This window comes from Aeromonas sp. SCS5 (genome assembly GCF_001887375.1).
Taxonomy (GTDB): Bacteria; Pseudomonadota; Gammaproteobacteria; order Enterobacterales; family Aeromonadaceae; genus Aeromonas; species Aeromonas jandaei.
Genome location: NZ_LFCS01000007.1, coordinates 57,129 through 111,987 on the forward strand (window position 1 = coordinate 57,129; position 54,859 = coordinate 111,987).

The 54,859-nt window shown below is 60.0% G+C and carries 60 protein-coding genes (1 of these 60 running past the window's edge); 27 read left to right on the forward strand and 33 right to left on the reverse strand.

What is annotated here, in order from left to right; translation table 11 throughout:
* The first annotated feature begins 92 nt into the window (after positions 1-92).
* Entirely contained in the window at positions 93-1,298 is a 1,206-nt protein-coding gene (locus BS300_RS10130; RefSeq protein WP_041209274.1) for a nucleoside transporter C-terminal domain-containing protein, read from the forward strand.
* Between the two features lie 66 nt (positions 1,299-1,364).
* Here the strand turns inward: BS300_RS10130 and BS300_RS10135 are convergent, their stop codons facing one another.
* The 4 genes from BS300_RS10135 to BS300_RS10150 all read right to left on the reverse strand — a co-directional run bounded on the left by BS300_RS10135 (position 1,365) and on the right by BS300_RS10150 (position 3,390).
* A complete protein-coding gene (locus tag BS300_RS10135) occupies positions 1,365-1,865 on the reverse strand; it encodes a metal-dependent hydrolase (protein ID WP_042032684.1) in 501 nt (166 codons plus the stop codon).
* 88 nt (positions 1,866-1,953) lie between these two features.
* Positions 1,954-2,514: a cytochrome b/b6 domain-containing protein gene (locus tag BS300_RS10140; protein ID WP_071912523.1), complete on the reverse strand. Its 561-nt coding sequence runs from the start codon at positions 2,512-2,514 to the stop codon at positions 1,954-1,956.
* A gap of 44 nt (positions 2,515-2,558) precedes the next feature.
* The gene (locus BS300_RS10145) at positions 2,559-2,828 is read right to left on the reverse strand and encodes a PepSY domain-containing protein (RefSeq protein ID WP_071912525.1); all 270 of its coding nucleotides are present in this window, start codon (positions 2,826-2,828) and stop codon (positions 2,559-2,561) included.
* A 109-nt stretch (positions 2,829-2,937) separates the two neighbouring features.
* A complete protein-coding gene (locus tag BS300_RS10150; protein WP_041209271.1) occupies positions 2,938-3,390 on the reverse strand; it encodes a YaiI/YqxD family protein in 453 nt (150 codons plus the stop codon).
* A 141-nt stretch (positions 3,391-3,531) separates the two neighbouring features.
* Between BS300_RS10150 and zntB the strand changes: the two genes are divergently transcribed.
* Positions 3,532-4,497, forward strand: a complete 966-nt coding sequence (gene zntB, locus BS300_RS10155) for a zinc transporter ZntB (RefSeq protein WP_162516787.1) — start codon at positions 3,532-3,534, stop codon at positions 4,495-4,497.
* 13 nt (positions 4,498-4,510) lie between these two features.
* On the forward strand, positions 4,511-5,023 hold the full coding sequence (locus BS300_RS10160; protein ID WP_042032677.1) for a mechanosensitive ion channel domain-containing protein: 513 nt from the start codon (positions 4,511-4,513) through the stop codon (positions 5,021-5,023).
* Positions 5,024-5,087: 64 nt separating this feature from the next.
* Here BS300_RS10160 and BS300_RS10165 read toward each other — a convergent pair whose 3' ends face one another.
* From BS300_RS10165 to lpxL, 6 genes are all read right to left on the reverse strand, one after another.
* A complete protein-coding gene (locus BS300_RS10165) occupies positions 5,088-5,336 on the reverse strand; it encodes a hypothetical protein (protein WP_033113006.1) in 249 nt (82 codons plus the stop codon).
* Between the two features lie 66 nt (positions 5,337-5,402).
* The gene (locus BS300_RS10170; protein WP_071912528.1) at positions 5,403-5,975 is read right to left on the reverse strand and encodes a DNA-J related domain-containing protein; all 573 of its coding nucleotides are present in this window, start codon (positions 5,973-5,975) and stop codon (positions 5,403-5,405) included.
* Between the two features lie 169 nt (positions 5,976-6,144).
* Positions 6,145-6,666, reverse strand: coding sequence for an MltR family transcriptional regulator (locus BS300_RS10175; protein ID WP_005354914.1), 522 nt, complete (start codon positions 6,664-6,666; stop codon positions 6,145-6,147).
* Between the two features lie 122 nt (positions 6,667-6,788).
* Complete coding sequence (locus tag BS300_RS10180) at positions 6,789-7,934, reverse strand: mannitol-1-phosphate 5-dehydrogenase (protein ID WP_071912530.1); 1,146 nt, start codon at positions 7,932-7,934, stop codon at positions 6,789-6,791.
* 37 nt (positions 7,935-7,971) lie between these two features.
* Positions 7,972-9,894, reverse strand: coding sequence for a PTS mannitol transporter subunit IICBA (locus BS300_RS10185; RefSeq protein ID WP_071912532.1), 1,923 nt, complete (start codon positions 9,892-9,894; stop codon positions 7,972-7,974).
* 640 nt (positions 9,895-10,534) lie between these two features.
* Positions 10,535-11,458 (reverse strand): LpxL/LpxP family Kdo(2)-lipid IV(A) lauroyl/palmitoleoyl acyltransferase, encoded by a 924-nt coding sequence (gene lpxL, locus BS300_RS10190; RefSeq protein ID WP_071912534.1) that lies wholly within the window; start codon positions 11,456-11,458, stop codon positions 10,535-10,537.
* 238 nt (positions 11,459-11,696) lie between these two features.
* On the opposite strand from lpxL, the gene hldE reads away from it, so the two are divergent.
* Positions 11,697-13,124 (forward strand): bifunctional D-glycero-beta-D-manno-heptose-7-phosphate kinase/D-glycero-beta-D-manno-heptose 1-phosphate adenylyltransferase HldE, encoded by a 1,428-nt coding sequence (hldE, locus tag BS300_RS10195; RefSeq protein ID WP_071912537.1) that lies wholly within the window; start codon positions 11,697-11,699, stop codon positions 13,122-13,124.
* Between the two features lie 115 nt (positions 13,125-13,239).
* Here hldE and tolC read toward each other — a convergent pair whose 3' ends face one another.
* Positions 13,240-14,565: an outer membrane channel protein TolC gene (gene tolC, locus BS300_RS10200; protein ID WP_040067069.1), complete on the reverse strand. Its 1,326-nt coding sequence runs from the start codon at positions 14,563-14,565 to the stop codon at positions 13,240-13,242.
* 305 nt (positions 14,566-14,870) lie between these two features.
* On the opposite strand from tolC, the gene nudF reads away from it, so the two are divergent.
* From nudF to parC, 11 genes are all read left to right on the forward strand, one after another.
* A complete protein-coding gene (gene nudF / locus BS300_RS10205; protein WP_071912539.1) occupies positions 14,871-15,512 on the forward strand; it encodes an ADP-ribose diphosphatase in 642 nt (213 codons plus the stop codon).
* Between the two features lies 1 nt (position 15,513).
* Positions 15,514-15,963: a DUF1249 domain-containing protein gene (locus tag BS300_RS10210; RefSeq protein ID WP_071912921.1), complete on the forward strand. Its 450-nt coding sequence runs from the start codon at positions 15,514-15,516 to the stop codon at positions 15,961-15,963.
* 22 nt (positions 15,964-15,985) lie between these two features.
* Positions 15,986-16,804 carry a 3',5'-cyclic-AMP phosphodiesterase gene (gene cpdA / locus BS300_RS10215; protein WP_071912541.1) on the forward strand — a complete coding sequence of 273 codons (819 nt, stop codon included), beginning with the start codon at positions 15,986-15,988 and terminating at the stop codon, positions 16,802-16,804.
* Positions 16,805-16,813: 9 nt separating this feature from the next.
* On the forward strand, positions 16,814-17,401 hold the full coding sequence (locus BS300_RS10220) for a YqiA/YcfP family alpha/beta fold hydrolase (protein WP_071912542.1): 588 nt from the start codon (positions 16,814-16,816) through the stop codon (positions 17,399-17,401).
* A 2-nt stretch (positions 17,402-17,403) separates the two neighbouring features.
* Entirely contained in the window at positions 17,404-18,027 is a 624-nt protein-coding gene (locus tag BS300_RS10225; RefSeq protein ID WP_071912544.1) for an NUDIX hydrolase, read from the forward strand.
* A 36-nt stretch (positions 18,028-18,063) separates the two neighbouring features.
* Positions 18,064-18,465: a GFA family protein gene (locus BS300_RS10230; RefSeq protein ID WP_071912546.1), complete on the forward strand. Its 402-nt coding sequence runs from the start codon at positions 18,064-18,066 to the stop codon at positions 18,463-18,465.
* A 114-nt stretch (positions 18,466-18,579) separates the two neighbouring features.
* Complete coding sequence (locus tag BS300_RS10235; protein WP_033113020.1) at positions 18,580-18,822, forward strand: DUF1656 domain-containing protein; 243 nt, start codon at positions 18,580-18,582, stop codon at positions 18,820-18,822.
* Positions 18,815-19,681 (forward strand): HlyD family secretion protein, encoded by an 867-nt coding sequence (locus BS300_RS10240; protein WP_043849649.1) that lies wholly within the window; start codon positions 18,815-18,817, stop codon positions 19,679-19,681. The genes BS300_RS10235 and BS300_RS10240 overlap by 8 nt, the downstream gene beginning before the upstream one ends.
* A 1-nt stretch (position 19,682) precedes the next feature.
* A complete protein-coding gene (locus BS300_RS10245) occupies positions 19,683-21,692 on the forward strand; it encodes an FUSC family protein (RefSeq protein WP_071912548.1) in 2,010 nt (669 codons plus the stop codon).
* 115 nt (positions 21,693-21,807) lie between these two features.
* Positions 21,808-23,718 carry a DNA topoisomerase IV subunit B gene (gene parE, locus BS300_RS10250; RefSeq protein WP_005343111.1) on the forward strand — a complete coding sequence of 637 codons (1,911 nt, stop codon included), beginning with the start codon at positions 21,808-21,810 and terminating at the stop codon, positions 23,716-23,718.
* A 71-nt stretch (positions 23,719-23,789) separates the two neighbouring features.
* Positions 23,790-26,084: a DNA topoisomerase IV subunit A gene (gene parC / locus BS300_RS10255; RefSeq protein ID WP_043826057.1), complete on the forward strand. Its 2,295-nt coding sequence runs from the start codon at positions 23,790-23,792 to the stop codon at positions 26,082-26,084.
* 672 nt (positions 26,085-26,756) lie between these two features.
* On the opposite strand, the gene BS300_RS10260 is transcribed toward parC, so the two are convergent.
* From BS300_RS10260 to BS300_RS10270, 4 genes are all read right to left on the reverse strand, one after another.
* A complete protein-coding gene (locus BS300_RS10260) occupies positions 26,757-27,161 on the reverse strand; it encodes a hypothetical protein (RefSeq protein WP_083593468.1) in 405 nt (134 codons plus the stop codon).
* A gap of 674 nt (positions 27,162-27,835) precedes the next feature.
* Entirely contained in the window at positions 27,836-28,411 is a 576-nt protein-coding gene (locus BS300_RS10265) for a disulfide bond formation protein B (protein ID WP_039214033.1), read from the reverse strand.
* Between the two features lie 9 nt (positions 28,412-28,420).
* Positions 28,421-28,579 carry a DUF5993 family protein gene (locus BS300_RS21375; protein ID WP_005343116.1) on the reverse strand — a complete coding sequence of 53 codons (159 nt, stop codon included), beginning with the start codon at positions 28,577-28,579 and terminating at the stop codon, positions 28,421-28,423.
* Between the two features lie 337 nt (positions 28,580-28,916).
* Positions 28,917-29,840: a LysR family transcriptional regulator gene (locus BS300_RS10270; protein ID WP_071912549.1), complete on the reverse strand. Its 924-nt coding sequence runs from the start codon at positions 29,838-29,840 to the stop codon at positions 28,917-28,919.
* A 154-nt stretch (positions 29,841-29,994) separates the two neighbouring features.
* On the opposite strand from BS300_RS10270, the gene BS300_RS10275 reads away from it, so the two are divergent.
* Entirely contained in the window at positions 29,995-30,417 is a 423-nt protein-coding gene (locus BS300_RS10275) for an ester cyclase (protein ID WP_071912551.1), read from the forward strand.
* Between the two features lie 173 nt (positions 30,418-30,590).
* Here the strand turns inward: BS300_RS10275 and BS300_RS10280 are convergent, their stop codons facing one another.
* From BS300_RS10280 to BS300_RS10310, 7 genes are all read right to left on the reverse strand, one after another.
* Positions 30,591-32,078, reverse strand: a complete 1,488-nt coding sequence (locus tag BS300_RS10280) for an oligopeptide:H+ symporter (protein WP_041209251.1) — start codon at positions 32,076-32,078, stop codon at positions 30,591-30,593.
* 669 nt (positions 32,079-32,747) lie between these two features.
* On the reverse strand, positions 32,748-33,650 hold the full coding sequence (locus BS300_RS10285; RefSeq protein WP_071912554.1) for a hypothetical protein: 903 nt from the start codon (positions 33,648-33,650) through the stop codon (positions 32,748-32,750).
* A gap of 11 nt (positions 33,651-33,661) precedes the next feature.
* Positions 33,662-34,429 carry a hypothetical protein gene (locus tag BS300_RS10290; RefSeq protein ID WP_005335887.1) on the reverse strand — a complete coding sequence of 256 codons (768 nt, stop codon included), beginning with the start codon at positions 34,427-34,429 and terminating at the stop codon, positions 33,662-33,664.
* A gap of 12 nt (positions 34,430-34,441) precedes the next feature.
* Positions 34,442-34,984: a hypothetical protein gene (locus BS300_RS10295; RefSeq protein ID WP_071912556.1), complete on the reverse strand. Its 543-nt coding sequence runs from the start codon at positions 34,982-34,984 to the stop codon at positions 34,442-34,444.
* A 23-nt stretch (positions 34,985-35,007) separates the two neighbouring features.
* The gene (locus BS300_RS10300) at positions 35,008-35,292 is read right to left on the reverse strand and encodes a DnaJ domain-containing protein (protein ID WP_005343121.1); all 285 of its coding nucleotides are present in this window, start codon (positions 35,290-35,292) and stop codon (positions 35,008-35,010) included.
* 280 nt (positions 35,293-35,572) lie between these two features.
* Complete coding sequence (locus tag BS300_RS10305; protein ID WP_071912558.1) at positions 35,573-36,325, reverse strand: SDR family oxidoreductase; 753 nt, start codon at positions 36,323-36,325, stop codon at positions 35,573-35,575.
* On the reverse strand, positions 36,322-37,200 hold the full coding sequence (locus tag BS300_RS10310; RefSeq protein ID WP_071912560.1) for an NAD(P)-binding domain-containing protein: 879 nt from the start codon (positions 37,198-37,200) through the stop codon (positions 36,322-36,324). Before BS300_RS10310 ends, BS300_RS10305 begins: the two co-directional genes overlap by 4 nt.
* Before the next feature lie 130 nt (positions 37,201-37,330).
* Here BS300_RS10310 and BS300_RS10315 point away from each other — a divergent pair, with 130 nt between their 5' ends.
* Entirely contained in the window at positions 37,331-38,155 is an 825-nt protein-coding gene (locus tag BS300_RS10315; protein WP_071912561.1) for a LysR family transcriptional regulator, read from the forward strand.
* 77 nt (positions 38,156-38,232) lie between these two features.
* On the opposite strand, the gene BS300_RS10320 is transcribed toward BS300_RS10315, so the two are convergent.
* Genes BS300_RS10320 through BS300_RS10335 form a run of 4 tightly spaced genes read right to left on the reverse strand, consistent with a single transcriptional unit; the run spans position 38,233 to position 41,976 of the window.
* Entirely contained in the window at positions 38,233-38,751 is a 519-nt protein-coding gene (locus tag BS300_RS10320) for a protein disulfide oxidoreductase (RefSeq protein WP_071912563.1), read from the reverse strand.
* A gap of 3 nt (positions 38,752-38,754) precedes the next feature.
* On the reverse strand, positions 38,755-39,495 hold the full coding sequence (locus BS300_RS10325) for a DsbA family protein (protein WP_071912564.1): 741 nt from the start codon (positions 39,493-39,495) through the stop codon (positions 38,755-38,757).
* A gap of 10 nt (positions 39,496-39,505) precedes the next feature.
* Positions 39,506-41,548: a protein-disulfide reductase DsbD domain-containing protein gene (locus BS300_RS10330; RefSeq protein WP_071912566.1), complete on the reverse strand. Its 2,043-nt coding sequence runs from the start codon at positions 41,546-41,548 to the stop codon at positions 39,506-39,508.
* A 50-nt stretch (positions 41,549-41,598) separates the two neighbouring features.
* The gene (locus BS300_RS10335; protein ID WP_071912925.1) at positions 41,599-41,976 is read right to left on the reverse strand and encodes a hypothetical protein; all 378 of its coding nucleotides are present in this window, start codon (positions 41,974-41,976) and stop codon (positions 41,599-41,601) included.
* Between the two features lie 175 nt (positions 41,977-42,151).
* Between BS300_RS10335 and BS300_RS10340 the strand changes: the two genes are divergently transcribed.
* From BS300_RS10340 to pspG, 4 genes are all read left to right on the forward strand, one after another.
* Positions 42,152-42,880: a 1-acylglycerol-3-phosphate O-acyltransferase gene (locus BS300_RS10340; RefSeq protein WP_071912568.1), complete on the forward strand. Its 729-nt coding sequence runs from the start codon at positions 42,152-42,154 to the stop codon at positions 42,878-42,880.
* Positions 42,881-43,090: 210 nt separating this feature from the next.
* A complete protein-coding gene (gene pspA / locus BS300_RS10345; protein WP_071912570.1) occupies positions 43,091-43,753 on the forward strand; it encodes a phage shock protein PspA in 663 nt (220 codons plus the stop codon).
* A 2-nt stretch (positions 43,754-43,755) separates the two neighbouring features.
* The gene (locus BS300_RS10350; protein WP_033115086.1) at positions 43,756-43,962 is read left to right on the forward strand and encodes a PspC domain-containing protein; all 207 of its coding nucleotides are present in this window, start codon (positions 43,756-43,758) and stop codon (positions 43,960-43,962) included.
* A gap of 45 nt (positions 43,963-44,007) precedes the next feature.
* A complete protein-coding gene (gene pspG / locus BS300_RS10355; RefSeq protein WP_071912572.1) occupies positions 44,008-44,226 on the forward strand; it encodes an envelope stress response protein PspG in 219 nt (72 codons plus the stop codon).
* 83 nt (positions 44,227-44,309) lie between these two features.
* Here the strand turns inward: pspG and BS300_RS10360 are convergent, their stop codons facing one another.
* Positions 44,310-44,657 (reverse strand): GIY-YIG nuclease family protein, encoded by a 348-nt coding sequence (locus tag BS300_RS10360; RefSeq protein WP_071912574.1) that lies wholly within the window; start codon positions 44,655-44,657, stop codon positions 44,310-44,312.
* A gap of 44 nt (positions 44,658-44,701) precedes the next feature.
* Between BS300_RS10360 and BS300_RS10365 the strand changes: the two genes are divergently transcribed.
* The gene (locus BS300_RS10365) at positions 44,702-45,436 is read left to right on the forward strand and encodes a transporter substrate-binding domain-containing protein (protein WP_041209237.1); all 735 of its coding nucleotides are present in this window, start codon (positions 44,702-44,704) and stop codon (positions 45,434-45,436) included.
* Here the strand turns inward: BS300_RS10365 and rarD are convergent.
* Positions 45,418-46,308 (reverse strand): EamA family transporter RarD, encoded by an 891-nt coding sequence (gene rarD / locus BS300_RS10370; protein ID WP_071912576.1) that lies wholly within the window; start codon positions 46,306-46,308, stop codon positions 45,418-45,420. The two genes, BS300_RS10365 and rarD, sit on opposite strands and share 19 nt — an antisense overlap.
* Positions 46,309-46,410: 102 nt before the next feature.
* On the opposite strand from rarD, the gene BS300_RS10375 reads away from it, so the two are divergent.
* Positions 46,411-46,992, forward strand: coding sequence for a uracil-DNA glycosylase family protein (locus tag BS300_RS10375; RefSeq protein WP_071912579.1), 582 nt, complete (start codon positions 46,411-46,413; stop codon positions 46,990-46,992).
* Positions 46,993-47,001: 9 nt separating this feature from the next.
* Here the strand turns inward: BS300_RS10375 and BS300_RS10380 are convergent, their stop codons facing one another.
* A complete protein-coding gene (locus tag BS300_RS10380) occupies positions 47,002-47,859 on the reverse strand; it encodes a DMT family transporter (protein ID WP_041209234.1) in 858 nt (285 codons plus the stop codon).
* Positions 47,860-47,951: 92 nt separating this feature from the next.
* On the opposite strand from BS300_RS10380, the gene BS300_RS10385 reads away from it, so the two are divergent.
* Positions 47,952-48,842 carry a LysR substrate-binding domain-containing protein gene (locus BS300_RS10385; protein ID WP_071912581.1) on the forward strand — a complete coding sequence of 297 codons (891 nt, stop codon included), beginning with the start codon at positions 47,952-47,954 and terminating at the stop codon, positions 48,840-48,842.
* A gap of 7 nt (positions 48,843-48,849) precedes the next feature.
* Here the strand turns inward: BS300_RS10385 and znuB are convergent, their stop codons facing one another.
* The gene (znuB, locus tag BS300_RS10390) at positions 48,850-49,629 is read right to left on the reverse strand and encodes a zinc ABC transporter permease subunit ZnuB (RefSeq protein ID WP_071912583.1); all 780 of its coding nucleotides are present in this window, start codon (positions 49,627-49,629) and stop codon (positions 48,850-48,852) included.
* A gap of 21 nt (positions 49,630-49,650) precedes the next feature.
* Complete coding sequence (gene znuC / locus BS300_RS10395) at positions 49,651-50,427, reverse strand: zinc ABC transporter ATP-binding protein ZnuC (protein ID WP_071912585.1); 777 nt, start codon at positions 50,425-50,427, stop codon at positions 49,651-49,653.
* Between the two features lie 96 nt (positions 50,428-50,523).
* On the opposite strand from znuC, the gene znuA reads away from it, so the two are divergent.
* Positions 50,524-51,444, forward strand: a complete 921-nt coding sequence (gene znuA / locus BS300_RS10400) for a zinc ABC transporter substrate-binding protein ZnuA (RefSeq protein WP_071912586.1) — start codon at positions 50,524-50,526, stop codon at positions 51,442-51,444.
* A gap of 75 nt (positions 51,445-51,519) precedes the next feature.
* A complete protein-coding gene (locus tag BS300_RS10405; RefSeq protein WP_071912588.1) occupies positions 51,520-52,194 on the forward strand; it encodes a transglutaminase-like cysteine peptidase in 675 nt (224 codons plus the stop codon).
* Here BS300_RS10405 and BS300_RS10410 read toward each other — a convergent pair.
* On the reverse strand, positions 52,189-53,130 hold the full coding sequence (locus BS300_RS10410) for a TAXI family TRAP transporter solute-binding subunit (RefSeq protein ID WP_071912590.1): 942 nt from the start codon (positions 53,128-53,130) through the stop codon (positions 52,189-52,191). The two genes, BS300_RS10405 and BS300_RS10410, sit on opposite strands and share 6 nt — an antisense overlap.
* A complete protein-coding gene (locus tag BS300_RS10415; protein WP_071912592.1) occupies positions 53,127-54,422 on the reverse strand; it encodes a LapD/MoxY N-terminal periplasmic domain-containing protein in 1,296 nt (431 codons plus the stop codon). The genes BS300_RS10410 and BS300_RS10415 overlap by 4 nt, the downstream gene beginning before the upstream one ends.
* Positions 54,423-54,681: 259 nt before the next feature.
* Between BS300_RS10415 and mepM the strand changes: the two genes are divergently transcribed.
* Positions 54,682-54,859, forward strand: the beginning of a protein-coding gene (mepM, locus tag BS300_RS10420) for a murein DD-endopeptidase MepM (RefSeq protein WP_071912594.1). The gene runs 1,160 nt beyond the window's last position; 178 of the gene's 1,338 nt are visible here — the first part of the coding sequence; its start codon is at positions 54,682-54,684; its stop codon lies beyond the right edge, outside the window.

Sequence of the window (54,859 nt, forward strand, 5' to 3'; positions counted from 1 at the left end):
TGAGCAGGATTGTGATGGCTATCTGATTTTTAAATATGCAAATGTCTATGATGGCGCCGTCAAAAAATACAATTTACTCAGGTGCTACTGGTATGGAATACGTTCACTTTGTGCTCGGACTGGTAATGGTCCTTGCCCTCTCTCTGCTGGCTAACCGCCACAACTGGAAACAGATCAAGCTGCGTTATATCGGCCAACTGTTGGTGGTCGAACTGGCGCTGGCCTGGTTCATGCTGAACTCCGAAGTGGGTCTGGCAGTCGTGGGTGGCTTTGCCGCCGGCTTCACCAAGTTGATGGAGTTTGCCAAACAGGGTACCGACTTTGTGTTCGGTGGTCTGGTCAACGAAGGGGCCTTCTCCTTCTTCCTGATGGTGCTGATGCCTATCGTCTTTATCTCCGTGCTGATCGGTATTCTGCAGTACATCCGTCTGCTGCCGCTGGTGATCCGTGGCATCGGTACTGTGCTGGCCAAGATCAACGGCATGGGTAAGCTGGAGTCCTTCAACGCCATCAGCTCCATGATCGTCGGTCAGTCCGAGAACTTCATCGCGCTCAAGAACATTCTGCCGCACCTGAACGAGAAGCAGATGTACACCCTGGCCGCCACAGCCATGTCCACCGTTTCCATGTCCATCGTCGGTGCCTACATGCAGCTGATCGAGCCGCGCTACGTGGTCGCCGCGCTGGTGCTCAACATGTTCAGTACCTTCGTCGTGCTGTCGCTGATCAACCCCTACGAGCCGGACAATACCGTGACTGACGCCAAGGCGCTGTCCGAGGGTGACGAGCACCATACTCCGAAGAAAGAGAACTTCTTCGAGATGCTGGGCGAGTACATCATGGCCGGTTTCTCCGTCGCCGTTATCGTGGCTGCCATGCTGGTCGGTTTCATCGCCCTGATCGCGCTGGTCAACTACCTGTTCGAGATGGCATTTGGCGTCAACTTCCAGTATGTCATGGGTTACATCTTCTATCCGATCGCCTGGATCCTGGGTATCCCGAGTGGTGAAGCGCTGCAAGCGGGCTCCATCATGGCGACCAAGCTGGTGACCAACGAGTTCGTGGCCATGATGGATCTGGGCAAGGTTGCTGCTCAGCTCTCTCCGCGCACCGTCGGCATCCTCTCCATCTTCATGGTCTCCTTCGCCAACTTCAGCTCCATCGGCATCATCGCCGGTGCGGTAAAAGCGCTGAACGAAGAGAAGGGCAACATGGTCTCCCGCTTCGGTCTGAAGCTGGTATACGGTTCTACGCTGGTCAGCCTGCTCTCCGCAGTTATCGCAGGCATCATGCTCTGATCCTCTAGTGGCACTTGCCACTGTTTAGGCCCCTGACTTCGGTCAGGGGCCTTTTTTGTTTCTGGCTTACAGGTGCCAGCCACACCACCAGCCCGCGACCAGCAGGGTGAGGGTGCAAAAGCCGGTTTCGATGGTGCCACCGCTTTTGAGCGGCCAGCCCGGCAGGCGGTAGCGGCGCTTGATGGGCCAGAAGAGCGGAATGCCTGCCGGGGTGAGCCAGTCCCCCAGCAGATGACTCAAGTAGCCGACGATAAGGGCATCCTTGACCCCGACCGGCAAGGTATCGGGCGGCAGCTGCTGGTTGAGCCCCCAGATGGCAGCAGCGACCGCCAGCAGGCTGTGGGTGAAGCCGCGATGGCCAAAGAGGCGCGACAGGGGCTTGGAGATCCACGGCAGTTGCTGCCCCAGCAGCGATTTGGGGTGGTCGAGATCCGGCAGCAGGGCGCTGGCCAGCGCGATCGGGATGCTCTGCCACAGGCTGGCATCGGCCAGGGCCGGTGTCAGCTGCAGTTTGTGGGCGATCAGGGTACAGGTAACGGAGAAGAGCAGGTGCCCTTGGGCGGTCATGGTGGCTACAACATGGGAAAATGGCGGCGCATCTTACCAGTGTTGTAGCCCGTTGCAGCAAAAAAGCGGGGCTGGCGGGTCGACCCGCTCAATCGTTGCGCGGGTCTTCCACTCTGGCGTCGGCAGGCACCCGTTTTTTGCCCACTATCATGGCGCGCAGCAGGTCGCTGCGAGTGAGGCGGTCGGTCAGGATCACTACGGCGGCGTGGACGCCGACGGCTGCCAGCAGGGCGTTGGCGATGGTGCCGTGCAGCTCTTCCAGCCAATCTTCACCCCAGAAGGCATCCCAGGTGGTGAGCCAGCCGGTGGTGATGGTGCTCACCAGCAGCAGGATCAGCAGCCAGATCATCAGGGCTCCCATCGGGTTGTGGCCCAGATAGTAGGGGTGACGGCCTTTTAGCAGCTGCTGGAGGTAGCTTCGCACCTTGCCCGGGGTTGGCCACCACTGGCCGAAGCGGGCGTAGTAGGAGCCGGCAAAGCCCCATACCACTCTCACCAGTAGCAGGAGGGCCAGGATATAACCGACGTAGCGGTGGGGCTTGCTCCCCTCTTCCAGCACGAAGAAGTTGAGCAGGCAAAGGGTGACGGTGGCCCAGTGAAACAGCCGGATGAGGGGATCCCACACTTTCACTTCAGATGAGGTTGTCATGGCAAGACTCCATGGAGGGGCCGCCAGCGCGGCCCGTTACTGCGCTATTCGTCGATCTCTTCCTTCACTTTCTTCAGGTCGGTCGGATCAAAGTAGATTTCGACTTTGCGCTTCTCCTTGTCCCAGCCGTAGATCTCGTAGCAGTTGGTCTTGGTGACCTTGAACTTCTTGATGTCGTAGCCCATCGCCTTGATCTGCTGTTGGGCATCGGCCTCGCTCAGCCATTTGCTCTTGTCGGTCCGGGTACATTGGGGATCGGCCAGGGCTGCGCCGCTCAACAGGGGGATCAGTAACAACAGGGGGGTCAGTTTCATTGCTTGCTCCTTGCGGTTGATGTTGCAACAGCGACAAGGTTAGGCGGCAAGACTTAAGACAACGTTAAGAGGGGGAGGATATTTTCCCCGGCTTGCACCGGGGCTGTGTTTAGTCCAGCTTGCCCTTGACCAGCCACTTGTCGAGGGCATTGGCAAAACGCTGCTTGTCGGCGGCGTTGAAGGGGGCGGGGCCGCCGGTTTGTACTCCGGCTGAGCGCAGCTCCTCCATGAAGTTGCGCATGCCAAGACGCGCCTTGATGGTCTCGCGGGTGTAGATCTCGCCGCGGGGATTGAGCGCCTCGCCACCAGCATCGATCACCCAGGAGGCGAGGGGAATGTCGCCGGTGATCACCAGATCGCCGGGTTTGACCTGCTGGGCGATGACATGATCTGCCACATCGAAGCCTTTCTCCACCTGCTGGGTTTTGATGAAAGGCGAGGGGGGCACCCGCAGTCCCTGATTGGCCACCAGGGTGGTCACCACCTGGGCGCGGTGGGCGGCGCGGTAGAGGATCTCCTTGACCGGAATGGGGCAGGCATCGGCATCAACCCAGATAGGCATGGCATGGTTTCCTGTAGTCAAACGGACGACAAAATGGCAGCGCGCATGGTAGCACAAATCCCCCCGAGGCTGGCTCGGGGCTGAGTCGGCCCCGCCTTTCGTGTAAGCTGGGGGCTGCATGTGACACGAGAAGGAGACGAGATGGATCGGGTGCCCAGTGATGTAATTTATGCCCTGACCCTGGATGGCAAGGGCGGCATGACGCCGCTGGCGGCGGGAAGCGAGATTCCGGAGCAGCAGCCGGGCTGGCTGCATCTGGACTACGGCAATCCGGAGGCGGCACGCTGGCTGCTGCAGACGCCGCTACTCAACGAGGCTGCAAAAGAGTCGCTGCTCGGCCAGAGCAATCGACCCAAGTTGGTCCGGATGGGGGAGACTGTGCTGCTGATCCTGCGCGGCATCAACCGCAACAAGGATCACCGACCGGAAGAGATGGTGGCGCTGCGCATCTACATCACCCCGGATCTCATCATCAGCAGCCGGCGCCGGCCGCTGCTCTCCGAACAGGATGTCTTCAACCAGCTCAAGCTGGGCGGCGGCGCAGATAGCCCGGCTGACTGGCTGGTGGAGATCTGCGATGCCCTGACCGATCGCGCCGGCGAATTTGTCGAGGAGCTGCACGACCAGATCCTCGAACTGGAAGAGATGGTGCTGATGCGTGACATGCCGGCCAATGGCCGACTGGCGCTAATCCGCAAGCAGCTCATCATGATCCGCCGCTACCTCTCGCCCCAGCGGGATCTGGTGGCGCGCCTCGCCAATGAGAAGATCAGCTGGCTGGATGAGGATGACCGCCGTCGTCTGCTCGACATCGCCGACCGCTTGCGGCGCTGGCTCGACGACCTCGATGCCGGGGTAGCGCGTACTGCCGTGCTGGCGGACGAGATCAACAACCTGATGGCAGAGGCGACCAACCGCCGTGCCTACCAGATGTCGGTGATGGCGCTGCTGTTTCTGCCCGCCAGCTTCCTGACCGGCCTGTTTGGCATCAACCTCGGTGGAATGCCGGGGGCCGAGAGCCCGACCGCCTTCTGGGTTTTCTGCTGCTCTCTGGTGGTGATGGCGGTAGGGCTGGCGTTCTGGCTCAAACATAGACGCTGGTGGTAGGGAGGAGCGAACCATGTGGCAATCCATCGGTTTGACCCTGCTGCTGTTGCTGGGTCACACCCTGATCCGGCGACTCATCCATAAGAGCCTGATGGCCCTTGGCCAGAGCCGGCAGGTAAGCGAGAACCGGGTCATTTACGTGGCCCACGTTTTCCACTTCCTGCTCGGCTGCGCCACCCTGCTGATACTGGCCGGGGTGTGGGGGCTCGACTTCTCGCGGCTGGTGGTGCTCGCCTCCTCCTTCTTCGCGGTATTGGGCGTGGCCATGGTGGCGCAGTGGTCGATCCTCTCCAACATCACCGCCAGCATCACCATCTTCTTCGCCTTTCCCTACAAGATTGGCGACCGGATCCGCATCCTCGACAAGGATGATTCGGTCACCGGCGTCATCACCGAGATTGGTCTCTTCTATGTGCGGGTGCGCGATGACAACGGCGATCTGGTCACCTATCCGGCCAACCTGATCCTGCAAAAGCCAGTCAGAAAGCTGGAGTCCAAAGCGCCGGAACCGTTGCAACCGGAATAAGCGGAATGGAACACAACCGGAACAGAAAAGGCTCCCTCGGGAGCCTTTTTAACGATGGAACTGGTTAGCGTTCGAAGAAGCGGTAGAGGTGCTCCACCTGCACCGGGCAGTCCGCCACCAGATGCACATGTTCGCGCGCCTGATCGACCGTGCCGAAGCTGACCGGGCAGCCGAGGGTATCGGTCAGTTCATACAGGGTGCCCTTTTTGTCGCGAAATTCGATGAGCCAGCCGGGAATGGCAACGTCGTGGAGGATTTCGGCTTCTTGCAGGATATGTTGCTGATAGAGCTTACGAAGTTCACTGACTGTCATGATGCTCTCCTGTGAGGGGATATCCGGTTCCAGTCTATGCCTGTCACCCCGCGGGCGGCAACCGGATCATCCGCGCAGGCACTCCCAGCCCCAGCGGATGCGAATAAAGGTCTCGGCATCGCCCCCCCGATCCGGGTGATGCGCAAGGGCCAGCTCCCGCCAGCGGCGACGGATGGCCTCTGGCGTGGCATCCATCGCCAGCCCGAACAGGGCCAGCGCCTCCTCTCGTTGTCCCGCACCATCGCAGGTGCGCCAGAAGCTTGCAAGCAGGGCTTCCACCTCCTCCCGGCCGGTCTGCCAGAACACCTGCCAGTCGAGGTAGTAGCTGCGCAGCGCCTCGCCCCGGACGAGTGCACTCCCCGCATCAGCGTTGGAAGCAAGCGGTTCGAGGCGGATATCCAGCGTGCTTATCACCAGCCACCAACCCTCCTCATAAAGCTCGGCCTGCAGTTGGTAGAGGGCGTTCATGATGAGGAAGTTGAGCCGAAACAGCTGGATCTGCTCATCGTCAGCCAGCTGCGGAATCGCCCCCTGCAGGCGCAGTGCCGCCATCAGCTCGTGCACCTTGTAGCTGCCATCAGCCCGTTGCAGCAGTGCCAGCAGCGGGGCGATCAGCGGGTTGGCGCTCTGGTCGCTCATGGGGTGCGATTCCTCCGGATGAGAGTTGTTGTGACAGCTGGGGCCACCGTACAGGCGAGGGGGTGATGAGCCAGAGTGACATCAGTCAGAGGGTGGGGCAAGACGCAGTGGCAAGGTAGGCGCAGAAAAAGACCGCCAGCAGGCGGTCATGTCATTTCATGTGGCCGGATTAGATGGGGCTCTCCTTGTGGAGTTCGCCGACACAGTCGGCCAGCGCCAGTACCAGTGCGGAGCGCACCATCTGATCGAGCCGGTTGAGCTGCATCTGGTAGAAGGCCCAATCCTCTTCGCTGGCGGGGGGCTCCAGCTTCATCATGCCGCCCTGATTGACCCCGTGCAGGCGGTCGAGCAGATCGCGGATCGGCTTGTCGCTGAAGCGGTAATCCTTGGGGTCGCGCACCAGAAAGTCGCGGATCTTGAGATAGGCTTCCAGATCCTGATAGCGCTCAAGGGAGATGAGGCCGAGGGCGAAGATGAGCTTGAGGCGCACCTCCAGCTGGCCGAGGGGGCCGCTCTGGTTGAGCAGGGGTTCGATGGCGTATTTGACGGCATACTCCTCCTGACGAAAGGCGCGTCGCATCAGGGAGTCGACCGCTTCTTCCAGGATGGTCACGGCTTCGAGAAAGAAGCCGCGAGGGCCATCCTGCTCGTTCAGTCGTTCCAGTACTTCATCTTCCTGGTGTGTGGTCATAGGTGCATTGGGTCCAGCTGACAGGGAGAGAGTCAGCCTCTCTCCCGGTTTTTATCATATGGGGCGCATTTCCTTGCGATTCAATCAATTGGAGCATCCGGTCATGCGCCGCCAGCAGGGTATTACAAGGTCTCGTAACGAGCCACTATGGTGCGGACGATTTCGCTCTCTGCATCCAGTCCGGTGACGCGGGCCAACGCTTTGGCCGGGCCAAACTCCGCCAGCAGCTGTTGCAGCTCGACCGCCTGCGGATCATCGGCATTGCGATAGTGGAGCGCCGCGGCGATCCCCTCCTGCAACTGCTCGTTGGGCAGGCCGTACTCCAGGGTGCCGAGCAGCGGTTTCACCAGTCGATCCCCCGCCGCCAGCTTGCGCAGTGGCTGACGGCCGACCCGGTCAATCTCGTCCACCAGATAGGGGTTGGCGAAGCGGGCCAGGATCTTCTCGATATAGGCGGCGTGCAGGCGCGGGTCGAAGCCATAGCGTTTTACCAGCACGGCACCGCTCTCCTCCATGGCGCGGCGCACCTTGCTGCGGATCACCGGATCTTCGATCGCCTCGCGCACTGTGCGATAGCCCCGCAGCTTGCCGAGATAGGCGGTGACGATGTGGCCGGTGTTGAGGGTGAACAGCTTGCGCTCGACGAAGGCCATCAGGTTGTCGGTGGGCTCCATGCCCGCCACCTGTGGCAGCTCTCCCTTGAACTGGGTCTGGTCGACGATCCACTCGCTGAAGCTCTCGACCGTCACTTCCAGCGGGTCATCGTTGGCAGCTGCGGCGGGCGGCACGATGCGATCCACCGCCGAGTCGACGAAGCCGATGCAGGATTCGAGCGTGGCATGATACGCGACCGGCAGGTACTTGAGTACCTCCTGCTTGAGGTGGCTGGTGCCGCGTACCATGTTTTCGCAGGCGATGACATTGAGCGGTGTCAGGTTGCCGGCATCGAAGCGAGCCTGCAGCCCCTTGGCCAGGGTGCTGGCAATCTTGTCGAGAATGTTGGGGCCGACCGCGGTGGTGACCAGATCGGCGGTGATGATACGGGCGATCACCTCGTGACCGGCGGAGCTCACCGCCGCCACGTTGCGCACCACGTCCAGTTTCTGATCCGCCCCTACCACATGAACCTTGTACTCCTGACGGTGGTTGAGCTGGTCGATCAGGGTGTCGTTGACGTCGGCGAAGGTGACCTGATGGCTGGCATCCGCCAGCACTTTGCCGATAAAGCCGCGACCGATGTTACCAGCACCAAAATGCAATGTTTTCATGATATTAACCTCTTGAACCAAAGACGATGAAAGATGATTACGCAGCCTGTTCGGCACCCAGCAGATCCAGGAAGGCCTGGGGATCCGTGGTGCTGGCCAGCCGGTCGATGAGACCGGGTTCATCCAGTGCATTGGTCAGGCGGGTTATCACCTGCATGTGTGCGTCGTTGCGAGCGGCGATACCGATCACCAGCCGCGCCACCTCATCGGCAGCTTCGCCAAAGGCGACCCCGGCCGGGTACTGGCAGATGACGATGCCGGTACGCTTCACAAACTCCTTGGCGGCGATGGTGCCGTGGGGCACGGCGATGGATTCGCCGAGGTAGGTAGAGACCAGCTGTTCACGCTCCAGCATGGCGTTGACGTAGTCGGGTGCCACATAGCCGCGCTCGGCCAGCAGCCGGCCTGCGGTCAGGATGGCGGCCTCCTTGTTGTCGGCTTTCAGTCCCAGATGCACGTCATGACGGCTCAGGGTAAAGACTTCGGCCGCTTGCGGCTCATAGCTGTCGTCGTTGGCCGCCACCAGCAGTTGCGGGTTGGCGACGTCATCGTTGGCGGCCTGAGTCAGGCTCTGTACCAGCTCCTGATAGAGACCGTTGTCGAGGAAGTTGGTCAGCGAAATATGGTGGGCATGCGGCGCATGGCGACGGGCCCGCTCGGTCAGATCCTTGTGGGTGATGACCCAGTCCACCTGATCGTCGAGCTGATCGATGGCGCGGTTGGTGACGCTGATGTCGAGGCCAGCGGCCTGTACCCGCTTGCGCAGCATGCCGGCGCCCATGGCGCTGGAACCCATGCCCGCATCACAGGCGACCACAATATTGCGCACTGCCATCAGTTCACCGCCCGGCTTCTTGGCCGCTGCGGTTTCGGGCTTGCCGCCCTTCATGGCTTTCATCTTGCGGGTAGCTTCACCGAGGGCATCGGCCTCGTCGGCTTCCGGCTGCTGGGCGCGGACGAACACGGCAGCAACCAGGAAGGAGACCAGAGTGGCGGCTGTGATGGAGAGCAGCACCCCGATCAGGGAGGCCTTCGGCGTCATCAGCAGCACGGCGAAGATGGAACCCGGTGAGGCCGGGGAGACCAGACCTGCGTTGAACAGGGTCAGGGTAAAGACCCCGGTCATGCCGCCGGCGATCACCGCCAGAATGAGACGCGGGTTCATCAGCACGTACGGGAAGTAGATCTCGTGGATGCCGCCGAAGAAGTGAATGATGGAGGCACCTGCAGCGGACTGCTTGGCGGCGCCACGACCGAACACCATGTAGGCCAGCAGTACGCCCATGCCCGGGCCCGGGTTTGCTTCAATCAGGAAGAATATAGAGCTGCCGTGCTCGGTCGCCTGCTGGATCCCCAGCGGCGAGAAGATGCCGTGGTTGATGGCGTTGTTGAGGAACAGGATCTTGGCCGGTTCAACGAAGATGGAGGTGAGCGGCAGCATGTGGTTATCCACCAGGAAGCCGACGCCACCGGCCAGCACGCCGGAGAGCACCTTGACGAAGGGGCCGATCACGAAGAAGGCGAGGATTGCCAGCAGCATGCCGATAAGGCCGGCGGAGAAGTTGTTGACCAGCATCTCGAAGCCGCTCTTGACGCGACCGTCCATCGCCTTGTCGAAGCGCTTGATGGCCCAGCCACCGAGCGGGCCGACCATCATGGCGCCCATGAACATCGGGATGTCGGTCCCCACGATGACGCCCATGGTGGTGATGGCACCAACCACGCCGCCACGATCACCGCCCATCAGCTTGCCGCCGGTGTAGCCAATCAGCAGCGGCAGCAGGTAGGTGATCATGGGGCCGACCAGCTTGGCCAAGGTTTCATTGGGCAGCCAGCCGGTGGGGATAAAGAGGGCGGTAATAAAGCCCCAGGCGATAAAGGCGCCTATGTTGGGCATGACCATATTGGACAGGAAGCGTCCAAAATTCTGTATCTTGACTTTGGTATCCGGTGATAACATGTTGGGACCCCGTTTTAAGCCTGTTTGATTAAAAGTGGTAGTTCGGGATGGCCGGTTTTGCCGAACCTCCATCCCTGTCGTCTAAGCAACTTCAATCTACCAGCTTGCGATCAAATTAGGCTGAAAACGGGGTGTCTTGTGATCCATCTCTCAGATACCCCGTCATACCCCCTCTCCAACCAGTGATGAAGATCACATTCGTTCGCTGTAATTCGGCTACATTTCGATCTTTTCTATTTTTAATGACCGTTTTTTGTGATTTAGATCACCAACTCAGCTTTGCCGTGCCTTTGCGTAAAAGTGATTTACTTCACAAATTCAGTTTTTGTATTCGAATGGGGCAAATCACTCAATAACTCATCAGCGGGTAGTGACGATGGATCTATCGAAATCTCTCTCTACTCACCAATGAGTCAATAGTTTTGTAACCCTCTTTCAGTTTTTGCAGGCAGTGATGATGGCTCTTTTGTGGCCGGTTGACGGAAATGGTCGGCAGAATGCAGGAGGTCGTGCAGCAGGTTATGGTGCGGTTGACGCAGGCGGATCTTTCTTGCCGCACAGGGCTGACAGCAGATAAAAACAAACCGCCAGCAGGCGGTTTGTCGGTTTTGGCGATCTGGCCCCAGTCGGGGGCTGCGGCTTAGTAGAAACCCGCATCCTCGGGGGAGGGGCGGGTCTTGAAGCGGCGATGGAGCCACATGTACTGCTCCGGCGCCTTGCGCACCGCGGCTTCAATCTCGCGGTTGGCGCGAGCCGCATCGACCATGTCATCACCGCTCGGGTAGTCGGCGAGGGGCGCTCCGATATGGAGGGTGTAACCCTCGCTGGTGCGGATGTTGTAGCAGGGCAGGGTGACGGTGTTCTTCACCCTCGCCAGAGTGGCGGTGCCGGTGATGGTGGCCGCCTGCTCCACCGCGAAGTAGGGCACGAACACGCTGGCGTGGGAGCCATAGTCGTGATCTGGCGCGTACCAGAGGGCGTCACCGTTGCGCAGCGCCTTGATCATCCCCTTCACGTCCATCCGGTCTACCAGATATTTGTTGGAGGCGCAGCGACCGTGATACTGGGCATACTCCAGCACCGGGTTGGTGTTGGGGCGATAAACCCCGACCCCTGGCCGTACCAGACCGAAACAGCGGGCGTTGAGTTCAAGCGTCAGGAAGTGGCAGGAGAGCAGCAGCATGCCCTGCCCCTTTTCCATGGCGGCAATGACATGCTCTTCCCCTTCCACCTTCATCAGGTTGCGCATCCGCCAGTCCGGCCAGAACCAGGCGATACCCACCTCGAATACGGCGCAGCCCACGCTCTCGAAGTTTTGCTTGAGCAGCTTCTCGCGCTCGGCCAGAGTCAACTCCGGCAGCGCCAGCTCCAGATTGCGACGGGCAATCTTCACCCGTGATTTGAGCACTTTGGCGGCAAGATGACCGAGCTGACGACCCAGCCACATCTGGCAGCGCCACGGCAGCAGAGTCAGCAGCCAGAGCAGGCCGAGGCCAAACCAGCTGGCCCAGTAACGGGGATGAAACAGGCGGGGCTCGAGGCGGGGAGCGTTGTCATGGGCCATGGAGAATCTCTTTGCTTGCGAAAACAATCGGGGGATTCTAGCCGAAAAGGGGGGGCGGGGGCGAATGGCTATCTGCTGGTCAGAGGGGCTGCTTGCATCTTGTCCGTGTGGCGCGAAGAGTAACTATGGGTTTCCTTCCACATTCTTAATGGCAACCACAAGTTTGCTTTTTCTCCCTCAAATAAAAGAGTGTGATAAAATCGGCGGCTGATTTTTCAGGTTTTGAGAGTCGATACAGATGAAGATCACCCTGCCCGAGTTTGAAAAAGCCCGCGTCCTGGTCGTTGGCGATGTCATGTTGGACCGTTATTGGCATGGTCCCACCGGCCGGATCTCGCCCGAGGCACCGGTGCCCGTGGTCAAGGTTGAACACATTGAGGAGCGTCCGGGCGGTGCCGCCAACGTTGCCCTCAACTCCGCCGCCCTTGGCGCTCATGCCGTGCTGCTTGGCCTGACCGGTCAGGATGAAGCGGCCGATGCGCTGGCTGGCCAGATGGCTGGCGTCAAGGTCGCCTGTGACTTCGTTCGTCTGGCCGACTTCCCGACCATCACCAAGCTGCGCGTGCTGTCCCGCAACCAGCAGCTGCTGCGTCTGGACTTTGAAGAGCCCTTCCACTCCGTCGATGCCACCCTGCTGATGAGCAAGGTCGAGCAGGCACTGCCAAACAGTGACGTGATGATCCTCTCCGACTACGGCAAGGGTGCCCTCAACGATGTGCCCGGCATGATCCAGCGTGCCCGCGCCGCCGGCATTCCGGTGCTGGTCGATCCCAAGGGAACCGACTTCGAGAAGTATCGCGGCGCCACTCTGCTGACCCCTAACATGTCCGAGTTCGAGGCTGTAGTGGGCAAGGTGAAGAGCGAGGAGGAGCTGGTCGCCAAGGGGCTGGATCTGGTCAAGCGCTTCGAGCTGGATGCCCTGCTGGTCACCCGTTCCGAGAACGGCATGACCCTGATCCGCGAAGGCCAGCCGGAGCTGCATCTGCCGGCTCAGGCCCACGAGGTTTACGATGTGACCGGTGCCGGTGATACCGTCATCTCCACCCTGGCCACCTCGCTGGCCGCTGGCAAGAGCCTGGACGAAGCCTGTGCGCTGGCCAATACCGCCGCCGGTATCGTGGTCGGCAAGCTGGGTACCTCTACCGTCAGTCCGGTCGAGCTGGCCAATGCCCTCTATACCGAGCAGGAGACCGGCTTTGGCGTCATGTCCGAAGCCCAGCTGAAAGTGGCAGTTCGTGCCGCCCGTCTGCGCGGTGAGAAAGTGGTGATGACCAACGGTTGCTTCGACATCCTGCATGCCGGCCATGTCTCCTATTTGGCCAACGCCGGCAAGCTGGGGGAGCGCCTGATAGTGGCGGTCAACACCGACGAGTCTGTCCGCCGTCTGAAAGGGCCGGGTCGTCCGGTCAACCCGACCGAGCGTCGCATGGCCGTACTGGCTGCGTTGGGCGCGGTGGATTGGGTTGTGCCCTTCTCCGAGGATACTCCGCAGCGCCTGATCGCCGAGATCCTGCCGGATCTGCTGGTCAAGGGCGGTGATTACAAGCCGGAAGATATTGCCGGTTACGCCGAAGTGACCGCCAATGGCGGCGAGGTGCGCGTGCTCAACTTTGAAGATGGCTGCTCCACCACCGATATCATCAAGACGATTCGCGAGCGCAGCTAACCGCTCCACTGGCCCAGTAATCTGGCGGGGCTCACTATCAGCGGGAGCAAGCCGATAGAAACACGGATAAAAAAGGCGACCTTGCGGCCGCCTTTTTCATTCCCGATAACGGCTATCAGGCTTTGGTCTTGGCTTTTGCGGTAGCCGGCATCAGACCCTGGTTTACTTCCACCAGATCCTGCGCTTCCAGCACACCGGCAGCCTGCTTCAGGCTCAGGATGTTGAGGATGTAATTGTAACGGGCCTCGGAGAGCTTCTGCTTCGCTTCGTAGAGCTTGCGGGTGGAGTCCAGCACGTCGACGATGGTGCGGGTACCCACCTCGTAACCGGCCTCGGTTGCCTTCAGTGCGCTGTCGGCAGAGACCACGGACTGGCTGTAGGCGCGTACCGAGCCGATGCTGGCGTTCACGTTGTTGTAGGAGGAACGCACTGTGCTCTGCACCGAGCGGAAGTTCTTCTCCAACAGCTCGCTGGCTGCCACGTAGTTGAACTGGGCCTGTTTCACCTGGGAAGTGGTGGCGCCACCGCTGTAGAGCGGCAGTTTGAAGGTCAGCCCGATATTGGCCTGGTTGTCGTTGCCACCCGGAATGCTGTCCAGCTTGTAGTCGGTATTGCTGGTTTGCAGGCCGGCACCCAGATCCAGAGTCGGTTCGTGGCCGGTCTTGGCCAGATCGATCTGCTGCTTGGCGATGTCCTTGGCGATGCGGGCATTGTGCAGTTGCAGGTTCTTGTCCAGCGCCAGCTCCAGCCACTTGTCAGAACCGAAAGCGGTCTTCTGCGGGCTGAAACGCTCGGTGTTGAGGATGTCCAGATTGCGGTGATCGACACCGGTCAGCTCGCGCAGGGCTTCGTAGCTGTTGTCGAGGGTGTTCTCGGCATTGATCTCGTCAGCCAGCGCCTGGTCGCGGGAGGCCTCGGCTTCATGGACGTCGGTGATGGCGGTCAGACCCACCTCAAAACGCTGCTGGGTTTGTTCCAGCTGACGCTCCACGGCAACCTTGTTGGCGCGAACAAATTCCAGGGTATCCATCGCCTTGAGCACGTTGAAATAGGCGGTGGCGCTGCGCACCATCAGGTTCTGGACTTCGAGGTTGTAGGCGACATCGGACTGGGTAGCGCCCTTCTCGGTCAGATCCAGATTGACCCAGTTGCTGCGACGATAGATGGATTGATCCAGCGAAATAGAACCGGAGGCTTTGTTGTTGGTCTGGGTATCATTCTTGTTCTGCAGGTAGTTCAGACCGGCACCCAGGTTGATTTGGGGCAAGAGCGCAGCGCGAGATTCGTTGATCTTCTCGAAGGCCTGGTCGCGAACCGCTTTGGATTGCAGCAACTGCGGATCTTTGATCTGTGCTTGCTGGTAGATATCGAGCAGGTTTTCGGCGTGGGCACCGGCACTGACGCCCAGCAACACCATGACGGACAAAAGTGTTCTTTTCATAGATCGTTTTAACCTTATGTAGTAACCCAAAACGGTTGCTGGAGAGGGCAAATATTGTCATCAACCAAGCTTGATTGCAGCTTAATCACTCTACTATAAGCAAAATTTAATGCTAAGAGTCTTCGGTCCGGTAACGGGAACGTCAAGAACCAGCGGCAGTTTTCTCCCCGCGCGCCTAGCCAAATGGTCTGTGGCTGCTAAAATCCACCCCTCATTGCCATGGCACGCCGAGTGAATGAACGTTCATTCATGTTCCTCGGATTTTATGGTCAAACTGATACAAGTCAAGCTGACGGGAGCCCCGGATGTCGCAGCAACCCTTGCCACAAGATCGGCACTATGCCGCTGATGATGTGAAAATCATTGAAAAATCAGCTGGATATAACGGCTTCTTCAAGGTGAACGTCTATCGCCTGCAACACAGGTTATTTGCAGGTGGCTGGAATCAGCCCATCGTCCGCGAGCTGTTCGAGCGGGGCCATGCGGCCGCGCTGCTGCCCTACGATCCGGTGCGCGACCAGATAGTGCTGGTAGAGCAGTTCCGTATCGGTGCCATGGAGACCTGTTCCACCCCCTGGCTGCTGGAGCTGGTAGCCGGCATCATCGACGAAGGGGAAACCGCCGAGGCGGTGGTGCGCCGCGAAGCGGTGGAAGAGGCCGGGATCGAGGTTGCCCGCTGTGAACATGCCATCAGCTATCTGGTGAGCCCGGGTGGCAGCACCGAGCGGATCGAGGTTTATGTGGGCGAGGTGGATGCCAGCAAGGCGAGTGGTCTGCACGGTCTGGCTGATGAGGGCGAGGATATCCGGGTGCACGTGGTGAGCCGTGAGCAGGCCTATGCCTGGCTCAAAGAGGGACGTATCGACAACGCCGCCTCGGTCATTGCCCTGCAGTGGCTGGCCCTCAACCATGGCGAGCTGCGTGCCCGCTGGCTGGCGGATCGCTGAGGTGGCGCTGACCCTGCAACAGAGCAGGCGCTATGTGCCTGACCTGATGTCCTTGCAGCGTACCTGCGAGGTCAACTATATGGCGCTGATGAAGCTGCTGCCTCCGCAGGGGGAGGTGGGAGCCGAGCGCCGCTATCGGGTCGGCAACGATCTGCAGTTCCAGCTCACCATTTGTGGTGAGAGCCGCTTCACAACTCAGGTTCTTTTGAGTCAGCACAACCCCGAATTGCCCGAATATTTACAGGCTCAAATAGAGATTCGTTTGTATCATGATGTGCGGATGGCGGAAGTGTGTGCAGCGCAACAGATTTCCCGTTTGCAACCACGTTATGATTATCCCAATAAAAAGATGCACCAGCGGGATGAAAAGGAGCAGGTAAATCTGTTTCTGGCCGAGTGGCTAAAATTTTGTCTCAGACATGGTACCAGCCCGATCAATATCTCCAGTTGAACAAATATAAAGAAGCGTGATTTTGGAAACAGAGCTCCCCCAGGCGCAGGACGGCAGTGTGCGCCTGTTGCAAATTACTGATACCCATCTTTTTGCCAGTGCCGAGGGTCGGCTGCTGGCTGTGCGTACCGCCGAGAGTCTGGCTGCGGTGCTGGAGCGGGTGCAGGCCAACGACCATCCCTACGAGGTGATTCTGGCGACTGGCGACCTGTCGCAGGATCACAGCCCGGAGTCCTATCAGCGCTTCGCCTCCATGATGGCGCCTCTTGGCCGCCCCATCTACTGGTTGCCCGGCAACCATGATGACAGTCCCCTGATGACCGAGCAGCTCCATGCCGCCGGGATCAGCGAATCCAAGCAGCTGGTGGGCGACCACTGGCAGGTGATCCTGCTCGACACCCAGGTGCGCGGCAAACCCCACGGCATGATCGGCGATCACCAGCTGGAGTCGCTCGACCGCGCCCTGCGTCAGTATCCGGATCGCCATGCCCTTATCGCCCTGCACCATCAGGCGGTGCCGGTGGGTTGTGCCTGGCTGGATCAGCACAATCTCAAGAATGCCGACGATCTGTTTGCCGTGCTGGCGCGTCACCCGCAGCAGAAGACCATCCTGTTTGGCCACGTCCATCAGGAGTTTGACGAGGTGCACCGCGGCGTGCGGCTGATCGCCAGCCCATCGACCTGCATCCAGTTCAAACCGCTCTCTGATGGCTTCGCGCTAGACGAGTCCGGCCCGGGCTGGCGCTATCTCACCCTCTACCCGGATGGTCGTATCGCCAGCCAGGTGTGGCGTCTGCCGGTGGGGCAGTTTGTGCCCGACCCCAATGCCACCGGTTATTGAGGAGTCGCCATGAAGCCCGTTCTCCTCTACTTGCACGGTTTCAACTCCTCGCCCGGTTCAGCCAAGGCGCAGCAGATGGCTGCCTGGGTGGCAGAGCACAGACCCGATATCGAGGTGGTGATCCCAGCCCAGCCCAACACCCCTGCGGCGGCCTGGGCGGCCATCGAGCAGACCATCGCCAATTTGCAGAGCCGCTATGGCAGCGAGTTCAAACTCGGCGCCGTGGGCAGCTCCCTCGGCGGCTTTATGGCGACCCGGGTAAGCGAGCAGTACTGCTGCCGCGCGGCACTGATCAATCCGGCGGTGCGCCCCCACGAGCTGCTTTGTGACTACCTCGGCCCCCAGACCAATCCCTATACGGGTGAGCAGTATGTACTGCTGCCTGAACATATGGACGAGCTGCGGGCACTGGCGGTAGCGGTGACGGCGCCGGAGCGACTCTGGATCCTGCAGCAGCAGGGAGATGAGGTGCTCGACTATCGCAAGGCGTTGGACGAATACCGCTTTGCACGCCTCTCGCTGGAGTGCGGCGGCGACCACGCCTTCGTGGCGTTCGAGCGCTACCCCGCCCAGATCATCCGTTTCCTCGGGCTTTAATCATGCAACCGCCGTTGGCCGCCTATCTGGAACAGGTACTGGCCACGGCGCAAGCTGGCCTCACCTACTCCAAAGACCCCTTCGATATCGGCCGTTTCGAGGCGCTGCGAGCGGCCACCGTGGCCCTTATCGCCAGCCAGAGCGAGCTGGCGCCGGAAGCCATTAGAGACTGGATTGCCCTCGACAGCGATTATCCCACCCCCAAGCTCGATGTGCGGGCCTTCATTCAGAACGATGCGGGCCATATTCTGCTGGTGCAGGAGCGCAGCGACGACTGCTGGACTCTGCCCGGTGGCTGGTGCGATATCGGCGACTCGCCGGCGGATGCCGTGGTGCGTGAAGTGGTGGAGGAGACCGGCCTTGAGTGCCGTGCGGTGCAACTGCTGGCGCTGTTCGACAAGCTAAAACACCCTCATCCACCCCAGTTGCCCCACGCTCACAAGGCGTTCTTCCTGTGCGAGGTGATCGGCGGCCAGCTGCTGGGCGAAACCGATGAAACCAAAGGGGCGGGTTACTTCCCCATCGACGATTTGCCCCCGCTCTCCTGCCATCGGGTGGTGGCCTCCCAGTTGCGCACCCTCCATGAGCACTTGCAGCAGGGGCGGCGCGATACCCTGTTTGATTGACATCTGAGGAAGTGAACCCGTCTGCAAGGAGGCAGGATGATCAAGCGCATCGGCAATACCCCGATTCAAGAGAAGCACAAGGCCAGCTGCCACTGCGGCGCCGTGGTGCTGGAGCTGACCCTGCCGGATGGGGTGGTTGATCCGCGTCGCTGCGACTGCTCGTTATGCCGACGTCGGGGCGCCATCGTCGCCTCGGTGTCGCTGTCCGGCATCCGCATTCTGCAAGGGGAGGAGGTGCTGCGCAGCTACCAGTTCAATACCCGCACCGCCAAACACTACTTCTGCAGTATCTGCGGCATCTATACCCACCATCAGCGCCGCTCCAACCCGGCCGAGTATGGCTACAACCTCGCCTGTCTCGAGGGGGTCAACCCGTTCGAGCTGGGGGAGGTGCCGACGCGCGATGGTGTGCATCACCCAGCGGATCGACAGGTCTGAACAAAAAGGGGCTCATATGTTCCTGTTGCGCCCTGCGGGGCAGTGTTAATCTTTAGCGGCCTGTTTACTTTGCCTCGCCCGGGGCAGGGGATGGCCGAACTCTTCTGAACTTCACTGCCAACAGGGAGCACGTTTGTGACAACTCCTTCTGCGCTGCCGGATCTGGTACTGGGCGCCTCTCTCTACTTTCCGCCGCTGTTCAAGGCGGTGCTGCTCGGCCTGCTCTGCTGGCTGCCGGTGCACCATCTGCTGCGTGACTGGCTCTATGGCGGGGATGTCTGGCACCCCTTGCTGATGGATCTCTCCCTCTTTATCCTCGCCGTCAGCGGCGCTCTATGGATGCTGTTACATGGCTAAATCACCTCTCGCGACCCTCAAATACTTCTCCACCCTGCTGGTCTGCGCGCTGGCGCTGGCGGCGGGCTGGTGGCTGTGGAACTACTACATGCAGGGGCCCTGGACCCGGGATGGCAAGGTGCGCGCCGAGCTGGTCAGCATTACCCCCGAGGTGTCGGGCAAGATCATCAAGATAGCGGTGAAGGACAACCAGCTGGTCAAGGCGGGGGAGGAGATCTTTACGCTCGACCCCGAGCCCTACCGGATCGCCCTCGATAATGCCCGGGCGGCGCTGGCCAAGGCGAAATCGGATCTCGACAAGGCCGAGCATGAGGCGAACCGCCGTAGCGGCCTGTCGCGCAGCGTCATCTCAGCCGAGACGATGGACGAAGCGCGCCTCAATGCCCAGGCGATGCAAGCGGCCTATCAGGTGGCACAGGCCAATCTGGAGAAGGCGGAGTGGTCGCTGGCCAAGACCCGGGTGCATGCCGCGAGCGATGGCTACATCACCAACCTGCAGACCCGGGTCGGCAACTATGCCAGCGCCGGCGTGCCGCTGGTGGCGCTGGTGGATACTCACTCCTTCTATGTACAGGGTTACTTTGAAGAGACCAAGCTTGGCCACATAGCGCCGGGCAAACCGGCCGAAGTGGTGCTCTACAGCGGTGAGCAGCGGTTGCGCGGCGAGGTGGAGAGCATAGGGCGCGCCATCCACGATCAGAGCGTCGATGGCGGCAAAGGTCTGCTGATCGACGTCAAACCCAACGTGCCCTGGGTGCGGCTGGCCCAGCGGGTGCCGGTGCGGATCAAGCTGCTGGATGTGCCGGCGGACGTGACGCTGATCGCCGGCACCACCTGCACCATCACCATTGGCGAGTAGGGTGAGCGAGTCGTTCTGGTTGCGCACCCCCTGGGGGAAGGCGACAGGGGGGCAGTGGCGTTATGCCCTGCGCAATGCCCTGGCAATGTGCCTGTCGCTCTGGCTAGCCTTCGTGCTGCAGCTCGACTCCCCCTACTGGGCGATGAGTTCGGCCGCGGTGGTGAGTTTTCCCACCGTGGGCGGGGTGATCAGCAAGAGTCTGGGGCGGGTGGTTGGCAGCCTGATGGGGGCGATGGCTGCGGTGGTGATCACCGGTCTTGGCATCAGTGATCCCTGGCTGTTCAGCTTCCTTATCGCCCTCTGGCTGGGCTTGTGTACCTACATCTCCAACCACTATCAGAACAACGTCTCCTACGCCTTCGCCCTCGGCGGTTACACTGCCGCCATCATCGCCTTCTCCTGCGTCAATGTGGCGGATCCCCACCACATCTTCGATATTGCCCAGGCGCGGGTGAGCGAGGTGATCATCGGTATCCTCTGCGGCGGCCTGATGATGATGATCCTGCCCAGCACCTCGGACAGCGAAACCCTGCTGGAATCCCTGCGCAAGAGCCAAGCCCGCCTGCTGGAGCATGCCCAGCTGCTCTGGCTGGGGGAGATGACGCCCGAGGTGCGCAGCTCCCACGAAGGGCTGATCGGCCAGATCCTCACCATGAACGTGCTGCGCATACAGGCGGTCTGGAGCCATCACCGGCTGCGGCGCCACAACCGGCTGCTCAACTTCCTGCTCCATCGCCAGCTGCGCCTGATCAGCCTTATCTCGAGCCAGCGCCGCATGCTGCACAACTGGCCGGAACAACCGGAAGGCATTCAGGCGCTGCTCGCCACCTTGCTGACCGAGCTTGGCAAGCCGGGGTGCGACAAGTATCGGGTCGCGAGGTTGCTGGCTCCCCTGATGCCGACCAGCGAGCATGATTACCGGCTGCGCACCTTTTTGCTGCGGCTGCGCCACTTCTGCTGGAGCTATCTGGAGTGCCAGCGCTGGCTTGACCGGTTGACCCGTTACGACGATCAGGAGTGGCCGGCGCCGCCCCGTCACACCTCTCTCACCAGCCATACCGACACGCTGGAGGCCGCCTACAACGGCGGGCGCACCTTCCTCTGCGTGCTGCTCGGTTGCACCTTCTGGATCAACAGTCAGTGGGATGCGGGCAGCTCGGCGCTCACCATGCTCTCCATCTGCTGCGTGCTCTACTCGGCGACCCCGGCCCCGGCTCAGGGGGCCAACACCATGCTCAGGGCGATCCTGCTGCTCAGCCTCATCTGCTTTGCGGTCAAGTTTGGCCTGATGATCCGCATCGACGACTTCTGGATCTTCTGCCTCTTGCTCTTTCCGACGCTGCTCACCATGCAGCTCTGCAAACAGCAGCAGGTGCGGCAGGCGGGCCTCTGGGGCCAGATGATCGTGCTGCTCGGCTCGTTTCTCGCCATCACCAATCCGCCCAGCTACGACTATCAGCAGTTCATCAACAGCAGCCTCGCCCAGATGCTGGGGGTGATGAGCGCCGCGCTGGCGTTTCAGCTGCTGCGACCCAGCTCGGATCGGCGCAAGAGCCGCAGGATTATCCGCTCCCTGCGCCGCCACTTCATGGAGCAACTGGAGCCAGCCCCGCGCCAGAGCGAGAGCCAGTTCGAGTCGCTGATCTACCACTGCATCAGCCAGCTCGGCCAGAGTCAGGATCAGACCGCCCGCCTCTGGGTGCTGCGCTGGGGCGTGGTGCTGCTCAACTGCAGCCATATCGTCTGGCAGCTGCGCCAGTGGCGCGGTGACGAGCACCTCCTCTATCTGGTGCGCGACAACTGTATCCGCAGCCTGAAGGGGATCCTCACCGAGCAGGGGGTGCAGCACGCCTCCCTCGACCGCACGCTGGCCGAGCTGCAGCGGATCAGTCAGGGCCTGGCCAACCATGGCGATGGCACGGCGCGAGAGCTGGCAGGCATGGTGTGGCGGCTGCAAAGCTCGCTCTCCCAGCTGCAACAGGCGCTGCCGGGCCCTGCCGAGGGGAGCTGAAATAGCCTCCGGAGGGGCACAATCCCCTCCGGATCACCCTTTCCCGCAGCCAAGTTTGTCCAATACCCTCCCAACGAGTAAGATTCTCCCCAAACGTCAATTCGCAAGGCCCTCCATGTCTACTCAATACAATGCGGATGCCATTGAGGTCCTCAATGGCCTTGAACCGGTGCGTCGCCGCCCCGGCATGTATACCGACACCACCCGGCCCAATCACCTCGGCCAGGAGGTCATCGACAACAGCGTCGATGAAGCGCTGGCAGGTCACGCCCGCAATCTGGAGGTGATCCTGCATGAAGACCAGTCCCTCGAAGTGATCGACGACGGCCGCGGCATGCCGGTCGATATCCACCCGGAAGAGGGTGTCAGCGGGGTGGAGTTGATCCTCTGCAAGCTGCACGCGGGCGGCAAATTCTCCAACAAGAACTACCAGTTCTCCGGCGGTCTGCACGGGGTGGGTATTTCGGTCGTAAACGCCCTCTCCGATCGGGTTGAGGTGACGGTGCGCCGCGACGGTCAGGTCTACGACATCGCCTTCGAGCGCGGCGAGAAAGTGCAGGAGCTGACCATCACCGGCACCTGCGGTCGTCGCAACACCGGCACCCGGGTGCGCTTCTGGCCGCAGGCGAGCTACTTCGATTCGCCCAAATTCTCGGTCACCAAGCTGGAGCACCTGCTCAAAGCCAAGGCCGTACTCTGCCCCGGCCTCACCATCAAGTTCCTCGACAAGAACACTGGCATCAAGCTGGAGTGGTGCTACGAAGATGGTCTCAAGGATTACCTGATCGACGCGGTCAAGCAGTTCACCTGCCTGCCGGAGCAGCCCTTTATCGGCTCGTTCAGCTCCGAACAGTCGGCGGTGGACTGGGCGCTCTGCTGGTTGCCGGAAGGGGGCGAATGCCTCGCCGAATCCTATGTGAACCTCATTCCCACTGCGCAGGGCGGTACTCACGTCAACGGTCTGCGTCAGGGCTTGCTCGACGCCATGCGCGAGTTCTGCGAGTTCCGCAACCTGCTGCCGCGCGGGGTCAAGCTGACTCCGGAAGATATCTGGGATCGCTGCGCCTACATCCTCTCCATCAAGATGCAGGATCCGCAGTTCGCCGGTCAGACCAAGGAGCGCCTCTCCTCCCGTCAGAGCTCGGCGTTCGTCTCCGGCGTGGTGAAGGATGCCTTCAGCCTCTATCTGAACAGCAACACCGAGCTGGCGGAGCAGATCGCCGAGCTCTGCATCTCCAGCGCCCAGCGCCGGATGCGCGCCGCCAAGACGGTGGTGCGCAAGAAGATTACCCAGGGCCCGGCGCTGCCCGGCAAGCTGACCGACTGTGGCTGCGCCGACCCCATGCAGGGTGAGCTGTTCCTGGTGGAGGGTGACTCCGCGGGCGGCAGTGCCAAGCAGGCGCGGGATCGCGAGTTTCAGGCCATCATGCCGCTGCGCGGCAAGATCCTGAACACCTGGGAGGTGGAGGCCGGTCAGGTGCTCGCCTCGCAGGAGGTGCACGACATCTCGGTCGCCATCGGCCTCGACCCCGACTCCAACGACCTCAGCGGCCTGCGCTACGGCAAGGTGTGCATCCTCGCGGATGCGGACTCGGACGGTCTGCACATCGCTACTCTGCTCTGCGCCCTGTTCGTAAAACACTTCCGTGCGCTGGTGGAGAAGGGCCATGTGTATGTCGCCATGCCGCCGCTTTACCGGATCGATATCGGCAAGGAGGTCTACTACGCCCTCGATGAGGACGAGAAGAACGGCGTGTTGCAGCGGGTCGAAGCAGAGAAGAAGAAAGGCAAGGTGATGGTGACCCGATTCAAGGGCCTGGGCGAAATGAACCCGAAACAGCTGCGGGAAACCACCATGGATCCCAACACCCGCCGTCTGGTGCAGCTCACCATGGATCCGGCAGGGGAGAGTGAAGGGGATGCGGCTGACGAGACCCTGCAGCTGATGGACATGCTACTGGCCAAGAAGCGGGCGAGCGATCGCCGTGAGTGGCTCGAAGAGAAGGGCAACCTCGCCATCATCTAAGCCGTCGGTCACCTGCCGACCCGCATTTCAGGCGTACCCTTCAGGGGCGCGCCATAGCAAGAGAAAAACATATGAGTGATGCTATCGAGCTCAGTCTGGACGGGGTAGAGCGCCAGCCAATGCGCACCTTTACCGAGCAGGCTTACTTGAACTACTCCATGTACGTCATCATGGATCGGGCCTTGCCGCATATCGGCGACGGCCTCAAACCGGTGCAGCGGCGCATCATCTACGCCATGAGCGAGCTGGGGCTGTCGGCCCTCTCCAAGCACAAGAAGTCCGCCCGTACCGTGGGTGACGTGCTGGGTAAGTACCACCCCCACGGCGACAGCGCCTGTTATGAAGCCATGGTGCTGATGGCCCAGCCTTTCTCCTACCGCTACCCGCTGGTGGATGGTCAGGGTAACTGGGGTGCGCCGGACGATCCCAAATCCTTCGCCGCCATGCGTTATACCGAGGCGCGGCTGTCGCGCTTCTCCGAGCTGCTGCTCTCCGAGCTGGGTCAGGGCACGGTGGAGTGGACGCCGAACTTCGACGGCACCATGAAGGAGCCGGTGGTGCTGCCTGCCCGTCTGCCGCACATCCTGCTCAACGGGGTGACCGGCATCGCGGTGGGGATGGCGACCGACATCCCGCCCCACAACGCGCGGGAAGTGGCCTACGCCTGTGCCGAGCTGCTCGACAACCCCAATGCGGGGCTCGATGTGTTGATGCAGCACATTCAGGGGCCGGACTACCCGACCAACGCCGAGATCATCACCCCGCGCGACGATATCCGCAAAATCTACGAGACCGGCAAGGGCTCCATCAAGCAGCGTGCTGTCTGGAGCGAGGAGGATGGCGACATCGTCATCACCGCGCTGCCCCATCAGGCCTCCGGCGCCAAGATCATGGAGCAGATCGCCGCCCAGATGGTGGCGAAAAAGCTGCCGATGGTGACCGATCTGCGCGATGAATCGGACCACGAGAACCCGACCCGTCTGGTGATCGTGCCGCGTTCCAACCGGGTGGATGTGGAGGGGCTGATGGCCCACCTGTTCGCCACCACGGATCTGGAGAAGAACTACCGGGTCAACCTCAACATCCTCGGCCTCGACAACCGGCCGCAGGTGAAGTGCCTCAAGACCATCCTCAGCGAGTGGATCCAGTTCCGCCGCGAGACCGTGCGTCGCCGTCTGCAGTTCCGCCTCGACAAGGTGCTGGCTCGCCTGCACATCCTCGAAGGCTTGCTGATCGCCTACCTCAACATCGACGAGGTGATCGAGATCATCCGTACCGAGGATGAGCCTGGCAAGGTGATGGTGGAGCGCTTCAACATTACCGAGACCCAGGCCGAAGCAATCCTCGAGCTGAAACTGCGCCATCTGGCCAAGCTCGAAGAGTTCAAGCTGCGCGCCGAACAGAACGAACTGGCCGAAGAGCGCGACAAGCTGGAACTCATTCTGGGCTCCGAGCGCCGCCTCAACACCCTGCTCAAGAAAGAGCTGCTGGCCGATGCCGAGAAGTACGGCGACGATCGCCGCACCCCGCTGGTGGAGCGGGCCACCGCCGTGGCGCTGACCGAGAAAGAGCTGGTGCCGAGCGAGCCGGTCACCGTCATCCTCTCCGACAAGGGCTGGGTGCGCGCCGCCAAGGGCCACGACGTGGATGTCGAGGGACTCTCCTACAAGGCGGGGGACAACTACCTCACCCACGCCTTTGGCCGCAGCAACCAGCAGGCGGTGTTCCTGTCGAGCTTTGGTCGCACCTACTCGCTGGAGGCGCACACCCTGCCCTCTGCCCGCAGTCAGGGCGAGCCGCTCACCGGCCGCTTTGCGCTGGGTGCCGGTGAAGAGGTGCGTCATCTGGTGATGGGCAACGAAGGCGAGCCGTATCTGATCGCCAGCGACGCCGGTTACGGCTTTGTCTGCACCTATGACGATCTCATCGGCAAAAACAAGAACGGCAAGGCGCTGCTCACCGTGCCGGAAGGGGGTCTGGTGATGGCACCCCAGAAGATTGGCTCGCCGGAGACCGATCTCTGCATGGCCATCTCCAACGAGGGGCGCATGCTGCTGTTCCCGATGAACACCCTGCCGGTGCTCGGCAAGGGCAAGGGCAACAAGCTCATCAGCATCCCCTCTGCTCGCGTCAAGGCGCGGGAGGAGTTTGTGGTGATGGCTGCCGTGATCCCGCAGGGGCAGTCGGTCACCCTGTTTGCCGGCAAGCGCAAGCTGACCCTGAAACCTTCGGATCTCGATTACTACCGCGGCGAGCGCGGCCGCCGTGGCGCCAAGTTGCCCCGCGGTTTGCAGCGGGTCGATCGCATCGAGATTGAACCCGCCGCCGGTGCCGAACCGGTAGCCGGGGAAAATCAGGAAGGGTAATTAAATATAGAAGGGCGCGAAAGCGCCCTTCTATATTATGTCATTGCGTCAAGTGGTTGTTTATTTTTGGTTATTCTGTATTTAAGTTTTTTATTAATTTTTGATATGGGTTTGATATGTATCAAGAGGCACTTGAGCAATTAAAGTGGATTTACTCTGGCCTTGCTGGAATTTGTTTGGCTGTAATCTTAACTACATTAACTTTAGATGGTGAGGTTATTGGTAAAAGTTATTCACTAATGCTTTCCATTTCATTATTCACAATTTCATTCGTGATGTATACATGTTTTACAATAGTACATATCTCTATATCTGAGGCAAAAATTAATTTTGCTATTATCAATGAAGAACTTTCAAAGAAATGGGTTCGTACATTAACGTACGTATCATTTTATTTATTGTATTTTGCTTTCTTTTTTCTGTTATGTCATATAAGTATTTTGTTTGGAATGGTGTATGCCTTATCATCGCTAATTTTATTTCCGCTGACAAAGTATTTTTTGGGTGAAATTGGTATCAATATAGGTATTTAAGGTTACTTTAAGTGTATTTGTGACCATGTGATATGGCGGCTATTTTTAACATGTTATGGGGAATGCAAATTATTTGGCCGATAATGTTTTTAAATTCGGCCAATACTAGGTTATTTATGCTTATGTATCCTGTGGTGGGTTATATTTCATCTTCACACATAGCTTTTAAAATAGATGGGTTTATTGAATTTGATATGTGCTTATTTGATGAGAGATATCCAATTATATTGTTATCTTTGACTATCATTGGAGGAGTTGTCGACATATTGTTAAAGGGTGAGTGTGAACTATACTTTCCGCCAAAACTTCCATAATCATTCCAAATTGATTCGGAAGAATATTTGCTGCCATAATTACCAAACTCATTAAATATTGATTTGGCATTAAATTTATTATCTATTGTGCCTAAAAAAGTATTGCTACTATCTTGGGCTAGCACATATGAACCACGAACTATATTACATATGTTTGATGAAATCGCTTGGTTAGACCATAAACATACCAAAAATAATGTGAGTGAAAGTGTTTTTTTATGCTTTTTCATATATATCTCGTTATGTTTTTGTGTTGTGTGTAAATATTAAAAATAAATATCTATTAGGTCATTCCATATTGGTTTATGTAGAGTTGATATATTGTCATTTTTATAGCGTAAAAATATTGATGCATATCACACCGTGAGTATCTCATAATAGGGCCGTAGGTCTGATTAGCGCAGCGTAATCAGACGATCGCGAAAACAGGTTGCCGTAATTCTGCTGGTGCTCCAGCTGATCTCTTCTCTATGTCCATCGCCACCGAGATTGCGGTGCGGACGATTACGCTTCGCTAATCGACCCTACGTGCTCCTGCTTGATTTAACGCTCTGCGGCTTGTCGGTGGCTTCTGTTGTGATGGTTTGTTCCCCCTCATCCCCGACCCTTCTCCCCTTATCTGTGGCAAAGAGTGGGAGAAGGGAGCAGAGATCGCAGCCATTGATAGTGACCGTGGTATGGCGTGATAGCTAAGCCTGACAGCTACGGCTACAGAGTGGCAGGTGCAGATCCCCTCTCCCCTTGGGAGAGGGTCAGGGTGAGGGGAGGTAACCGTAGGGTGCAATGAAATAGCACCGCTATTGAATCCGCGAGGTTGCCGATGCAATGGGCCGGGTTTATTGCGCCTTTCGGCAATATAGGGCGGCAATAAAAGGTGGCGGACTGGCCGCCACCTTGAGGGGGATTAACGCAGGCTCAGCAGCTCATAGATGACGGGATTATCGGCGCACTGTCCCGCGCCGCACTCCAGCACGGTAGAGATCAGGTTTGCCGCAATCAGCAAGACAAACAGCAGGGAGGCGATACGCCCCCAGCGCGCCAGATCCAGCTTGGGCAGCGCAATAGCGAGCCCGTCCCGCACCATCAATATCAGGGCGACAGCCAGGATGATCAGCAGGGCGCTGACCAGCGACCAGCTATAAAAGTGCAGCCCGAGAAAGGTGGAACCATAGCCGGGATCGCCGGGCAGAATATGCAGCAGCACCTGTCTGGCGCCGATCATGGCGGTGGTCAGGGCGCCGACAATCACGATGCCGTAGTGGGCCCCTTTTGCGCCAAATTGCAGGTTGAACATAAAGCCGAAACCGGCGACGACCAGGCCGACCCGCTGCAATAAACACAAGGGGCAGGGGAGTTCGGCCAGATAGAGCTGGTAATAGAAGGCGACGATCAGGGTCAGGCAGATGCCCGCCAGCCCCAGCGTGTCGAGCAGCTGTGGCAGATCACTCTTCGCGGCGGTGGCAGAGGTCGAAAGGCTCATGGCGGGCTCCTAGAACGAGAGGGTGAGCGGGTCGGTCACATGGTGCATAAAGGAGAGCAGGGTCACCACCAGCAACAGAGCCCAGAGCAGATAGGAGGCGCCACGCTTGTTCAGCAAGATGCTGATCCCCGTTATCAGCGCCAGCAGGAAGGGTAAAAACATATACATCTCATCTCTCCTTATCGTGGTGAGCCGGGCTCACAAGGCTTTGAGTATATGGCGGGCGGCACAGGGCGACTCCGATAACTGCGGTCGCTATATGGCTCCGACTTCACTCATCCTACCCCTGTCGGCGGGAAATACCTACCGGGCGGCTGACGCTGTGCTGATTCCCCTTACATCCCGATCTGCGTGATTGTTTCATCAGTGCGACAGTAAAAAATAGATTGGTTTTTTTGGTGCAAAAATAACCATATGCATCGCACCGCCAGCCAGAAACGAACCCGCCATGCCGCCAAAAGCAGAGGCCCCGCAATCCATGATTGCGGGGCCATTTTCGAGGCGATCAGCAGGCGCAGACGTGGCGCCAGCGCTGCTCATAATCGAACTGTTGAAACTCCTCCTTGATAAATTCGATAAACACCCTGGTCTTGGACGGAATAAAGTTTCTGTTCGCGTAGGCCATGCCGATGGAGAGATCGGGCAGTGTCCAGTCGGTGAGTACAGGTTTAAGGCGCTGGCTGCGCAATTCGTCATAAATGGCATAAACGGGCTGCGCCAGGATCCCCATGCCGTTTTTGGCATTGGCGAGCAGGATCTGGGCGTCGTTGGACTCAATGGTGGGAGTGGTTGGCACCCGTAATTTTATCGAGCCCTTCATCATGGTCAGCTCTCCGGGATTGTGATAGCTGTAGAGCAACAGTTGGTGTTTTTTCAGATCGTGTGGCGTTTCCGGTTCGCCATAATGCTTAATATATTCCGGAGAGGCCGCCAGAATACGCGGTGCAGTGGCCAGAGGTTGAATAATAAGGCTGGAGTCTGGCTCAGACTCTCTTGAGCGAATGCTGATATCGATATTGTTTTCGATAATATCCAGATAGCGATTATTGGCAATCAACTCGACCTGAATGCCGGGATATTTTGCCATGAATTTCGGTATCAAGGGGGAGATGACATTCAGCATCAGTGACAGCGAAGCCGTCAATTTCAAGACCCCGGTTGGCATTCCCGTTTTGATACTGACTTCATCGATGGCTTCTCGCATCTCATTCAGCGCTGTTTTGCAGCGGGCATAGAAGTGTTCACCGATTTCAGTGACAAACAGGCGCCGGGTCGTTCGCTCGACGAGCCGTGCATTGAGTCGCTGCTCCAGTGCGGCCAGATGCCTGCTGGCTGCGGGGTTGGACAAGCCCAGTGCATCTGCGGCCTTGCTGAGACTCCCCAATTCGACCACCTGCACAAAGACTTCATATTCAGTCCATCTATCCATGGATTCTTCCTGATTTTATAAAAGAGATTTCCTGTTATTGCATTTATCATCTCCTGCCGGATTTGTACTATGGCCTCGTCTGGCAGTAACAGATATTCCATGCATCATATTTTCTAGTTAAATTGGATGTCAATTAATAAAACGGGAGTCGCCTGTGAGCAATAACGTCGATACAGTCATTAATTACTTTAAATATTGCGTAGATGGCAAGGATGTTGAACGGGTGAGTGAATATTTCTCGGAGGATCTTTGTATATTCAGACCTGACTGCGCAGAGCCTATTACCACCCTTGAGCAATTTAAAACGTCATTGTCAGCCTGTGTGGTCGATCGTTATGAGTCTATTGAAACCTCCTTTCAGAAAATAATGAGCTCGGAAGACGAGGTATTCGTTGCATTGACCCACGTCGCCAAAGGCTCAAATACCTGGAAAGGATTCGATGTCACTGGCAAGGATGTGACCTGGAGTGCCTTGACCTATTTCAGATTCAACGCCGAGGGCAAGGTGGTGGAGGAGATCGTCGAGCGCAACGAGCTGGCCATGGCCAAGCAGCTGGGGATCGTTGACTTCGCCTGAAACAGGGGTGACTACTGATTTCAGGTCTGAACTATCAGAGGAAAGCCAAGGCAGTGCTACGGCTCGGTCTATTGCCTGACGGTCAGTAAAAAGAGGGCCCCGCAACCGGAGTTGCGGGGCCCTTGCTCTTGCCTGTTGATCACGCCGCCATTATTGCAGGTGGTGCAAGCCCATCAGACGGGGATAGCTGTCGCCGCCGGAGGCGGGGTGATTTTCGAGGCGATCAGCAGGCGCAGACGGGGCACCAGCAACAGCAGGATGATCCCGCCCGCCATCGAGCCCCAGCCCAGCATGTTGAACACCGAGCTGTAGCCCGGGTTGGTGGCCACCGGAGAGCTGCCGATATTCTGCGGCATGGCGCTGGAGACATAGCCCGCCAGCACGGAGGCAACGCCGGTCACCATCATCCAGCAGCCCATCATCAAGCCTTGCAGGCTGGCGGGGGCCAGCTTGCCAATCATGGCGTAACCGATGGGGGAGATGAGCAGCTCGCCGAAACTCTGCAGCACATAGCTGATGGCGATCCACTTGAAGGCGACCAGCCCGTCGGCCCCCGCCAGATGGATGCCGAGCGGCAGCACCAGCATGCCGAGCCCCATGCAGAACAGGGAGGCGGCAAACTGGGAGGGGATGTCGATATTCCAGCCCTGTTCGCGCAGTCGCTTGAACAGCAGCGCCATCAGGGGGCCACCGATGACGATGACGAGGGTGTTGATGTTCTGGATCCACTGGGGGGCGACCCGCAGCCCGAACACGTTGAGGTTGATGTTGTGCTCGGAGAAGAGCATCAGCCCCATGGGCGCCAGCTGGTAGAGCGACCAGAAGATGAGGGAGCCAAGGGCGAGGATCAGGTAGGCCACCATGCGGCTGCGCTCGGCGGCGTCCGGGTGGCGGGCGGTCATCACGCAGAGCAGCACCAGCACCACGGCGCCCAGGATCAGCACGAAGCTGCCGCTGAAACTGGCGTGGGTCAGTAGCAGGCGCAGCGCCGGCACCAGCATGGCCAGAATGGCGATACCGGCCAGCATGCGGCGGTAGAAGCCGCTCCCTTTGACATGGCGCAGCGGGGTGCTGATATCCGCCAGAATGGGCCAGCAGGCGAAGGTCGCGATGATGGCAATGATGTTGCCCAGCGTCGCAAACAGGAACAGGGTGCGGTAATCCTCGGTGAGCTGGAAGTAGCCCGCCACCGTGAAGCCGATAAAGAAGCCCAGATTCATCCCGGCGTAGTTCCACAGGAAGGCGCTCTCGCGGCGGTGATCATCCGGGGCGAAGCGCTGGGTCAGCATCATGTTGAGGCAGGTGACGTTGAGGCCGCTGCCGGTAAGGAACATGGCGAGCCCCCAGTAGAGGCCGGTGATCCCCATCTCGGCGATGAAGTAGCAGCCGATCACCTGCAGCACCATCCCCATCACGAACAGGTTGCGGTTACTGAGGTAGCGCCCGCCGAGATAACCGCCAAACAGGTGCAGGCCATAGTTGAAGGCCCCGAAGACCCCCATCATGGCGTTGGCCTGGGATTCGCTAAAGCCGAGCCGCTTGGTGGCGTAGAGCACCAGCGTGGAGTAGAGCACGGCAAACCCCAGGGTCGAGAAGGTCTGGATAAAGAACAGCGCCCCGGAGCCGGGGGGAATGGTGGGGTGTTGATTCGAAGCGCTCACGGTCTGTCTCCTGTGAGAGAAGAAAGTCATTACTCGTCCTGAGAGCGTACCGGTCTGCTGCCGGCTAGCCTTGTGCGCTTCCATGCTGGTCTGAAGGCCGGTCTGTCATTTAGCGGCCAAGCGGTGCAAATAGCCATACCTGAAATTTAATCTGGCGAGATTAATTGTCTTTTATTGATCTATTCCGGTTTTTTATGCGGTTTTGACTGCTGAGAAGCTGGCGCTGGCCGGGTAGGTATCAGAGTAGCTGGGGTTTAATGGAGCCTGTTTTGGCCTGAACTGATTTGATAGTGAGATCGTCATCCCGCTTTTGGCTGCTCTTTCGCCATCGCCGCCAGAATGTTGAGTGGCAGCTTATTTATTCAGTTTCCCCCTTTGAGTGAATAATTATCCGGGATTGGCGTATGGCCCTGCGCAGTGACAAGAGCCACAGAGGGCAATGAACAGAGTGAATTGCACCACAGGTCTGTTCCCGTAGTTACCTGTGCAATGCGCGGTGCTTGGTGCACCCCATGTGTTGCTCGGCAGCCCGAGGGAGTTTGCGTTTTTTCCCCTCTCACTTTGGCAGAGGGTCAGGGTGAGGGGGACATCCCGGATAGAACAACGCCCGGCGGACCGGGCGTTGGGTTATCCCACATTGGAGGCAAAAAAGAGGCGGCGAAGCGCGCCCTAGAAGTTGTGGTAGAGCGGCCAGCCGAGCAGCGGGTGCTTGAGACCGGCACGCATCTCGATGTTGTCGAGCTTCTCCGGCGAGGCGTTCTCTTTTTGCAGCAGCTGGTACTGGCGCACAAAGCCGAGGGTGTGCAGCAGGTTCGGCACAAAGCCCGGGCTCAGCTCCTGACGCAGGGCGGCGGCCATGTCGGCGGGCAGCGCATGCAGCATCAGGGCGAGCTGGGCGGCGAGGTAGTCGGTGTCATACCAGACCTCGTCGAGTTCAATCTCCCGCGCCAGTTTGCGCTTGAGATCCTGCTTCACCTTGAGCGGGGCGGCGCCACTGCCCTTGCCGCAGAGGATGCGGTAGAGCAGCGCTTCGGCCAGCTTGTCCTCCATGGTGGGGTGGTCGCTCTCGCAGGCGAAGAAGTGCTGGTCGATGAGTGCCATCAGGCGGCTCTTGTTGTGTTCGGTCAGCGCCTTCTCGTACTCCTGCCACCCTTGCCACTCCTCCACATCGGGCGGGCTCGAGATCTTGTCCAGCAGGCGCGCATCCACGTCACCGTAGAGGCTGTTGCCAGCCTGCTTGGGGCTGACGGTGATGAGCATCGACCAGCCCTTCTGGAACGGCTTGATGGGGCCTTCCGGCGCCTGCAGCAGCGCCAGTGCCTTGGCCGGATCCCGCGCCGAGAGCTCCTGCAGGCCGAGGCTCACCACGCCGATGACGTCGTGGGCCGCCTGCTCCAGCAGGTGCATCTTGTACTTGTTGTAGTACTTGTCGGCGAATTTGAGGCTCATCAGCACCGCCTTGCCCTTGATGGCGGCCAGCTGTTGCTCGCTCAAACGTTCATTGTCGCGGCCAAAGCGCAGCACCTGGGTCAGAAAGGGGCCCTGGTTGGCATCGCGAATGACTAACTGCATGAATGGGCTCCTTAATCCAGAAAGCTGAACATGTCGTCGACGTCGCCGTACTCGTCTTCCTCGACCTTGTTCTTCTCTTTGGCCTGCATCACCAGCTCGGCGGCAAACTTGTTGATGATGCCGTCCCAAGTGGAGTGCTCGTTGCGCAGCAGCGCCTTGATGGCTTTCTCCACCTCGGGGGCCAGCTCGCGAATGAGCATCAAGAGGCTGCGCGGGTCATCCAGCGCGTAGTCGTGGACATCCTCGCTCTGCTGGCGCTCGCTGTAGCGCAGGGACTCTTCAAGATCTTCCTCTTCGGCATGCAGCACGTCGCGATAGCCTTCGTCCTCTTCATAGCGATCGCCGCGATAGAACTCGATAAAGGGGATGGCGAGGTAGAAGAGACCGGCCGGATCTTCGGCCACGCACTCGAGGATCTCGCGCTGCTTGGCTTCGCTATCCTGGGTGCGGATCAGGTAGTTGAGGAAGTCGAAGGTATGCTGTTGCAGCTCATCGGCGTTGTTCTTGATCGCCTCTTCCCAGTAGAGCGGCTGCTGGCAGACGATGTCGCGGATCCGCTCCGGGGTCATCAGCTCGGAGATGATGGAGGGGAAGGAGATATCGTGCTGGCCGTTAATCTGGGTCAGGGTAACGATATCAATGTTTTCAATCACTTCTGCCAGCTGGTCGTCAGACATGGTCTTGGCGATCAGCTCGAACTTCTCGCTGGCCTGCTTCGGCTCGATAACGGCCAGCTCTTTGATCTCGATGGCGGTAATTTCTATCAGACTGTTGCTCATGCCTTGCCCCAATTAGAAACGGACTTCGTCGTACATATCCTGATCGCCGTCGTCATCACCATAGCGGTCACTGCCGCCATGGTAGTCGGCGTCGGCATCTTCCCCGTCTTCATCTTCTTCGTCGCGCAGCTCATAGTCGTCATCGCCGCGGTGGCTGCCGCGCGGCAGCGGGTTGTCGAGCAGAAACAGCACGGCGCAGGCTTCCATCAGCTGATCTTCGTTCTGGGCCCGCACCGCCTTGACCAGCGGCAGGGCGGCGTTGTTGAAGCCGACGCTCACCTTGAACTCGTCCCAGCTCGGCTGCTCGCCGCTGGTGAGCCACTTGTTCCACTGCGACTTGGCCTTGGCCGGGAACTGCACCCGGCCATAGAGGGCCAGCGGCAGATACTCGGGCATAAACTCCAGCATGCTCATATCGGCCAGCAGCAGGCTCTTCATCTGATCGGTGAACTGTTCCAGCCCCTTGGGGTCGTCCTGATCCCGGTAGGATTCGATGTTTTCGCTGGCATCGCTTTGCAGCGACTTGAGCCGCGCCTGGTCCCATCTCTTTTGCATAGTTGCTCTTTCTGCCTGCTGTTTCAGGGGTAGAACTGATCCCACATCTCCTGCATGGCGGAGGCGGGGTCGGTCACGATGACGTTGTTGAAATCCTTGATAAAGGCGGCCCGCTGTTTCGGATCGGACAGCACTTCATAGGCCTGCTTTACCTGGTGCAGCTTGATGGCTGCCTGCTCTTTCTCTTCTTCACTGGCCCCGTGCAGCTTGTCGGGGTGGTACTGGTTCGACAGCCGACGATAGGCTTTCTTGATGTCGTTTTCGCTGGCGTTGGACTTGACGCCCAGCACCCGAAAGTAGTTGTTCATGGCAGATCCTGCATCACTGGCATCATAGGATTCACGCTGCGAGTGCCTGATGGTGGGGATTGGCAAACCAGGCACGGCAAAAACCCGTCATTTTAACGGAAACAGCCCGCCAACGCGATGAGTTGGGCGATCAATTAACGGGCTAGATGAAGAGGGGTCAGTTGAGTGCCTATTGTTGCCAGTCGGTCAGGGCAGTGCAAGGGCGGCGGGGCAAAAGCGATGAAAAAACGGGCAGGAAAGGGGCGGGCGGCAGGCCGGGGCGAGGCTGCCGCCGCAGGGGTTACTCCTCCCAGAAGGAGGCGGAGGTGTGGTAGATCATCTTCTTGCTCATCCCGCCATCGACCACCAGATTGGCACCGTTGATAAAGTCGTTGCGAGGATCGGCCAGAAAGAGGCAGGCGCGGGTGATGTCGTCGGGGCGCCCGACCCGGCCACTCGGGTGCTGGCGGTGATCCGCCTCGGTCAGGGTGTGGTAATCCTCCGCCTGGATCCAGCCCGGACTGATGGCATTGACCGTGATGGGATGGTCGGCCAGCGAGTTGGCGAGGGACTGGGTGAGGGCGACCAGCGCCCCCTTGGAGGCGCCATAGGCATCCCAACCCGGCTCGTTCTGCTGCCAGCGGGTGGAGGCGATATTGATGATGCGGCCATAGGGCAGATCGCGGTTGGCCTGCACAAAGGCGCGGGCGCAGAGCATGGCGCCGCGCACATTGACCGTCATCACCTGATCGAACTGGGCTGCGCTCAGCTCCTCGAAGCGGGTGTGGAACTTGCTGATGGCGCCGTTGTTGATCAGCAGATGGATGCCGCCATGTTGCGCGCGAACCTCGGCAAAGAGCCGCGCGATGGCCTGCTCGTCTCGCAAATCGAGCGGCTGAAAGTGGATTTCGGGATGGTCAAAAGCGTGAGGGGCCAGATCGGTGGCGATCACCCGATAGCCCGCCTCGGCCAGCCCGATGCAGAGCTGGCGGCCAATCCCGCCAGCGGCGCCGGTGACCAGTGCAATTTGGGGTTGGTTGGTCAGCTTGTTCATTGTGCCGCTCCATTGCGTGCCCGCAGCACCTTGATGAGGGCCGACACCTCCTGCTGGCCAAACCCTTGCGCCACCCCTTCCTCAAACAGATCGGCGGCAAAACGCGGGAAGCGGTTGTCGATCCCGGCATCGGTGGCATGACCGGCGAGGCGGCTGATAGCGGCGCTCCAGGTTTTCAGGCTGGCGTAGGGGTGATCGAAATCGCCGTTCGCCAGCGTCTTGCCAAGGTGGGCAACATCGCCACCGAGAATGGGGGAGAGCTCGCTGAACTGGGCGCACACCTTGGCTACCGGCAACCCTTCCGCTTCGCAAATGAGCGCGCCGTGCAGAGCACCGAGCAGACCACCGGCAAAGTAGGCGGCGACGGCACAATCTTGCGCCGCGGCGGCACCCACCGCCTCGGCCACATGGTCGAGGGTGGGGGCGAGCAGGCGCAGCACCGGCTCGGCCTCGCTAAAGGCATCGCTGGCCCCCGAGCAGATGATGCTGGCATCAGTGGTGCCGATCTGATCCGGGAAGCAGAGGATGGCGCCATCGAGGTAACGGGCGCCGCGGGCGTGGCTCCAGCTCTCCAGCGCTCTGGCCCCCTGCGGGCTGCCGGTGGAGAGCTGCACCAGCAGCTTGCCCGCCACGGCGTCGCTCGCCTCATCCAGCAACTGCTGGCTGACGGCGTAGTTATCGACGCAGACAAGGGTGATATCGCTTGCGGCGATGGCCGCGCCAACCGAGGGGGCGAGTGTTGCACCCAGCGCTTGCAGCGGGGCGGCCTTGGCGGCGCTGCGATTCCAGACGGTGACCGGATGGCCCGCCTTGAGCAAGGTGGTGGCGAGGGCGGAGCCCATGGCCCCGAGGCCGATGACAGAGAGATGGCGCATGATGGCTCCTAGCTGTGTTGATGGACGTTGATATAGAAAATTGGGATGCCTTGTGGCAGGTGAACCACTATATTTGCCCAGTGTCGCCGTGAAAAATGGCTTTTATGACTGTATGGTATAGGTGAATTCTATGGATGTGCGAACCCTGCGTGCGTTTGTGGCTGTCTTCGAGGAGCGCAACATCACGGCGGCGGCCACCCGCCTCTTCATTACCCAACCCACCCTCTCCACCACTATCAAGGCGCTGGAGGATGAGCTGGGGGTGACCCTGTTTGTGCGGCAGGCGCGCGGGGTGGAAGGGACTGAAGCTGCCCACCGGCTCTATCCCCGCGCCAAGCGGCTGATCGCCGACACCGACTCCCTCGCCCGCGAGTTTCGTGAAACCTCCCCCTGTCTCGAGGTGACGGTGGGGATTGAGGCAGATCTGGGTGATGGCGTGGTGGGGGCGCTGGTGCAAGGGGCGCTTGCCCACGAGGAGATCCTGCTGACTCTGGAGGAGGGCTGCTGTGGCGATGTGCGGCTGGGCTGCGAATCCCTGCGCTGTGGTGACGAGCTCTTTATCCCCCTGCTGGAGGAGGAGTTTGTACTGGTGCTGCCACCGGCTCACCCGCTGGCAGGCAAGGGGGGGCTCACCCCGGCAGCGTTGGCGGATGAACCCTGGGTCACCTGCCCGCGCCACGACTCCCACTTGCGGCTGATCGCCATCCTCGGCAATCAGGCGCCCCTCTATCCACGGCGGGCGGGGTCGCTGCGACTGGCGGCGACTATGGTGGCCGCCGGGGCGGGCATTGCCTGGTTGCCCCGTTCGCTTTGTTTGCCCGGTTGTGCGGTCGCCGAGCTGGCGGCCTCTTCCTTCAAGCGGCGGGTGGGGCTCTGCTACGCCCCCGATGCGTTACGCTCGGCGGCGGTAACTGCCCTGCTGGAGCAGGTACGCGGGATGCAGCTCCCCGCCTGATGTCGGGATAATAATGTCGGGCATAAAAAAGGGCCATCCGGTGGGATGGCCCTGTTGCAGGCAACGATGCCGCGTGGCTAGAGCGACGCCCACCAGAGCCGCAGTTGCAGGCCCCACTTCGAGCTCCAGCCGGTGGTGCTGCTCACAAGCATCCCATCCTTGATGACGAGGAACGTCGGGGTGACGCCCACCTGCCACTGGGCAGCCAGCGCTCCCGACTCGTCGTTGTGGGTCGGGAAGGTGAGCCCCTTCTTGCTCATCCCCTTGCCTAACTGCTCGGAATTGCCGGAGCGCAGCGCCACCGTCAGCACGTTTTCCCCCTCCTGCCAGAGCTGCTGCACGGCCGGGGTGGTGAAACGGCACACCCCGCACCAGCTGGCCCAGTAGTAAACCAGCAGCGGCTTGCCGCGGCTCAGGGTGGCGAGATCCGTGTTGCTGCCATCCTGCAGGGTGACGGGGGCGCTCATCGCTCCCTCTGGCAGGGTCGGGCTGCGCCACAGATCGAGCAGGGTCGAGATGACCAGTGCCAGCAACAGCAGCCAGATCGCCTCCTTGCTCCAGCGTCGCCAGCGGGGTTGAGGGTTGGTGCTTGCCATCCCTTACCCCAGCTTGGCCAGTTCGGCCTTCACCAGCTGCTCCAGCTCCTCATAGGGAACGGCGCCCGGCACCAGCTGGTTGCCAATCAGGGTCGCCGGTGTGCCCTGCACCCCCAGAATGGTGCCGATACGCAGGCTGTTGCGCAGCTCTTCGGTCGCCTTGGGCGCGGGCTTGAGCGCCACGTTGCCGGTGGCCGCCAGCGCCTTGTTGATATCCGCCTCGGTCAGCATCCCCTGCTTGCTCATCAGCTTGTCATGCAGGGCGAGGAAGCGGGCCGGATCCTGCTGCCACAGGGTCAGGCTGTACTGGGCCGCCTTGGCAGAGCTCTGCCCCTTGAACGGCAGCAACTTGATCACCAGCCCCAGATCGTCCGGATAGGCCTTGAGCAGCTTGGTCAGCCGGGGATCGAACTGCTTGCAGTAGGCGCAGTTGTAGTCGGTGAACAGCACCAGCGTCAGCTTGGGGTTCTTGGCGCCGAGGCGCGGGCTGGTTGGGCTGTTGAACAGCACATCCTTGTTGCCCTTGATGAAGTTGCCAAGCTGCGCCTGTTGGGCTGCCGCGTTCTGCTTCTCCCAGGATTCGGCCGCCTCGTCGAGGATCTTGGGGTTGGCGATCAGGGTCTCGCGGATCAGCTCCTTGATGCGGGCCTCCTGCTCCGGGGTGAAGGGGGCGGCGTGCAGGGCTGGAGCAGTCAGCGAGCCGGCAAACAGGGCGGTGAACAGGGCGATGGAGCGCAGGTTCATGGAGTTCTCCTTAAAAATGGGTGGCGTTGGTCTGGATCAGACCGGCCTGATTCAAGAGGGAAAGCAGATCGGCCTTGTCCAGCAGGGGGGAGAGGGTCTCTCCCTGTGGCAGGCCGGGGCCGTAGATCTGGTTGAAGGGGACGGCTGCCGCCCCGCGCTGGCGCAGGAAGGCGGCGATGGTGTCGTCCGGTTTGCTCCAGTCGCCGCGCAGGGCCACCACATCGGGGGCCGAGAGTGCGGTTTGCACCTCATCGCGCAGCAATACGTTGTATTTGTTTGCCTTGCAGGTGACGCACCAGTCAGCTGTGACATCGACGAAGACCCGCTTGTTCTGGGCAAGCGCATCGGTGATGGCTCGTTCCGAGAGCGGCTGCCAGACCACCCGGTCGACGTTGCCAGTCCCCTGCGCCGTAAATGCTCCCCCCAGCAGCAGGGCAGCGCCGACAAGCGTCGAGAGGGAGAGGGCCAGCGTGAAGCCGCGCATGCCATAACGCCAGATGATGCCAATCAGCAGTGCCAGCAGCATGGCAACCATCAGCCAGTAAACCTGCATGTTGCCCAGATGGCTGCCAAGCAGGCTCGCCAGCCAGAGGCTGGAGCCCAGCATCAGCAAGCCGAGCAGGATGCGCAGGCGCCCCATCCAGCGACCCGGCTTGGGCAGCCAGAGGGCGAGCCGCGGCAGGGCCGCCACCAGCAGCCAGGGCAGGCTCATACCAATCCCCAAAGCTGTGAAGATAAGCCAGAGCTGGCCGAGCGGCGCAGCCAGCGCAAACGCCACCGCGGTGCCGAGGAAGGGGGCCGAGCAGGGAGTCGCCAGCAGGGTGGCGAAACTTCCCTGCAGAAAGTGACCGCCGAGGCCATTGCCGCCGCTGGTGGCGAGGTGGGTGTTGAGGTTGCTCGGCAGACGAATTTCGAACAGCCCCAGCAGGTTGGCGCAAAACAGCAGGGTGACCAGCACCATAAAGCCGATAAAACCGGCGCTCTGGAACTGGATGCCCCAGCCGACGACCCCTTGCGTGGCGCGCAGCAGACTGCTCATGGCCGCCAGCACCCAGAAGGAGGCGATGATCCCGGCGCTGGCGGCGAGGAACTGCTTGCGCACGGTTCCCTGTTCACGCTCCTGATGTTGCAGCACAGACCCCAACTTGAGCGCCAGCACCGGCAGCACGCAGGGCATCAGGTTGAGGATAAGGCCGCCGAGCAGCGCCGCCCCCAGCAACCAGAAGAGGGGTTGGCTCGGCGCTGGCAATACGAGCGCTTCGCCAATCGAGCCTTTGGTCTGCCACGCCTGCTCGCCACTGGTAAGCAGCAGGCCGAGGGATTGGCCGCGCAGATCCGGCGCATCTCCCTGCCAGCCATCGCTCACCGGAACCCGGGCGATCAGGGTGTTGCCCTCGACCTCGAGCACCGGCTTGCCAAACTCGGCCCCTTCCAGCGCATCGATAAAGAGGGCCGGTGATTGCCAACCCTCCGCCCGCTCGGCGCGCAGTTGCAGCTGGTTGTGCTGATAACCGAGCTCGACCCGGGTGTCGGCAGGCAGCGGCTGGGGCAGGTTGCTGATGGCCTTGGCCCAGCCGAAGTCGAAACCGGCTGGGGCCTGACCATCCACCGCGAGGGTGAAGGGGAAGTCGGTCAAGATGCAGACGTTGCTGCAGGTGGAGAGGCGCAAGGTGCCCTTGAGCGATTGGCCAGCGAGGTAGTTGAGGCTCAGGGGGAAGCGCACCTCACCCTGATAACCCTGGGTACTGAGTCCGGCCACCTCGAAGTGGCGCGGAGCGGGCCAGCGCCACTGAAAGTCTCCTACCGGCTCATCCCACAGGATCTGGGGGGCAATGCCCCCTTCGCCCGGGCTGTGCCAGTAGGTCTTCCAGCCGGACTCGAGGGCTACGTCGAGCAGGATGCGGGTGTGGTCAGGGGCGCTGCGGTCGGCCTGCAGTCGCACCCTGGCGTGATCATTCTGTGGGCTGGTGAGCCAGCCCGTATCGCTGGCCAATCCCGTGGATTGCCACAGCAGACAGGCCATAAGCAGGGCTGCCTTGAAAAAGTTTGTCATCTGTCTGGTCTCGCAAAAAATGAGTAACGGCGAATGGAAAAAGGCCGGAATCATTCCCGCCAGACGCAGAGCGTGAGGTGAAGTCGCCGCTCGGGTGGTGAGATAACCCTTGGCGGTGGTAAGGGAGGGGTATAGCGCCAGAGTGGCGCCAGCAGGGCAATCAGCAGGGCGACGGCAAAGAAGAGTTGTTCGACGCAGAGCAGGCTGGCGGCGCTCAGCCATTTGCCATTGAGCTGGCAGCTGGTGGGCTGCGGGCTGACAGGCTTGCCGTCGTTCTGCTCATCATCGATGCTCTGAGCGGGCAGGGCCTGACAGGTGAGGGCATGATCGAGCAGTGCCAGCCTGGCCAGCGGCTGGGCCGCGCAATTGAGCACCAGCAGGCAGACCAGCAGCAGGAGTCGTTTCGCCACGCGTTGTTGGTGAATCATGCTCGCCCCGTTCATCAAGATGGCCACATCCTAACGGCCAATGGCGGGTGGGGCAAGTTGCCGGCCGTTTTATGAGCGCTGAGGCTGGCACCGTGTGGTCGGTTCTGTTTGGCGAACGCTTGTTCGCTAAAAGGGGGATCAGTATACTGCGCCGAGTTAAAATTCGAGGTGTTCGATGCTCAAAATTGCCCGTGTGCTGCTGCTTGGTCTGCTGCTCATCTTCTGGTTCCTGTTCGGCCTGCTGCTCTGTCTGGTTCGTCCGCGCCACCCCAACAACGTCTATGTCTTCGCCCGCATGTATCATGCGGTCTGCCCGCTGATCGGGGTCCGGGTCAAGGTGACGGTGGCCGACGAGGTGAAATCGGTCGGGCCTGCGGTCTATGTCTGCAACCACCAGAGCAACTATGACATCTTCACTGTGACCGGTGCCGTGCAGCCCGGCGTGGTTGCGGTGGGCAAGAAGAGCCTGCTGTGGCTCCCCTTCTTCGGCCTCATCTTCTGGCTCTCCGGCAACGTGTTGATCGACCGCTCCAACCGCTCTCGCGCCATTGGCACCATTGGTCAGGTGGTGGATCGCATCAAGGCGCGCGGCACCTCCATCTGGATGTTCCCGGAAGGGACCCGCTCGCAGGGGCGTGGTCTGCTGCCGTTCAAGGCGGGCGCTTTCCATACCGCCGTACAGGCTGAAGTGCCGGTTGTGCCCATCGTCTGCTCCAGTTACTTCGGCCAGATTGACCTCAACCGCTGGGATAACGGCGAGGTGCTGCTGGAGGTGATGGCCCCGGTCTGCAGCAAGGAGCACGGTGCTGCCGGCATTCGCGAGCTCTCCGAGGTGTGCCGTGCCCGGATGGAGGCAAAACTGGCCGAACTGGATGGCAAGCTGGGTCGCCATCACGCCGCCTGAACGCCATCATAAGTGCATTGAAAAGGGAGCCACGGGCTCCCTTTTTTGTTGGTAAAAATAACCACGCCATTGGTTTTTTTCACCAACAAACCGTTATTGGATTCCCTCGTTAAATTCCCATCTATCTGTAAAGAAACAATAATTTTTCTTGGCACGGCTCTTGTAATGCAATGGGAAGAGATAGCCATCCCATCCACAAGGAGCCAGACCATGAGCGTGTTCAGCCGCCTGACCGACGTAATAAATGCCAACCTGCACAGCCTGCTCGACAAGAGTGAAGAGCCCGAGAAGATGCTGCGCCTGATGATCGAGGAGATGGAGCAGGTGCAGGTCGATATGCGCACCCAGGCCGCTCGCGTCATCGCCGAGCAAAAACAGCTGGAGCGCCATCAGCAGGCGTTGCAGGTGCAGATCCAGGAGTGGTCGGCCAAGGCCGAGCTCGCCATCCAGAAGGGACGTGAGGATCTGGCCCGCGCCGCCCTAACCGAGAAGCTGGCGGAGGTCAAAAAATGTGAACAGCTGGAGCAGGACAAGGCCCGGGTCGCCGAAGTGCTGGCCCAGCTTACCGCCGACAGCGAACGGTTGGCCTCCAAGCTGACCGAGGCGCGGGAGAAGCAGAAACTGCTGACCCTGCGCGAGCAGACCGCCCATAGCCGTATTCGTGCCCGCGCTCAGGTGGACAACCAGCGTATGCATGAGCTGATGGCCCGCTTCGAAGGCTTTCAGGGGCGGGTCGATCAGCTGGAAGCCCAGCTGGAGGCGGCCACTTTGGGGCAGAATCCCTCGCTGGAGGCGCAGTTCCGCGAGCTGGAACTCAATGACGAGATAGAGCGCGAGCTGGCCCGTCTCAAGGGTCAGAAGGTGGAGGCATAACCATGACTCCCTGGCCCAAGGATCTTGTCCATCGCAAGCTGACCGGCGTCTGCGCCGGCATTGCCAAACGGCTGGGGATATCCAGAGTGACGGTGCGAGTGGTGGCCCTGCTCGCCCTGATCCTGGTGCCGCCGCTGGCTCTGGCTGCCTATCTGCTGGCGGTGCTGGTGATGCCGCCCCGTTATGAATTGAAACGCTGGCTGGATTGACCGCAAGGCAGCCCGGCGGCACAGAGTGCCTGTAAGGAGCAAGTTATGCTGGAATTTTTCATATTGCTGGGAGTGTTGCTGGTGATGGCGCTGACCGGTTTTACCCTGGTGGCGATGCTGCTGGTGAGCGGCGTGTTTGTGCTGCTGGGGGTGCTGAGCGGCATGCTTGCCCTGATCATCAAGCTGGCTCCCTGGTTGCTGCTGGTGCTGGTGGTCTGCTGGCTTATCAGCCACGGCAGCAGGCGGTCCAATACCTACCTGTAATCGCCGCAAGTCGTGTCGTTATCCCTGAACTCCCTTTTGTCGGCCACCCGTGAGGTGGCCTTTTTTATGGCCCGGCTTTGCCTTTATGGTTCTGCGTTGCCGGGAGCGAGCCAGCGCAGGCTCCACGGCAGCCAGAGATCGGGGCAGGTGATGAGCTGCTCCTTGAACGCCTTGGGCTGCTGCTTGAGGCGATATTCGAGGCGCAGGGCCGCTCCTTTGTCGCCTACCTCCTGCTGCCACACCAGGGTGAGTGGCCCCTTGCCGCGCAGGGCGCGAGAGCCTTTGCCGCTCTGGTGCTGGCGCAGGCGGCGCTCCGGCGCCGTGCTGATCCCGGTATAGAGCAGGCCGGCCGTGGTGCGCACCATATAGATTGACCAGCAGGAGGGTGGGGTGGATGGCGATGCCGGAGCCCCGGTCGGGGGTTTTCTCATTCATGTTCTCTGTGCCAAACTCAAAAGCAGCTCAAGGAGGTGCGATGAGAGTCTGGTTCTGGTTGTGGTTGCTGTTGTCGGTTCCGGCTCTGGGGGAGACGATCCGTCTCTATGATTACCACCAGCATCCCCCTTTCAATACCGGGGTGAATGCCGGCTTGAGCAGCGAGCTGGTGAAGTATCTCAATGAAAGGCTGGGAGGTGAACCCAGGATCGAGCTCTGGCTGGTCAATCGCGCCAGACTGGCGCTGGAGATGTCGGATCCTGCCTTCAACGGTCTGGTCGCCTGGGTCAACCCGGCCTGGGTCGGGGATCCCCAGCGCGAGCTATACCTCTGGACTTTCCCCATCATGCGCGACACCAACGAGCTCATCTCAAGTCGCCAGCATCCGGTTACCTATCGTGGCCCTGACTCCCTCAAGGGGATGGTATTTGGCGGTGTCGAGGGGTATCGCTATCTGGGGATCGATGATGCTGCGGCCCGGGGCGAACTGGAGCGCCACGATGCCAAGAAGGTGAAGACCAATCTCGATCTGCTGGTACGCGGCCGCATCGATGTCACCCTAGTGCCCGGTTCGGCCCTCGCATTTTTCACCCACGTCCCTGACTATGAGGGCAAGCTGTTCGTCTCGCCCTTTGCCCAGTCCAGCTATACCCGCCACATTCTGGTGCCCAAGTCCCGCCCCGAACTTCATGCCCGGCTCAACGACATTGCCGAGCAGATGGATCGGGACCCCGCCTGGCACAAGATCCTCGAGTCCTATCGCGGCGCCCCTTGAGGCTGACGCTTGAGGCGGTGCAGCGGCACCAGACTCACCAGCAAACCAGCCCAGACGAAGGCGAAGCCGACCGTCTTGATGGGATCCGGCGTTTCACCAAACCAGTAGATGGCGAGCAGGAAGGCGAGACTGGGCTCGATATATTGCAGCAGTCCCACCGTGCTCATCCGGGTTCTCGCCACCGCGTAGCAGAAGAGCCCCACCGGCAACAGGGTCGCGGGCGCACTGCCCATCAGCAGCAGTTTGTCGGCCAGATCCCCGTTCACGAATGCCCCTTCCCCGTGCCACGCCAGCGTGCCGATGATGATCAGCGCGACGGGCAGTTGCACCATGGCTTCCAGATAGAGGCTGGTGCCGGTGTCGTAGTGGATCTTCTTCTTGATAAGGCCGTAGCAGGCGAAGTTGGCCCCCATGATGAGGGAGAACCAGGGGAGTTGGCCGTAGCAGAAGAGCATGTAGGCGAGACCCGCCAGTGCCAGGGCGACAGCCAGATGCTTTTGCGGGGTGAGCCGCTCTTTCAGGAAGAGGACGGCGAATACGATATTGAACAGCGGCGTCATGAAGAAGGCGAGACTGGTGGTCAGTACCTGCCCTGTGGTGAGGCACCAGGTGAACATGCACCAGCTGATCGACATGACCGGGCCGGCCAGCAGGATTAGGCCGAGCTGGCGCGGCTCGCTGCGCAGCCGTGCCCAGGGAACCTTGTGGCCAAGCAGCAGAAACAGGCCGCCAAGCAGGATAACCGACCAGAGCACGCGGTGGGAGATGAGCTCCCACATGTTGACCTCGGGCATGAACTGATAATAGAGCGGCAGCATCCCCCAGAGGATGAAGGAGAGGGTCGCCGTGCCCGTGCCTAGCCAGTTTTTCATCTCTACCTGTTTATTAAATTAAACATTTATCAGTGAATAATAAATAGAGGCCACCCCTTTCACAAGCGAGATCTGGTGGAAAACTCTGTTACTATCGCGCTCATGAGTCGACTGGATAGCCTGTTTGAAGAGATCCGTGCCTGCCGTCTGTGCGAGGCGCATCTGCCGCTCGGGCCGCGGCCGGTAATCCGCGGGGCCGAGAGTGCCCGCCTGCTGATCATCGGTCAGGCGCCGGGCACTCGTGTGCATGCCAGTGGTATCCCGTGGGATGACCCCTCCGGCGATCGCTTGCGTCAGTGGCTCGGGGTCGATAAACCCACCTTCTACGACGAATCACGCATTGCGATTATGCCGATGGGGCTCTGTTATCCCGGCAAGGGCAAGTCGGGCGACCTGCCGCCCAGACCCGAGTGCGCGCCCACTTGGCATGATAAGGTGTTGATGCTGCTGCCCAATATCGAGTTGACCCTGCTGATCGGTCAATATGCCCAGCATCGCTATCTGGGCAAGGCGGCCAGGGGATCGCTCACCGACACGGTGCGCAACTGGGCCGGCTATAGCCCTGGCTGGTTGCCGCTGCCGCATCCCTCCCCGCGCAACACCCTCTGGCTCAAAAAGAATCCCTGGTTCGAGCAGGAGGTCATCCCTCATCTGCAACTAAGGGTCGCTCCTTTGCTGAAATGACCCTGAGTATTAGACCGCTGGCTCGGCCAGCGGTTTTGGTTTGCTGCGCGCCATGGCGATGAGCGGCAGGACGATGCAGATACAGCCCAGCAGCAGCGGCAGACCCGGCTGCTCGTCAAACAGCCATACCCCGATGGCGACGGCCATCAGCAGACCGGTATATTCCGCAGAGGCGATCTTGCTCGCTTCCGCCTTGCGATAGGCCACCACGCACAATCCCGCATAGACCATGATCAGCGCCGAGGAGCCAAAGGCGGGCCACCACATCTGCCACTGCCAGTCGCCCCCTTCCCACCAGGCCAGCGCGAGAATGAAGGGCATGCTCAGCACGTTGGTGAAAAACAGGGTCTGGGCGATGGGCTGCTTGAGCGGGATGCGCTTGATCAACAGATTGTTGAGCGCCATCGACAGCGCCACTCCGAGCGCCGCCAGTGCGGCCCAGTTCACTTCGGTCGGGCGCAGCACGATCAGTACCCCGATAAACCCGATGACTGCGGTCAGCACCTTCTGGCGCGAGATCGCCTCTCCTGCCATCCACACTGCCAGCGGCACCATCATCAGCGGCGCGGCATAGAAGAGGGCGTTGGCAGTGGCGAGCGGCAAGCGGGTGAGGGCGACCACCATCAGGCAGACACCGACCGCCCAGATATGGGCCCGCAGCAGGTGCCACTTGATGGCCACCGGCGGGTTGCGGCGCCACGACCAGAGCAGCCAGGGCATCAGCAGGAGGGCTGCAGAAACCTGGCGGAAAAAGACAAACTGGAAGATGGGCTGATCCGGCTCCAGCACCTTGACCAGCGCATCGGAAAAAACCGCCACCATATTGCCCAGCACCAGATAAAGGATGCCGATCCCCACTGCATTCATACCACCTCCCACTTCAGATGAGGGGGAGGGTAGCGTGCCGGTTGATATTCAGTAAAATGATAAAAAATGACCACCCATGAGATATTTAGATAATGAAACTTCCTCCCCTGCGTGCGGTGCAATATTTCGAGGTGGTGGCCCGGCTACTCAGCTTTTCCCGTGCCGCCCTTGAACTGAACGTCAGCCAGAGTGCGGTCAGCCACCAGATCCGCCTTCTGGAGGATTTTCTGGGGGAGCGATTGCTGCTGCGTCAGGGGCGGCTGCTCTCGTTGACGACGCAGGGCGAGAGCTATTTCGAGGGGATTGCTGCCGGGCTCGGCCAGATTGCCCAGAGCAGCGAGCAACTGCGCGGGGGCGGCGAGATGCGGCTGCGCCTCGCGGTCTACAGCTCGTTTGCGGTGAAGTGGTTGATCCCGCGGTTGGCCGGATTGCGCCAGCTCTATCCCGAGCTGGATTTGAGTCTGGAGATGGTGGCGGAAGATCCCGAGCTCTCCGATCGGGTGGCCGACTGTTTTATCACAGTCTCACCCCACGGGCGGGGTTACTGCCACGACCTTATCTATCAGGAGCGACTCTTTCCGGTCTGCAGCCGCCGTTTGTTGCAGCAGGTGGAGGGGGAGTGGCCAGATGCCATCTGGCAACTGCCGCTGCTCTCGGTGCAATCCATCTACAAGGCGCGAGGGGAGGATTGGCAGCGCTGGGCCAAGGCGGGTGGGCTTGTGATTCCGGACGAGGCGAGGATGCACCACTTCAGCCATGTGTTGCTGGCGATGGAGGCGGCGGCCTGGGATCAGGGGGTGGCGTTCGTGAATGACTACATGCTGCGGCCCGATGATCCCCAGCTGGTGGCCTTGCCGGTACACCAGCTGGAGACGGGGGATGCCTTCTATTTCACCTGCAAGCGCTCACGGGCCCATGAGCCCGCCATCTGCCGGTTACGCCAGTGGCTGATGATGGAGACACGCCAGAGCATGCCGCTCTAGCGCGATATCAAGCCTTCTTGAACTGGCTTAGGACAAACAGGCTGGTGGCACAGACCACCACCGAGGGGCCCGCCGGAGTATCCTGATACCAGGAGAGGGTCAATCCACCCAGCACGGCGAGGCAGCCGATCAGCGCGGCAAAGCCGGCCATCTGCTCCGGCGTCTGACTGAAACGGCGGGCGGTAGCGGCGGGGATGATCAGCAGGGAGGTGATGATCAGCGCCCCGACAAACTTCATCGCTACGGCGATCACCAGCCCGATCAGCAGCATCAGCACGCAGCGCAGCACATCGACCCGGATCCCTTCTACCCGTGCCAGCTCTTCCGAGATGGTCATGGAGAGCAGGGGATCCCACAGTCGCCACAGGGTGAGCAGTACCAGTGCGCCACCGCCGTAGATCCAGAGCAGATCCATCGGTTGTACCGAGAGCAGGTCGCCAAACAGGTAGGCCATCAGATCCACCCGCACGTTATCCATAAAACTCAAGGTAACCAGACCGAGGGACAGGGCGCTGTGTGCCAAAATGCCGAGCAGGGTATCGGTTGCTACTTGCTGGTTGCGGCTCATGACCACCAGCAGCATCGCCATGGCAAGGCAGCAGACCACTACCGCCAGGGTGAGATCGACCTGCAGCAGGATGCCCAGCGCGATGCCGAACAGGCAGGCGTGAGAGAGGGTATCGCCAAAATAGGCCATCTTGCGCCATACCACGAAGCTGCCGAGGGGGCCGGCCAGCAGGGCGATGCCGAGACCGGCCGCGAGGGCGTATAACAGAAAGCTGTCCACTTGAATGTCCTGTTGCTTGCGCTATTTGCTGTGAGCGTTGTTGCGAGAAGGCAGGCGGATGACGGGAGCCTGCGGTTCATGATGATGGTGTTCGCCGTCGCAGTGGTGATGGTGGGTATAGACCGCCAGCACCTCCTGCTCCGGTCGCCCGAACAGGCGGGCAAATTCGGGGTGGCGCGCCACGCTCTCCGGCTCGCCATGACAGCAGACGTGGCGATTGAGGCAGATCACCTCGTGGGTGCTGGCCATCACCAGATGCAGGTCGTGGGATACCATCAGCACGGCGCAGTTGAATTCGGCAGCAAGCTTGCCGATCAGGGCGTAGAGCTCGATCTGACCGTTGATATCCACCCCCTGCACCGGCTCATCCAGCACCAGCAGTTCGGGTTTGACCAGCAGAGCGCGCGCCAGCAGTACCCGCTGCATCTCGCCACCGGAGAGCTTCTGCATCCGGTTGTCCAGCAGCCCTTCGGCGCCGACTCTGGTCAGCGCCTCTTCGATGGAGATCCGCCCCTTCTTGCCCAGTTGCAGAAAGCGGCGCACGGTGAGCGGCAGGGTGGGATCCAGATAGAGGCGTTGCGGTACATAGCCGACTCTCAGATCGCGGTTGCGGATGATCTGGCCGGAATCCGGGGTGAGCAGACCCAATACCAGTTTGCTCAGGGTGCTCTTGCCCGCCCCGTTGGGGCCGACCAGGGTGGTGATTTTGCCTTTATTGAGGGTAAAGGAGACCTTGTCGAGCACTGAGCGTCCATCGAACGAAAGACAGACCTCTTTCAGCTCTACCAGTTGGGTCATGACAGCTCCGGGGTTTACAGCCAGTGAGAGTTATAATATAACAAAAAACAGAAGCTGTTATATTATCACACAATCACCCGCTGACGAGATTCACCAATGAGAATTATTGCTTTTTTCACTGCCCTGCTGGCGGTGAGTTTGCCTGTTCGTGCCGTGGAGGTACTGACCACTATCAAGCCCTTGGGCTTTATTGCCGCGGCGATCACGGAAGGTGTGAGTGAGCCGGAAGTCCTGCTGCCAACCGGCGCTTCTCCCCACGACTTCTCTCTGCGTCCCTCCGATGTACGCAAGATCGGGGAGGCGGACTTGGTGGTCTGGGTCGGCCCCGAGCTGGAGGGTTTCATGAGCAAACCTCTGGCCAATCACCCCCATGTCTTGACCCTGACCCAGGTGCCGGGCATGCCGCTGTTCAACTACGCGACCAAGGATAGCCATGATGGCCATCAGCACGATGACCATGCAGCTCATGACCACGACGATGAAGGGCATGAAGGTCATCATCATGAAGGGATCGACCCCCATATCTGGCTTGGACCGATGCAGGCCAAGGTGATCGCCGGCGCTATCGCCAGCGAGCTGGGCAAGCAGGATCCGGCCAACAAGGCGCGCTACGAGGCCAATCTGGCCGCGTTTACCGCCAAGGTCGATGCCAGAGACAAGGTGATCGCTGGGCAGATGAAAGCGGTGAACCAGAAGGGGTACTTCGTATTCCACGAAGCGTATGGCTACTGGGAGCGCCACTACGGCATGAGTTCCAAGGGCCACTTTACCGTCAGTCCGGAGCGTCGTCCGGGAGCAAAAACACTGGTCGAGATCCGTAAGGCGCTGGAGGAGAAGCAGGCAAGCTGCATCTATGCCGAGCCGCAATTCTCGCCGGCGGTGATCGAGTCGGTTGCCCGCAATACCGGCGCCAGAGTGCTGCTGCTGGATGAGGTAGGTGAGCAGGTTCCGCTCGGTCCGGAAGGTTATCCCCAGTTCATGGATCAGTTGGCCAACGCTTTTGCCCAGTGTCGTTGACACTGGGCCCGAAGAGCCTGCTCTCTGTTGTCTGGGACTATACTGACCTCCAGCATCTGACATGGAGTGTCCGGTATGAAATGGCTGTTAATCCCCACCTGCATGCTGGCACTAGGTTGTGCCGGCGTGCAGGCTTCCCGCCTGTCGGAATATATCGCCAGCCCCGAGCTGCGGGAGAAGTTGCAGGAGGTCTACGGCGGGCGCGCAATTCAGCGCGCCGAGGCGTTTTCCCGCTTGCTGACGCCCAGAGCCGGCACCACGGATCAGCAGAAGATCGAGCTGGTAAATCACTACTTCAATAACCTGACCTACAGCGATGATCCCAGATTGTGGGGAGAAGCGGACTACTGGGCCAATCCATTGGAGTTTATCGGCGCTCGCGGTGGCGACTGCGAGGATTACAGCATCTCCAAGTACTACACCCTGATGGAGCTGGGGGTGGACGAGAAGAAGCTGCGGCTGGCTTACGTCAAGGCGGTGCGTTACAACCAGTTCCACATGGTGACGCTCTATTTCGCGACCCCCAAATCAGATCCGCTGGTGCTCGACAACATCAACAGCCGCATTCTGCCCGGAAGTCAGCGCACTGACCTTATCCCTGTCTACAGCTTCGATGCCAAGAGCATCTGGATCATGAAGTCCCGCCGTGAGGGAACGCTGGCAGGCAGTGCCGACAGGCTGGCGCAGTGGACGTCGATGAAGACCCGGTTCTCCAGCGAGCAGCTGCGCTCCCCCCGCCGCCAGCTATAGCTTCCCGGCGGCTTTCAACTCGGCAAAATAACGTGCTGCGCCCGGATGCTGCTGAATGCTCAGCACCGGGCCGGTTTTGTTGCGCGCCTGATGGAACATGTTGGCGTAGCCATAAGTCTGTTCGTTGAACTTGGTCTGCTGTGCCAGCATGGCACGAGTCAGGTTATAGACCTCTTCTTCGGGAGTGGTTGCATTGGTCACCAGAGTGGCCGCGATGGCAAAGGTGGGGGTGGCTTTCAGATTGCCCAGATAGATTCGCGCGGGCACCTGGCTGCGCTGGTAATACCTGACCCCCTTGATCAGCTGGTCACGCAGAGCGCCGTCGACCGGCAGAAATCGGATGGCACACCGCTTGGCGGTATCGAGCACAATCCGGTTGGGGTGTCCCATCACCAGTCCATAGGCATCGATCTGTTTGCTGCAGAGCGCCTCGGCTGCATTGGCCATGCTTTTCAGATCGAGATCCTGCTCCTTGGCGCCCAGCAAGTTGAAAAGAGCCAGCGCAGTCTGGCGGGTACCGGAGCCCTTCAGCCCCATATCGATGGGGGCGAGCTTGAGCTGCTCCAGCGAGGTAATGTCGCCGTCGGCCCGGATCACTATGGTAAAGGGTTCGGCGTGGGTCGCAAACAGCGCGCGCAGGCCGGTTTGTGCGGCGTTGGCAAAGGGGCCGCTACCCTGACTGGCCTGATAGAGCCAGTCAGACTGCACCATGGCGTAGCGGCTTTGACCGCTCCGCAGTCGCTGCAGGTTCTCCATCGAACCGGAAGTTGCTTGCAGCGCACAGCTGATCTGCGAGTCAGTCTTGTGTGCGAGCCGGCAGAATTCGCTGGTGACCTGATAGTAGATCCCCTGTTCACCCCCTGTTGCTATGGTGGCCGGTGCGGCCATTGCTCCGGCTTGGCCGAACAACATCAGCAAGATAGCCAGCTTTTTCATGATTGTGCCTCCCTGGCATAACCATCAATCCCCCAGGTACGCAGCTTGTCGATGTCGCTGCCACTGCCCGCCTCGGCCAACAGGGTGTAACCAGCAGCATGCATGGTTTGCGAGAGAAGATGCCAGTAGAGCGGCTCCTCGCTCAGCTGACAGCAGACAAAGACAGGATTGAGGGGATCGAGTTGATTGAAGGTCTCCGTATTGAGCGGAATAGCGCTAAACGCCAGCTCGACCCCCTGTTCCTGCAAGCGGGTCAATATCGACTCACCCTCAGCCGGGAAGGAGGTCACATCCCAGCGCCAGTCGAGTGTCTTTCCTCTTCCCCGGGTCAGCAGCGGTGCTATGGCTTGCCACTGCGGGTGGTGGAGCAGGGAGAGCGGTAGCGAGATACCTTCAACATGGTGTTGCAACCACTGTTCCAGAACCGCTTGAATGGTGGCCAGCTCGCTGTCGGCGGTGAGTGCCGGGTGTGGCAGGAAGCGCTGGTAGAGGGTTATCTCGCCCTGTGTCGAGTCGAAGGTTTGCAGGTGGCCGCCACGGGTGTCGGTTAGCCCTTGTAGGGGCTGCGCTGTGGATGGGCGCAGTTGCTTGCCCATCTGGGTGATTTTGAGGCGTTGCTGCAACAGGTCGCGCTTGCGCTCGGAGACCAGCTGGTTGATGGAGAGCGCCACCTCTTTGAGATCCAGCAGCCAGGGGGTGGGGAGGGCGCTGTTGAACTGGTGCTTGCGGACCCGGATTAGCTGCTGGTTGATCTGTTCCAGCGGCTTTAGCAGCCGTTGGCTGACCAGGGAGATCACCAAAGTAAAGACAACCAGCCCACCCAGCAGTGCAAGTCCGATACGGCTGATGGCATTCCACAGGTGCTGGTAGGCGTAGCCGCTGTGACCTTCCAGCGTCAGAGTGCCGAGCATGCGCCAGCCGTCGGTCAGTTCTTGCTCAATCTTGACCGGTGGCATGCCGATAACCGAGGGAAGCCAGCCAGGCACGTTTTGCTGGGTGGCCTGGAACACCTTCTGGAACAGCAGTTGTCCGTCCGGGTCGATCAACCTGACCGAGCTGACGAAGCCGCCATCGAACATGGCATTGACGATGGTTTCGGCCAGCACCTTGTCATCGTTGAGCAAAGTACCTTGCAGCACTAGGCCCAGAGCGGTGACGGCAGTCTCCAGATTGGCAGACATCTGGTCGATGATGGATTGGCGGACAGTGGTGATTTCCAGCACAAACAGCAGGATGGCACCGATCAGAAACAGGATGAGGATTATCCTGCTCAATAGTTTTGATAACGTCATCTCCACTCCATGGAAAAGTTATTGCAACATTTGCGGTTTTTATTCTGGCGCTATGGCGAGCCGGTTCTTAAAAATAGGAAAAAATGGTTAAAAAAGACGATCATTTCTGCCCATCTGGGCTGGTTATGCATAAAATGTGAAGTTCATGCAGATTGCGATGAACTATTTGTATCGTTTTTTGTCAAACAGACAGTTTTATGCGGATTTGGTACTACCACATCGCAACTCACACTCTTCAGATATAAAGACAGGATAGCGGATGAAACGTCTCCGTCCCTTGGTAGCACAGGCTGCCAATTGGGAACCACCGGTTCCCCGCAAACACTTTTACGCAATGGTGATGCTGACGGCGATGACCCTGTCGGCAGTGGCATTGCTGCCGGCTCCGGGTGACATTCTGGAGCGGCCCCTGCGTTTGGAGTTGCCGATTGATACCG

Excerpts from the sequence above, each read along its gene's own strand:
- rarD (WP_071912576.1), bottom strand. The coding sequence starts at position 46,308 with ATGAAAAACTGGCTAGGCACGGGCACGGCGACCCTCTCCTTCATCCTC.
- BS300_RS10270 (WP_071912549.1), bottom strand. The coding sequence starts at position 29,840 with ATGGATAGATGGACTGAATATGAAGTCTTTGTGCAGGTGGTCGAATTG.
- BS300_RS10415 (WP_071912592.1), bottom strand. The coding sequence starts at position 54,422 with ATGACGTTATCAAAACTATTGAGCAGGATAATCCTCATCCTGTTTCTG.
- pspA (WP_071912570.1), top strand. The coding sequence starts at position 43,091 with ATGAGCGTGTTCAGCCGCCTGACCGACGTAATAAATGCCAACCTGCAC.
- pspG (WP_071912572.1), top strand. The coding sequence starts at position 44,008 with ATGCTGGAATTTTTCATATTGCTGGGAGTGTTGCTGGTGATGGCGCTG.
- BS300_RS10295 (WP_071912556.1), bottom strand. The coding sequence starts at position 34,984 with ATGCAAAAGAGATGGGACCAGGCGCGGCTCAAGTCGCTGCAAAGCGAT.
- BS300_RS10165 (WP_033113006.1), bottom strand. The coding sequence starts at position 5,336 with ATGACAGTCAGTGAACTTCGTAAGCTCTATCAGCAACATATCCTGCAA.
- BS300_RS10170 (WP_071912528.1), bottom strand. The coding sequence starts at position 5,975 with ATGAGCGACCAGAGCGCCAACCCGCTGATCGCCCCGCTGCTGGCACTG.
- BS300_RS10325 (WP_071912564.1), bottom strand. The coding sequence starts at position 39,495 with ATGAACCTGCGCTCCATCGCCCTGTTCACCGCCCTGTTTGCCGGCTCG.
- lpxL (WP_071912534.1), bottom strand. The coding sequence starts at position 11,458 with ATGGCCCATGACAACGCTCCCCGCCTCGAGCCCCGCCTGTTTCATCCC.
- BS300_RS10160 (WP_042032677.1), top strand. The coding sequence starts at position 4,511 with ATGTGGCAATCCATCGGTTTGACCCTGCTGCTGTTGCTGGGTCACACC.
- BS300_RS10380 (WP_041209234.1), bottom strand. The coding sequence starts at position 47,859 with ATGAATGCAGTGGGGATCGGCATCCTTTATCTGGTGCTGGGCAATATG.
- BS300_RS10130 (WP_041209274.1), top strand. The coding sequence starts at position 93 with ATGGAATACGTTCACTTTGTGCTCGGACTGGTAATGGTCCTTGCCCTC.
- BS300_RS10350 (WP_033115086.1), top strand. The coding sequence starts at position 43,756 with ATGACTCCCTGGCCCAAGGATCTTGTCCATCGCAAGCTGACCGGCGTC.
- BS300_RS10225 (WP_071912544.1), top strand. The coding sequence starts at position 17,404 with ATGCAACCGCCGTTGGCCGCCTATCTGGAACAGGTACTGGCCACGGCG.
- BS300_RS10260 (WP_083593468.1), bottom strand. The coding sequence starts at position 27,161 with ATGAAAAAGCATAAAAAAACACTTTCACTCACATTATTTTTGGTATGT.
- BS300_RS10285 (WP_071912554.1), bottom strand. The coding sequence starts at position 33,650 with ATGCAGTTAGTCATTCGCGATGCCAACCAGGGCCCCTTTCTGACCCAG.
- BS300_RS10290 (WP_005335887.1), bottom strand. The coding sequence starts at position 34,429 with ATGAGCAACAGTCTGATAGAAATTACCGCCATCGAGATCAAAGAGCTG.
- parC (WP_043826057.1), top strand. The coding sequence starts at position 23,790 with ATGAGTGATGCTATCGAGCTCAGTCTGGACGGGGTAGAGCGCCAGCCA.
- BS300_RS10385 (WP_071912581.1), top strand. The coding sequence starts at position 47,952 with ATGAAACTTCCTCCCCTGCGTGCGGTGCAATATTTCGAGGTGGTGGCC.
- BS300_RS10175 (WP_005354914.1), bottom strand. The coding sequence starts at position 6,666 with ATGACCACACACCAGGAAGATGAAGTACTGGAACGACTGAACGAGCAG.
- zntB (WP_162516787.1), top strand. The coding sequence starts at position 3,532 with ATGGATCGGGTGCCCAGTGATGTAATTTATGCCCTGACCCTGGATGGC.
- BS300_RS10140 (WP_071912523.1), bottom strand. The coding sequence starts at position 2,514 with ATGACAACCTCATCTGAAGTGAAAGTGTGGGATCCCCTCATCCGGCTG.
- BS300_RS10405 (WP_071912588.1), top strand. The coding sequence starts at position 51,520 with ATGAAATGGCTGTTAATCCCCACCTGCATGCTGGCACTAGGTTGTGCC.
- nudF (WP_071912539.1), top strand. The coding sequence starts at position 14,871 with ATGTCGCAGCAACCCTTGCCACAAGATCGGCACTATGCCGCTGATGAT.
- hldE (WP_071912537.1), top strand. The coding sequence starts at position 11,697 with ATGAAGATCACCCTGCCCGAGTTTGAAAAAGCCCGCGTCCTGGTCGTT.
- BS300_RS10315 (WP_071912561.1), top strand. The coding sequence starts at position 37,331 with ATGGATGTGCGAACCCTGCGTGCGTTTGTGGCTGTCTTCGAGGAGCGC.
- tolC (WP_040067069.1), bottom strand. The coding sequence starts at position 14,565 with ATGAAAAGAACACTTTTGTCCGTCATGGTGTTGCTGGGCGTCAGTGCC.
- BS300_RS10265 (WP_039214033.1), bottom strand. The coding sequence starts at position 28,411 with ATGAGCCTTTCGACCTCTGCCACCGCCGCGAAGAGTGATCTGCCACAG.
- BS300_RS10410 (WP_071912590.1), bottom strand. The coding sequence starts at position 53,130 with ATGAAAAAGCTGGCTATCTTGCTGATGTTGTTCGGCCAAGCCGGAGCA.
- BS300_RS10375 (WP_071912579.1), top strand. The coding sequence starts at position 46,411 with ATGAGTCGACTGGATAGCCTGTTTGAAGAGATCCGTGCCTGCCGTCTG.
- BS300_RS10180 (WP_071912530.1), bottom strand. The coding sequence starts at position 7,934 with ATGAAAACATTGCATTTTGGTGCTGGTAACATCGGTCGCGGCTTTATC.
- BS300_RS10220 (WP_071912542.1), top strand. The coding sequence starts at position 16,814 with ATGAAGCCCGTTCTCCTCTACTTGCACGGTTTCAACTCCTCGCCCGGT.
- BS300_RS10230 (WP_071912546.1), top strand. The coding sequence starts at position 18,064 with ATGATCAAGCGCATCGGCAATACCCCGATTCAAGAGAAGCACAAGGCC.
- BS300_RS10305 (WP_071912558.1), bottom strand. The coding sequence starts at position 36,325 with ATGAACAAGCTGACCAACCAACCCCAAATTGCACTGGTCACCGGCGCC.
- BS300_RS10240 (WP_043849649.1), top strand. The coding sequence starts at position 18,815 with ATGGCTAAATCACCTCTCGCGACCCTCAAATACTTCTCCACCCTGCTG.
- parE (WP_005343111.1), top strand. The coding sequence starts at position 21,808 with ATGTCTACTCAATACAATGCGGATGCCATTGAGGTCCTCAATGGCCTT.
- BS300_RS10135 (WP_042032684.1), bottom strand. The coding sequence starts at position 1,865 with ATGACCGCCCAAGGGCACCTGCTCTTCTCCGTTACCTGTACCCTGATC.
- BS300_RS10365 (WP_041209237.1), top strand. The coding sequence starts at position 44,702 with ATGAGAGTCTGGTTCTGGTTGTGGTTGCTGTTGTCGGTTCCGGCTCTG.
- BS300_RS10320 (WP_071912563.1), bottom strand. The coding sequence starts at position 38,751 with ATGGCAAGCACCAACCCTCAACCCCGCTGGCGACGCTGGAGCAAGGAG.
- BS300_RS21375 (WP_005343116.1), bottom strand. The coding sequence starts at position 28,579 with ATGTATATGTTTTTACCCTTCCTGCTGGCGCTGATAACGGGGATCAGC.
- BS300_RS10310 (WP_071912560.1), bottom strand. The coding sequence starts at position 37,200 with ATGCGCCATCTCTCTGTCATCGGCCTCGGGGCCATGGGCTCCGCCCTC.
- BS300_RS10145 (WP_071912525.1), bottom strand. The coding sequence starts at position 2,828 with ATGAAACTGACCCCCCTGTTGTTACTGATCCCCCTGTTGAGCGGCGCA.
- BS300_RS10300 (WP_005343121.1), bottom strand. The coding sequence starts at position 35,292 with ATGAACAACTACTTTCGGGTGCTGGGCGTCAAGTCCAACGCCAGCGAA.
- BS300_RS10360 (WP_071912574.1), bottom strand. The coding sequence starts at position 44,657 with ATGAGAAAACCCCCGACCGGGGCTCCGGCATCGCCATCCACCCCACCC.
- BS300_RS10185 (WP_071912532.1), bottom strand. The coding sequence starts at position 9,894 with ATGTTATCACCGGATACCAAAGTCAAGATACAGAATTTTGGACGCTTC.
- BS300_RS10340 (WP_071912568.1), top strand. The coding sequence starts at position 42,152 with ATGCTCAAAATTGCCCGTGTGCTGCTGCTTGGTCTGCTGCTCATCTTC.
- BS300_RS10150 (WP_041209271.1), bottom strand. The coding sequence starts at position 3,390 with ATGCCTATCTGGGTTGATGCCGATGCCTGCCCCATTCCGGTCAAGGAG.
- BS300_RS10330 (WP_071912566.1), bottom strand. The coding sequence starts at position 41,548 with ATGACAAACTTTTTCAAGGCAGCCCTGCTTATGGCCTGTCTGCTGTGG.
- znuA (WP_071912586.1), top strand. The coding sequence starts at position 50,524 with ATGAGAATTATTGCTTTTTTCACTGCCCTGCTGGCGGTGAGTTTGCCT.
- znuC (WP_071912585.1), bottom strand. The coding sequence starts at position 50,427 with ATGACCCAACTGGTAGAGCTGAAAGAGGTCTGTCTTTCGTTCGATGGA.
- BS300_RS10335 (WP_071912925.1), bottom strand. The coding sequence starts at position 41,976 with ATGATTCACCAACAACGCGTGGCGAAACGACTCCTGCTGCTGGTCTGC.